Source organism: Sphingobium sp. B2, from assembly GCF_007693735.1.
Classification (GTDB): Bacteria; Pseudomonadota; Alphaproteobacteria; order Sphingomonadales; family Sphingomonadaceae; genus Sphingobium; species Sphingobium xenophagum.
The window spans coordinates 33,070-89,359 of sequence record NZ_VDBZ01000004.1 but is presented as its reverse complement, the minus strand read 5'-3'; the positions used below and the strand labels follow the sequence as shown (position 1 = coordinate 89,359).

59 protein-coding genes (1 of these 59 cut by a window edge) are annotated in these 56,290 nt (G+C 61.6%); 34 read left to right on the top strand and 25 right to left on the bottom strand.

All coding sequences use genetic code 11. The annotated features are described in order from the left end of the window. The 5 genes from FE851_RS21285 to FE851_RS21265 all read right to left on the bottom strand — a co-directional run. Window positions 1-1,639, bottom strand: the 5' portion of a protein-coding gene (locus FE851_RS21285) for an asparagine synthase-related protein (protein WP_145206697.1). The gene continues 68 nt to the left of window position 1, outside the view; 1,639 of the gene's 1,707 nt are visible here — the first part of the coding sequence; its start codon is at window positions 1,637-1,639; its stop codon lies off the left edge, out of view. Window positions 1,640-1,686: 47 nt separating this feature from the next. After that, window positions 1,687-2,337, bottom strand: coding sequence for a lasso peptide biosynthesis B2 protein (locus FE851_RS21280; RefSeq protein WP_019052708.1), 651 nt, complete (start codon window positions 2,335-2,337; stop codon window positions 1,687-1,689). Between the two features lie 51 nt (window positions 2,338-2,388). Then, complete coding sequence (locus tag FE851_RS21275; protein ID WP_019052707.1) at window positions 2,389-2,520, bottom strand: benenodin family lasso peptide; 132 nt, start codon at window positions 2,518-2,520, stop codon at window positions 2,389-2,391. Window positions 2,521-2,697: 177 nt separating this feature from the next. After that, entirely contained in the window at window positions 2,698-3,312 is a 615-nt protein-coding gene (locus FE851_RS21270) for a GntR family transcriptional regulator (RefSeq protein ID WP_019052706.1), read from the bottom strand. An 8-nt stretch (window positions 3,313-3,320) separates the two neighbouring features. After that, window positions 3,321-3,737, bottom strand: coding sequence for a helix-turn-helix domain-containing protein (locus FE851_RS21265; RefSeq protein ID WP_019052705.1), 417 nt, complete (start codon window positions 3,735-3,737; stop codon window positions 3,321-3,323). A gap of 1,017 nt (window positions 3,738-4,754) precedes the next feature. Here FE851_RS21265 and FE851_RS21260 point away from each other — a divergent pair. The 22 genes from FE851_RS21260 to FE851_RS21155 all read left to right on the top strand — a co-directional run bounded on the left by FE851_RS21260 (window position 4,755) and on the right by FE851_RS21155 (window position 26,341). Next, window positions 4,755-5,477, top strand: a complete 723-nt coding sequence (locus tag FE851_RS21260) for a DsbC family protein (RefSeq protein ID WP_145206696.1) — start codon at window positions 4,755-4,757, stop codon at window positions 5,475-5,477. Window positions 5,478-5,673: 196 nt separating this feature from the next. Further along, window positions 5,674-5,988, top strand: coding sequence for a hypothetical protein (locus FE851_RS26340; protein WP_026149605.1), 315 nt, complete (start codon window positions 5,674-5,676; stop codon window positions 5,986-5,988). Between the two features lie 129 nt (window positions 5,989-6,117). Continuing rightward, window positions 6,118-6,384 carry a type IV conjugative transfer system protein TraL gene (locus FE851_RS21250; protein ID WP_019052702.1) on the top strand — a complete coding sequence of 89 codons (267 nt, stop codon included), beginning with the start codon at window positions 6,118-6,120 and terminating at the stop codon, window positions 6,382-6,384. Between the two features lie 11 nt (window positions 6,385-6,395). Next, entirely contained in the window at window positions 6,396-7,025 is a 630-nt protein-coding gene (locus FE851_RS21245; protein WP_409994518.1) for a TraE/TraK family type IV conjugative transfer system protein, read from the top strand. 37 nt (window positions 7,026-7,062) lie between these two features. Continuing rightward, on the top strand, window positions 7,063-7,782 hold the full coding sequence (locus FE851_RS21240) for a type-F conjugative transfer system secretin TraK (RefSeq protein ID WP_145206752.1): 720 nt from the start codon (window positions 7,063-7,065) through the stop codon (window positions 7,780-7,782). Next, the gene (locus FE851_RS21235; RefSeq protein WP_145206695.1) at window positions 7,779-9,107 is read left to right on the top strand and encodes a TraB/VirB10 family protein; all 1,329 of its coding nucleotides are present in this window, start codon (window positions 7,779-7,781) and stop codon (window positions 9,105-9,107) included. Before FE851_RS21240 ends, FE851_RS21235 begins: the two co-directional genes overlap by 4 nt. A gap of 26 nt (window positions 9,108-9,133) precedes the next feature. Further along, the gene (locus tag FE851_RS21230; RefSeq protein WP_261371147.1) at window positions 9,134-9,739 is read left to right on the top strand and encodes a TraV family lipoprotein; all 606 of its coding nucleotides are present in this window, start codon (window positions 9,134-9,136) and stop codon (window positions 9,737-9,739) included. Then, a complete protein-coding gene (locus FE851_RS21225) occupies window positions 9,736-12,258 on the top strand; it encodes a TraC family protein (protein ID WP_145206693.1) in 2,523 nt (840 codons plus the stop codon). The genes FE851_RS21230 and FE851_RS21225 overlap by 4 nt, the downstream gene beginning before the upstream one ends. Beyond that, the gene (locus FE851_RS21220) at window positions 12,255-12,584 is read left to right on the top strand and encodes a hypothetical protein (protein WP_145206692.1); all 330 of its coding nucleotides are present in this window, start codon (window positions 12,255-12,257) and stop codon (window positions 12,582-12,584) included. The genes FE851_RS21225 and FE851_RS21220 overlap by 4 nt, the downstream gene beginning before the upstream one ends. Then, a complete protein-coding gene (locus tag FE851_RS21215) occupies window positions 12,581-12,958 on the top strand; it encodes a hypothetical protein (protein ID WP_145206691.1) in 378 nt (125 codons plus the stop codon). Before FE851_RS21220 ends, FE851_RS21215 begins: the two co-directional genes overlap by 4 nt. After that, window positions 12,955-13,191, top strand: a complete 237-nt coding sequence (locus FE851_RS21210) for a hypothetical protein (RefSeq protein WP_186378956.1) — start codon at window positions 12,955-12,957, stop codon at window positions 13,189-13,191. The genes FE851_RS21215 and FE851_RS21210 overlap by 4 nt, the downstream gene beginning before the upstream one ends. Window positions 13,192-13,249: 58 nt before the next feature. Beyond that, on the top strand, window positions 13,250-13,852 hold the full coding sequence (locus FE851_RS21205; protein WP_145206689.1) for a conjugal transfer protein TraW: 603 nt from the start codon (window positions 13,250-13,252) through the stop codon (window positions 13,850-13,852). After that, window positions 13,849-14,862, top strand: a complete 1,014-nt coding sequence (locus tag FE851_RS21200) for a TraU family protein (RefSeq protein WP_145206688.1) — start codon at window positions 13,849-13,851, stop codon at window positions 14,860-14,862. The genes FE851_RS21205 and FE851_RS21200 overlap by 4 nt, the downstream gene beginning before the upstream one ends. Window positions 14,863-14,999: 137 nt before the next feature. Beyond that, window positions 15,000-15,185, top strand: coding sequence for a hypothetical protein (locus FE851_RS26965; protein ID WP_261371146.1), 186 nt, complete (start codon window positions 15,000-15,002; stop codon window positions 15,183-15,185). Then, window positions 15,182-17,113 carry a hypothetical protein gene (locus FE851_RS21190; RefSeq protein ID WP_145206686.1) on the top strand — a complete coding sequence of 644 codons (1,932 nt, stop codon included), beginning with the start codon at window positions 15,182-15,184 and terminating at the stop codon, window positions 17,111-17,113. The genes FE851_RS26965 and FE851_RS21190 overlap by 4 nt, the downstream gene beginning before the upstream one ends. Further along, window positions 17,110-18,204: a conjugal transfer protein TraN gene (gene traN / locus FE851_RS21185; RefSeq protein ID WP_145206685.1), complete on the top strand. Its 1,095-nt coding sequence runs from the start codon at window positions 17,110-17,112 to the stop codon at window positions 18,202-18,204. Before FE851_RS21190 ends, traN begins: the two co-directional genes overlap by 4 nt. Beyond that, window positions 18,176-19,066, top strand: coding sequence for a type-F conjugative transfer system pilin assembly protein TrbC (locus tag FE851_RS21180; RefSeq protein WP_261371145.1), 891 nt, complete (start codon window positions 18,176-18,178; stop codon window positions 19,064-19,066). The genes traN and FE851_RS21180 overlap by 29 nt, the downstream gene beginning before the upstream one ends. After that, entirely contained in the window at window positions 19,038-19,634 is a 597-nt protein-coding gene (locus FE851_RS21175; protein ID WP_145206684.1) for a S26 family signal peptidase, read from the top strand. Before FE851_RS21180 ends, FE851_RS21175 begins: the two co-directional genes overlap by 29 nt. After that, window positions 19,631-20,518: a conjugal transfer protein TraF gene (locus tag FE851_RS21170; protein ID WP_145206683.1), complete on the top strand. Its 888-nt coding sequence runs from the start codon at window positions 19,631-19,633 to the stop codon at window positions 20,516-20,518. Before FE851_RS21175 ends, FE851_RS21170 begins: the two co-directional genes overlap by 4 nt. Further along, entirely contained in the window at window positions 20,515-21,117 is a 603-nt protein-coding gene (locus tag FE851_RS21165; RefSeq protein WP_145206682.1) for a hypothetical protein, read from the top strand. Before FE851_RS21170 ends, FE851_RS21165 begins: the two co-directional genes overlap by 4 nt. 47 nt (window positions 21,118-21,164) lie before the next feature. Continuing rightward, window positions 21,165-22,589, top strand: a complete 1,425-nt coding sequence (locus FE851_RS21160; protein ID WP_145206681.1) for a conjugal transfer protein TraH — start codon at window positions 21,165-21,167, stop codon at window positions 22,587-22,589. 8 nt (window positions 22,590-22,597) lie between these two features. Next, window positions 22,598-26,341: a conjugal transfer protein TraG N-terminal domain-containing protein gene (locus tag FE851_RS21155; protein WP_145206680.1), complete on the top strand. Its 3,744-nt coding sequence runs from the start codon at window positions 22,598-22,600 to the stop codon at window positions 26,339-26,341. Between the two features lie 2 nt (window positions 26,342-26,343). On the opposite strand, the gene FE851_RS21150 is transcribed toward FE851_RS21155, so the two are convergent. Together FE851_RS21150 and FE851_RS26335 are read right to left on the bottom strand one after the other, a co-directional pair. Further along, window positions 26,344-26,736 carry a hypothetical protein gene (locus tag FE851_RS21150; protein WP_145206679.1) on the bottom strand — a complete coding sequence of 131 codons (393 nt, stop codon included), beginning with the start codon at window positions 26,734-26,736 and terminating at the stop codon, window positions 26,344-26,346. 164 nt (window positions 26,737-26,900) lie between these two features. Next, window positions 26,901-27,125 (bottom strand): hypothetical protein, encoded by a 225-nt coding sequence (locus FE851_RS26335; protein ID WP_186378955.1) that lies wholly within the window; start codon window positions 27,123-27,125, stop codon window positions 26,901-26,903. A 129-nt stretch (window positions 27,126-27,254) separates the two neighbouring features. Here FE851_RS26335 and FE851_RS21140 point away from each other — a divergent pair, with 129 nt between their 5' ends. Then, complete coding sequence (locus FE851_RS21140) at window positions 27,255-27,851, top strand: helix-turn-helix domain-containing protein (RefSeq protein WP_145206677.1); 597 nt, start codon at window positions 27,255-27,257, stop codon at window positions 27,849-27,851. A 232-nt stretch (window positions 27,852-28,083) separates the two neighbouring features. Here the strand turns inward: FE851_RS21140 and FE851_RS21135 are convergent, their stop codons facing one another. From FE851_RS21135 to FE851_RS21120, 4 genes are read right to left on the bottom strand one after another with little or no spacing between them, the layout of a single operon-like run. Continuing rightward, window positions 28,084-28,521 carry a hypothetical protein gene (locus FE851_RS21135; RefSeq protein WP_145206676.1) on the bottom strand — a complete coding sequence of 146 codons (438 nt, stop codon included), beginning with the start codon at window positions 28,519-28,521 and terminating at the stop codon, window positions 28,084-28,086. Window positions 28,522-28,561: 40 nt separating this feature from the next. After that, the gene (locus FE851_RS21130; RefSeq protein ID WP_145206675.1) at window positions 28,562-29,635 is read right to left on the bottom strand and encodes a hypothetical protein; all 1,074 of its coding nucleotides are present in this window, start codon (window positions 29,633-29,635) and stop codon (window positions 28,562-28,564) included. Further along, window positions 29,632-30,423 carry a hypothetical protein gene (locus tag FE851_RS21125; protein WP_145206674.1) on the bottom strand — a complete coding sequence of 264 codons (792 nt, stop codon included), beginning with the start codon at window positions 30,421-30,423 and terminating at the stop codon, window positions 29,632-29,634. Before FE851_RS21125 ends, FE851_RS21130 begins: the two co-directional genes overlap by 4 nt. Window positions 30,424-30,426: 3 nt before the next feature. Further along, the gene (locus FE851_RS21120; RefSeq protein WP_145206673.1) at window positions 30,427-31,062 is read right to left on the bottom strand and encodes a hypothetical protein; all 636 of its coding nucleotides are present in this window, start codon (window positions 31,060-31,062) and stop codon (window positions 30,427-30,429) included. Between the two features lie 139 nt (window positions 31,063-31,201). Between FE851_RS21120 and FE851_RS21115 the strand changes: the two genes are divergently transcribed. Together FE851_RS21115 and FE851_RS21110 are read left to right on the top strand one after the other, a co-directional pair. Continuing rightward, entirely contained in the window at window positions 31,202-31,756 is a 555-nt protein-coding gene (locus FE851_RS21115) for a hypothetical protein (RefSeq protein WP_261371144.1), read from the top strand. 256 nt (window positions 31,757-32,012) lie between these two features. Next, complete coding sequence (locus FE851_RS21110) at window positions 32,013-33,164, top strand: hypothetical protein (RefSeq protein WP_145206672.1); 1,152 nt, start codon at window positions 32,013-32,015, stop codon at window positions 33,162-33,164. 481 nt (window positions 33,165-33,645) lie between these two features. On the opposite strand, the gene FE851_RS21105 is transcribed toward FE851_RS21110, so the two are convergent. The 9 genes from FE851_RS21105 to FE851_RS21065 form a co-directional block, all read right to left on the bottom strand. Next, on the bottom strand, window positions 33,646-35,586 hold the full coding sequence (locus FE851_RS21105) for a hypothetical protein (protein WP_145206671.1): 1,941 nt from the start codon (window positions 35,584-35,586) through the stop codon (window positions 33,646-33,648). Then, complete coding sequence (locus tag FE851_RS21100) at window positions 35,586-36,134, bottom strand: hypothetical protein (RefSeq protein WP_145206670.1); 549 nt, start codon at window positions 36,132-36,134, stop codon at window positions 35,586-35,588. Before FE851_RS21100 ends, FE851_RS21105 begins: the two co-directional genes overlap by 1 nt. Further along, complete coding sequence (locus FE851_RS21095; RefSeq protein WP_186378954.1) at window positions 36,131-37,366, bottom strand: dsDNA nuclease domain-containing protein; 1,236 nt, start codon at window positions 37,364-37,366, stop codon at window positions 36,131-36,133. Before FE851_RS21095 ends, FE851_RS21100 begins: the two co-directional genes overlap by 4 nt. 862 nt (window positions 37,367-38,228) lie before the next feature. After that, window positions 38,229-39,002, bottom strand: coding sequence for a DUF2971 domain-containing protein (locus tag FE851_RS21090; protein ID WP_145206668.1), 774 nt, complete (start codon window positions 39,000-39,002; stop codon window positions 38,229-38,231). Window positions 39,003-39,011: 9 nt separating this feature from the next. After that, the gene (locus FE851_RS21085; RefSeq protein ID WP_145206667.1) at window positions 39,012-39,437 is read right to left on the bottom strand and encodes a hypothetical protein; all 426 of its coding nucleotides are present in this window, start codon (window positions 39,435-39,437) and stop codon (window positions 39,012-39,014) included. A 31-nt stretch (window positions 39,438-39,468) separates the two neighbouring features. Then, window positions 39,469-39,852 (bottom strand): hypothetical protein, encoded by a 384-nt coding sequence (locus FE851_RS21080; RefSeq protein WP_145206666.1) that lies wholly within the window; start codon window positions 39,850-39,852, stop codon window positions 39,469-39,471. A gap of 19 nt (window positions 39,853-39,871) precedes the next feature. Next, window positions 39,872-40,954: a PIN domain-containing protein gene (locus FE851_RS21075; RefSeq protein ID WP_145206665.1), complete on the bottom strand. Its 1,083-nt coding sequence runs from the start codon at window positions 40,952-40,954 to the stop codon at window positions 39,872-39,874. After that, window positions 40,951-42,507, bottom strand: coding sequence for a hypothetical protein (locus tag FE851_RS21070; protein WP_145206664.1), 1,557 nt, complete (start codon window positions 42,505-42,507; stop codon window positions 40,951-40,953). The genes FE851_RS21075 and FE851_RS21070 overlap by 4 nt, the downstream gene beginning before the upstream one ends. Window positions 42,508-42,731: 224 nt before the next feature. Further along, a complete protein-coding gene (locus FE851_RS21065; RefSeq protein WP_261371143.1) occupies window positions 42,732-44,765 on the bottom strand; it encodes a DUF3857 domain-containing transglutaminase family protein in 2,034 nt (677 codons plus the stop codon). A gap of 109 nt (window positions 44,766-44,874) precedes the next feature. Here FE851_RS21065 and FE851_RS26960 point away from each other — a divergent pair, with 109 nt between their 5' ends. Both FE851_RS26960 and FE851_RS21060 read left to right on the top strand, forming a co-directional pair. Beyond that, window positions 44,875-45,000 (top strand): hypothetical protein, encoded by a 126-nt coding sequence (locus FE851_RS26960; RefSeq protein ID WP_261371142.1) that lies wholly within the window; start codon window positions 44,875-44,877, stop codon window positions 44,998-45,000. An 81-nt stretch (window positions 45,001-45,081) separates the two neighbouring features. After that, window positions 45,082-45,519, top strand: coding sequence for a tyrosine-type recombinase/integrase (locus FE851_RS21060; RefSeq protein WP_145206748.1), 438 nt, complete (start codon window positions 45,082-45,084; stop codon window positions 45,517-45,519). A gap of 297 nt (window positions 45,520-45,816) precedes the next feature. Here FE851_RS21060 and FE851_RS21055 read toward each other — a convergent pair whose 3' ends face one another. From FE851_RS21055 to FE851_RS21040, 4 genes are read right to left on the bottom strand one after another with little or no spacing between them, the layout of a single operon-like run. Then, the gene (locus FE851_RS21055) at window positions 45,817-47,673 is read right to left on the bottom strand and encodes a hypothetical protein (RefSeq protein ID WP_145206663.1); all 1,857 of its coding nucleotides are present in this window, start codon (window positions 47,671-47,673) and stop codon (window positions 45,817-45,819) included. 53 nt (window positions 47,674-47,726) lie between these two features. Beyond that, window positions 47,727-48,047, bottom strand: a complete 321-nt coding sequence (locus FE851_RS21050) for a hypothetical protein (RefSeq protein ID WP_145206662.1) — start codon at window positions 48,045-48,047, stop codon at window positions 47,727-47,729. Window positions 48,048-48,107: 60 nt separating this feature from the next. Then, window positions 48,108-49,256, bottom strand: coding sequence for a trypsin-like peptidase domain-containing protein (locus FE851_RS21045; RefSeq protein WP_145206661.1), 1,149 nt, complete (start codon window positions 49,254-49,256; stop codon window positions 48,108-48,110). Continuing rightward, a complete protein-coding gene (locus tag FE851_RS21040) occupies window positions 49,253-49,696 on the bottom strand; it encodes a hypothetical protein (protein ID WP_145206660.1) in 444 nt (147 codons plus the stop codon). The genes FE851_RS21045 and FE851_RS21040 overlap by 4 nt, the downstream gene beginning before the upstream one ends. 121 nt (window positions 49,697-49,817) lie before the next feature. Between FE851_RS21040 and FE851_RS21035 the strand changes: the two genes are divergently transcribed. The 4 genes from FE851_RS21035 (at window position 49,818) to FE851_RS21025 (ending at window position 54,707) form a co-directional block, all read left to right on the top strand. Next, window positions 49,818-51,740 carry a DUF4209 domain-containing protein gene (locus FE851_RS21035; protein ID WP_145206659.1) on the top strand — a complete coding sequence of 641 codons (1,923 nt, stop codon included), beginning with the start codon at window positions 49,818-49,820 and terminating at the stop codon, window positions 51,738-51,740. A gap of 194 nt (window positions 51,741-51,934) precedes the next feature. Then, on the top strand, window positions 51,935-52,090 hold the full coding sequence (locus FE851_RS26330; RefSeq protein WP_186378953.1) for a hypothetical protein: 156 nt from the start codon (window positions 51,935-51,937) through the stop codon (window positions 52,088-52,090). Window positions 52,091-52,137: 47 nt separating this feature from the next. Beyond that, window positions 52,138-52,788 (top strand): hypothetical protein, encoded by a 651-nt coding sequence (locus FE851_RS21030; RefSeq protein WP_145206658.1) that lies wholly within the window; start codon window positions 52,138-52,140, stop codon window positions 52,786-52,788. Next, complete coding sequence (locus FE851_RS21025) at window positions 52,785-54,707, top strand: caspase domain-containing protein (protein WP_186378952.1); 1,923 nt, start codon at window positions 52,785-52,787, stop codon at window positions 54,705-54,707. Before FE851_RS21030 ends, FE851_RS21025 begins: the two co-directional genes overlap by 4 nt. A 2-nt stretch (window positions 54,708-54,709) precedes the next feature. Here FE851_RS21025 and FE851_RS21020 read toward each other — a convergent pair whose 3' ends face one another. Further along, a complete protein-coding gene (locus FE851_RS21020; RefSeq protein WP_145206656.1) occupies window positions 54,710-54,919 on the bottom strand; it encodes a hypothetical protein in 210 nt (69 codons plus the stop codon). Window positions 54,920-55,076: 157 nt separating this feature from the next. Between FE851_RS21020 and tnpA the strand changes: the two genes are divergently transcribed. The 3 genes from tnpA to FE851_RS21005 all read left to right on the top strand — a co-directional run. Further along, window positions 55,077-55,406, top strand: coding sequence for an IS66-like element accessory protein TnpA (gene tnpA, locus FE851_RS21015; RefSeq protein ID WP_145206655.1), 330 nt, complete (start codon window positions 55,077-55,079; stop codon window positions 55,404-55,406). Further along, complete coding sequence (tnpB, locus tag FE851_RS21010) at window positions 55,403-55,750, top strand: IS66 family insertion sequence element accessory protein TnpB (RefSeq protein WP_093088606.1); 348 nt, start codon at window positions 55,403-55,405, stop codon at window positions 55,748-55,750. The genes tnpA and tnpB overlap by 4 nt, the downstream gene beginning before the upstream one ends. A gap of 60 nt (window positions 55,751-55,810) precedes the next feature. Beyond that, window positions 55,811-56,290, top strand: a 480-nt coding sequence (locus tag FE851_RS21005; protein WP_186378951.1) for an IS66 family transposase zinc-finger binding domain-containing protein, incomplete at its 3' end; no start/stop codon positions are given.

The following is a 56,290-nucleotide window of genomic DNA, read 5'->3' as shown; positions in this document are numbered from 1 at the left end:
GGTTGTGCCTGTCTCCTTCCAGCTTAATTGCGGCGTCCACTGCTGAGCGATCGATGATATTGGCCGCTGCAAGATGTCCGCCCAGAAGCATATCTTTAATTTTGCTCCGATTACGTTCGACCAGTCGTTGCAGGAAGCCATCGGGGCCGCCCTTCGTTCTGCGGTGAAGGATCGAGTCAGGGAGACGGGACTCGAACGCCGCTCTTGCGATCGATCTGTTTTCTCCTCCCATGCAAAAGAACCAGGAGGGAATGCGCAGGCACGTCTCTACGATCGGTTGAGACATGAGGGGGTTTATCATCGGCAGGACCGTTTCTCTTCTGAATCCCTCGAGATGGTTTTGTATCTGGATGAGATAAGCAATGTGCGCTGCCTTGCCCGGCAGCTCACAGATTGGCACCTCAAGCCATGGATGCGAAAATTCCGCGCCTAAGCGGCTCACAAAATCCCGACTCAGCAAATCCGCCTTCGGTTTCCAGCGATAGTGCGGCTTGCGCAGCCACGCGCGGCGGGCAGCTAAGGTCGCGCAGCGTATGATGCTGGTCTCTGCCATCTCAGCGACTTCTGCAGCAGTCACCAATGCCCCTCGGCCAACGCCTTCAGAGAGGAGCCGATCTGCGATTGGAAGGACTGATTGCTGGAAGCAAAACACGTTGTCGCCACCCGACCCGGTGAAAAATGCATCGGCACTTACCGCGCTGGCGACAGCGAGGTAGGCTTGGTCTCCTGACTGAGCAAAGGATCGGGCCAACGGCCGTGGCAAATGCGCTGCATGGCTCATTTCAAGATCGGTATCGTCGGCGCTGAAAAACGCCTCCTCCATAGGGATGTCGAGGAATTTTGCTATTGCGCGAGCATAATAGCGCTCATCGCCAGCAGTTTCATCGGTCACAAGGGTCAGGCCTGTGACCTTCGCCCCCGCCTGAACGGCTGCCGCCGCTACGATCGATGAATCAAGTCCACCTGATAATCCCACGACAAGCGTCGGAAATCGCGAGACCCATGCCCCTATTGTGGAGGTCAGTGTCGCTCGCAGATCCGATATTGCTGCAGCCGGTTCGCTATAATATTCCTGTCTCTTGGCATAACCCCAAGGGTTCCACCGTTGCGCCAGCTCGCTCTTCCCATGCTGAATGGCCAACTGAAAGCCCGCCGGAATTTCATTCAATTCAGCCAAGCATGTCCGACTTGTTCTCAAATTCGAGAAATACAGATGACGACCCAGTTGCTCATCATCGATGGCGGAGCCCAAAAGGCCGACTTGACGAAACAACGCCATATCTGAACCAATTGCCGTCACGCCCTGCGATTTCATATAGTAACATGGCATCCCCCCCGAAGGGTCACGCACCACCGTGGTGGTGTCGTGATCCTCATCGTGAAGGATCGCAACATATGAACCCCAATATTTTTTGGCATGGATGGCTCCTTCCGGGGTGAATATGTCCCGCGCGTCTGCAGGATCGAAGAGATCGACTGGCTTCTTCGCGCCATCGCGGCGATAGAGCCACCCTAGCAGGACCGCCGTCCTTAGCGGCTGGTTAAAATCTGCCACCGGTTGATCGGCAAGCAGCAGGAAATTTGGCCGATTGATAGCCATTTTCAGTCCGGCCAACGCTGCGACTTTCGTAGCGCGCATGCGGACGAGATTGCCGGGTCCGGACAATATGAGATAGCGAGCGCGGTTCACAGGACGAGCACCGGCACATACTCACGCGCCTTGTCGCGGTGGTCGGTGACGCTTATTTGGTCTTTCTGAATCCAGCAATGTGCACCGAACGGCCCCGTGCGGACGCCGATCACGAGATTGAATCCTACGCGGTATCTCGTGAGGGATCGGGCAAGCGCGAATGATCGCACCAAGCAACGCTTTTCGGCAGAAAGAATCAGGTCAATGAGCCGGTAGGCTCCGACCAGACGGCCAATATCATCGGGACATTCAAGACCACGCGTTTGCTGTATCCGGTGTTCCAGCTTTGCTACCGCGCCCGCCAGCCCGCCCCAGCGTATCACGGCGAAAGCCCATAGCTGGTCGATGATGGCAACCATGACATGCCTCAAGGTCGGCGGCCTCGCCTGGTCAAAATAAGAACCAGTGATTTCAGGCATATTCCCCGTTGGTCCAACAGGCGAAGCGCATTCTGCAGCGGAAATGAGGCCGGATCCGAGCAATATCTCGGCGTCGCCAGGCATTGCCATCTGACCTTGTTCCAGCCGCATAAGTGCGGATGCACCACTGGATGACATCTTGAAATATCGGTTATGATCGAGATCCAGAAATACCGGAGCAGATCCAACCCATACATAGGAGACACCCGATCGCAGCTTATAGGCCATGAGCAATTCTCTAGCTGTATGGCGCGCAAGCATGGCCTGCGCGCCACCGTTTCAGTCGTCGGAAAGCCCGGACTGCAGCCGCTGCTGAGCCTGGTCGATGTCGACGCCGTTGTTGCCCTTCGTCTGCTCGGTCACCGATCCCAGGTCGACCAGGTCGGCTTCCAGATGGTTGTCGCGTTCCATACTTACCTCCTTCTTTGGACTGCTGCACTCCTTGCAGCCCAATCATGGTAAGTCAGGCCCCAATTGATCAGCCATCTTATAAGGTCTCGTATGTGCAACCAGTCGGTACTATAATGCTATCCAACCAAAATGTGGCTGACATGAATTGAGACAACGTCTTCATATTGCACCACATGGTTATGAAGTGATGCTTTCACAAATTCTTTCGACACGACGAATTCGGCGCCTGTGATAGGCCCAAAGGACCTCAAAACGGTCTGAACCTTGACCGGAAGTGGTCGCGATCTCGACCGACCGCAATTCCGAGGTCAAGTTGCGCAACACGCGAAACTCCCCCAGGCGAGCCATATGGAGTCGTTCGGTAGCAGACTTCAGGGCCCTTGCCTGTTCACTATCGTGACATGCCCATGCGACTGACAGAAACAAATCAGTCGCCGCCTTCGCCAATGCCTGGCCATTCATCTCGGCTTGAGGATGCGACCTTGCAGTCCCAAATTCAGACAAGCGGTTTCCCTTGAGTACAAGGCGTAGGAGATGGCTATGCCAGCGGTAAAGATCTCGGAGGCTGTCCGGCGTCAGATCAGGCAAGCGATAACCACCGCCGAAGGCAATTTCGAGCATATGCTCGCCGACCAAGCGCTGGGCTCCGTCTCTGAACGGCGACACGGATACGCCATACTCGGCAGCTAGCGCCCTTTCGATGAGCATGCTGCCCGGCGGGAAGCGGCCCGCCATAATATCAGCCTTGAGCAGGATATAGGCTCTTTCAGCTACCACCGGTTCCGGAGACATGCCGGTCTCTATCGGTACTGGTCGGGTTGCGTGACAGATCCAGCACGCGAGGCAAGGCGCCCGACCGCTACGGCCTGATATCGGTTCACGACCTCAAGGATATCTCTCTCAAGCTCCCACAGATCATCTTGAAGCAAAAGTTCACGCGGCAATTTCATATTGTGCTCCATCGCAAGCAAAGGAATGAACAACTGAGTCGTGGTCATCCGCAGCGAATGCGCGCAGCGAATATGATCCTCAAGCGCAGGTGCCCCAGCGCCACCCTCAAGTTCGCGAATCCAGCGTTCGCTGCAGCCGACGGTCTTTGCCAGGCTGTGTTGAGAAATCCGGTCTCTGCGGCGACGCCGCTCGATAAGCTTCCCGGAAAGCTCCTTGATCAACGATAATATTCCGCCATCGATTGTTTGTGGACTTTGAGGCGTCATCTGCAGGTCCCCCTGGCAGCGGCTCAAAAGTACAAATCACATCGCCTGTGCTTGGCAACTTGTTGTAAATAAAACTGCGCGTCAACTACAAGAAAGTCGCTTTTGCGAGACCAAAATTCCGCTGCGAGCAAAAATAGTATCGCGCAGGCTACTATCGTTCAGAACGATGGGAAGGCCGTCCTGTCTTGCGGGACATATCCCGGAATGACCGTACGACCTGCGCATCCTCCGTGCCCTGCATGTGCACAAGAGCTGAAAGGAAGAGTTTCCAGACCTGGGGCGAAGGATGAATGGCTGCGGAGTGAACTGCTGTGCTGATGATATCTTCAATAAGCCGCGAAAGCGTCGAGGACGTTCCGACATGTCGAACTTTGCGCCCCACAAGTCGATCCAGCTGAGGATCGAGCAGTTCGGCTATTAGATCGGTCGCCTCGCATCGATGAAGAAGATCGACCGCCACGAACAGGGTTGTTCCATAGGGTAGAAAATCGCCAATCAGGTGACACAAGCGACAGTGGCACTGGAGAAATAGGTGAATGCCCTCAGCGGAGAGCTGAAGCTTGTACGCCCTGGATTGCTGACTCCCCATATTCGCTCTCCCGCCACAAACAGCGATTCTCTCGCGATCAATCCAAATGCCGGTCCAACGTGGCTCCGCAACGTCGATGCTTTCGCCGAAGGAACATAAGGTGAAACCGGAAATATACTTCCGGTTATCGGAAATGGATTTCCGATAACCGGAACTGAACTACCTTAAACCGGAACTGAAATTCCCTGTCTCTTGCGAGAAGCAAGCTTTTCCCGCCACTCAAGCCCCTGTCGAGACGGCAGCCAGGGTGAGAATTTCCGAGCGATCGGCAGCCCGCATCCGTTCCGATCCCCCTCTTGGGAGATTTTGCGGTTATGACCAGAACATGTTCCAGTCGCGCGGCAATGCTCGTCGCTCTCCTTGCAGCTGTTATGCCTCTTCATGGCGCAGGAGCGCAAGCCGCTCCATCGGAGAGAAACGAACCTGTCTTGATCCCGCGCGAAGCAGCTTCGCTTCGCAACGCGGCCAATGAAGCCCAGGTCAAGTTGCAACAGACCTTCACCAATCTGCGCTTCGAAGAATTTGGTCCCGCGCCCGTCGAGGGCCCCATCTATCAGGCGACCGCTGGCGGCCGGATCATCTATTATGCGCCGCAAAGTGAGCATCTTTTGTTCGCCACGGTCTACGACCGCAACGGCGTCAACCTGACCGCGCTGGCGCAGGAACAGGGTGCCACGCGCCGCCTCAAGGCGATCGACCCTGCCAAGGCCTTGGCGATCGGCCCTGCAGATGCGCCCACGGTCATAGAATTCACCGACCCCGACTGTCCCTACTGCCAGGCGCTCGACCGCTTCTGGAGCGCCAAGGCTGCCGAAGGCAAGCCGGTGAGGCGTCTCATCTTCTTCGTGAGCGGCATCCACCCGACCGCGGCCGCCAAGGCCGAGCATATCCTATGCTCGCCCGATCGCGAGGCTGCCTTCCGGGCGGCCTATTCCGGCCAGACACCGCCCGTCCTGCGCCAGTGCGCGGAGGGCCGTGCCAAGGTTGCGGAGGACGCTGAACTGGTCGCCAAGGTGGGCGTTTCGGGAACGCCAACGCTGATCGCCGATGGCAAGCTCATCTCGGGCTTTCAGCAGGCTGAACTTGAAGCGTTCCTCGATCGGCACGCAAAGCCTGCGCTTGCAAAGGCAGTGTCAGATGTGCGGCGCTGAACGGGCGCGCGCCATCGCGGCTGCGCACACTCTCTTTGCAGACGGCATCCGGCCCGGCCCCAACTGGCCAGCGCGGATGAACCAGGATGCCGGCGGCGGCGGGCTCATGGAGCCGTCCACCGACGCCCCGGCCGACACCGATCTTCCTTCGATGCCGGCAGGCTTTGGTTGGACGGCTCCTTTTTGGAGCAATGCTATGATGCACAAATTTGGCAACAAGGTCCTGGCGGTGGCCAATGTCGGCCTCCCTTTAGGCGCGATGGCCCTGGTCGGTGGCCCGGTCCATGCCTTCTCGGCGCCCGCCCAGGGCGATCTTGGTTACGACATATACGATATCGTCGTGAACCAGGGCGTGAAAGGTCCGATGGGATTTGTGGGCGGCGTCGCTGCCTTCCTGTTCGGCGTGTCGCGCCTTTTCTCGAATATCATGATCGGCATCCCGACCATCGTCGCGGCCGTCTGCCTCATCAAGGCGGACTCCATTCTCCAGACTTTCGGGATGGTCATCTGAGACGCGAAGGTGGGGCAGGCACCTGGCTGACCAGGCGCTTCCCCCACCGGCAACAGGCTGGGAACCGATGGTCGGTTCCTGGAGGATGATACCTTTGAAGGTATCATGAAGCCAAGAGGAGAAGGGCAGATGGACGAACGCCTTCCGCAATATCTGCATCGGCCCGTCCAGATCCTGTGGTTTGGATCTGACGAGTTTCTGCTCGCGACCTCGAGCATTTTCGTGGCCGCGATCGTGGGCGGACTTGTCGGCTGGGCGCTCATCGCTGCCCTTCTCCTTTTCGTCCCGTGGAAGCGGACCAAGCCCAGGGGCTATCTTCCCCATCTCGCCTGGCGCTGGGGTCTTGTTTCCTTTCCTTATTATCCGGGTCCTACCCAGACCCGCTTCTTCGAGTGAGCGCCATGGGCATGTTCGGGCAAAATAAGACAAAGGAGGATCCGCTGCTGGGCAAACCTGCCAGCTACGGCATCCATCGCTATCTGCAGGGCTCGGCCAACCTGTTCGAGGAAAACCGCCTGCTCAAGGTTGCCATTGCGGGCATGTTCGGCGTCACCGCCGTGCTGGGCGTGGTCATCTACACGACCAACCAGAATGCCCGGACGGTGATCGTCCCCTTTGGCGCCACGGGTGATCTTCATGTCTCGGGCAATACACCGTCCGAAGCCTACATCGTCGCCATGACGCGCAACATCGTCGCGCTGTCGGGTACCTGGTCGGCTTACTCAGCCGACCGGCAGTTCCAGGAGCTGCTGGGGCTCGTCCACCCCTCCGCCTATGGCGCGATGCGCGACAGCCTCAATACCATGCTCGATGAACTGGCGAACAACCCGACGCTGTCGATCGCCACCTATATCCGGGGCGATCAGCCGGTCCGCTGGACCGCCCATGAGATCGTGGTCCCGGTCGAGAAGGTCCGTGTCATCGGCGGCGTAATCCGCAAATTCCGGGGCATTTTACGCATCGGCTACGGCATTGAAAATGGCCGTTTCTGGCTGACGCGCCTTTCCGAGGAGCAATTCGATGTCGAAACACGCTAATCAGCGCATAGGAGCGTGCGCCGCCCTGTCCGGGCTCATGCTGCTGGCGATCCCGGCCTCAGGCCAGACGCTCCATGCGCTGCCCGATCAGACCAGTCGGATCCGTCTCTCCAACCGCGACATCAACCATGTCGTGTGCGAGGGCGGCGAGATCGAGGATATCAAATTCTCGGCCGAGAAAGGTCTTGCCGTCGAGAAAGGCGGATCGGACGCCTGGATCAAGTTCCTCGCCCGCGAGATCGACGATGCGGGACAGATCACGCGCAGCTATGTGACGCAGCCTTCCGAGTTCTTTGTGCACTGCAACGGCGCGACCTACCCGCTCTATGCTGAACCGGCGGAGATTCCCGCGCAGACGGTCGTGCTTGTTCCCGGCGCGCGGCAGCGTGCCCAGGCCAATAGCGCGTTGATGGCTGCGCTGGCCGATGAAGATCGCGCCGTCTCCATCACTATGGCCCTGCTCGACGATCGCATCCCTGCCTCGTTCAGCGAGGTCGCGCCGTCGGGCGACGCGGTCGGCATTCCAGCGCTGCCAGGCGTGGCGATAACCGAACAACGCCGTATCGCAGTCGAGGGCGCCGGTCTCTCGGCCTCGCAATATCATGTGCGAACCACGGCGGCGGTGATGCTGGACGAACGCCAGCTCGTCGATCCGGCCCTTGGGGCAGGCATTTTTTCAGTCACGCTGGACCGGGTCCGCCTTGATGCGGGCGAAACGGCCCGACTTGTCGTAGTGCGCCGGGGAGCCGGACAATGAGCGGCGACAAGAACAAAGACGCAGCGGAGACGCCGGAAGGCCTGTCGCCCTATCAGGCCCATCTCGCCGCCCAGAGCGGCGGGCCAAAGGATGACGCCGCGCGCCGTCCGTCTCCGGCCTTGCTCGACCTTAGGGCGCAGTGGGCCAAAATGTCAGCGCGGCAGAAACTGCGCGCGCGCCAGCTCGCCGTTGGCGTTGCCGTCGGCGCGCTCGGGATCGGACTCTACGCGGCATCGGGCAGCAAAGAAGACGTCAAGCCCAACGATCCCGCCGCATCGCTCAACATGGGCGCGGGGCTGCGCGGCGACAGTCTCGAGGTCAAACTGCGCGGGGATTTGAAGAAGGTTCTCGACGGCCAGCAGTTGCTGGGCGACCGTGTCAGCGCGATCGAGGAAGGCAAAGTGCTGCCGGGCAGCACGACGGCTACCGGCGGTCAGACCATCGATGGCGACCTGCCCCCAGCTTTGCCGGACAGCGTTCCAGCCCTGCCCTACCCGCCCGAAACCGGCAACATCAGCGCGGATGCCGACAGGCTGCCTGCGCCGCCCACCGGGCCGGTTGCGCCGCCTGCCCCGCCTGCGCCTCCGGTCGAAAAGACGGTCGGCGCAATCGGCTCGGCGACCGGTCAGGTCGTGGCCCAGGGCGCGACCGACAATGCCGCATCGTCGAAAAAAAAGAATCGGACGATCTATTTGCCGCCTGGTTTCATGAAGGCGCGGCTCCTGACCGGGATCGACGCCCTGGCGAGCCGGGACGCGACCAGTAATCCTGAACCGATCATCGCCCGGGTGCAGGCGCCTGCCGTCCTGCCCAATGAGGTGAAGGCCAATCTAGCGGGCTGCTTCGTGGTCGGCAACGCCACCGGGAGTCTTGCCAAGGAGCGGGTCGAGGTCCAGCTCGTATCGCTCTCCTGTGTGGATTTCGACGAACATTCGATCGTCGATCAGCCGATCAAGGGCTTCTTCGTCGATACCGACGGCAAGAAGGGTCTGTCTGGCAAGGTGGTGACGCGGGCCGGGGCGACGCTGGCGCGCGCCTTCATTGCCGGGACCATCAGCGGTATCTCGCAATCGGTCGAAAGCACGTTCGGCAACACCTCGACCTCGGCGCTGGGAACGGTGCGCACGCTCGATGCGGGCGACGCCGCCAGGACCGGCATTGCCGGCGGGCTCTCCAAATCCTCGGACAAGCTCACCGACTTCTATCTCGATCTCGCCCGCCAGGCTGGTCCCATCGTCGAGGTGGGTGCCGCCAAGGATGTGGTCGTCGTGATCCAGGAGGGCGCCACCCTCGAAATCAAACCCGGCGCGGGAGTCAAATTCTGATGTCCGCGCCCATGGGAGACAAAGCCATGAAGATGCTCCGACCCTGCCTCCTCCTGCTGCCCCTTCTCGCGCTGCCCGGCTGCGCGACTATCGGATCGGTGATGTCGCCCTATAGCGAGAAATTCTCGTGCAAGAATAGCGACCATGGCCAGTGCATCCATCCGGGCCAGGCCTATGCCGATGCGGTCGCAGGCCGTGCCTCAAGATCCGATCCTGCAGTGACCTATGATCGCAAGCTGCTCGCTCCGGACAAGAAGCGAGCCCGCGGCAGAGATTTGGGCCCCGCCAGGGCTATGGCGACACCCCCGGCTATGGCGCAACCTGGCCAGGGCAATGTCGGCGCGCTGATCGAGGCTCCCGGATCGCCGATGCTGCGCCCTTCGCGCACGATCCGGACATTGATCCTGCCCTATGCCGACAAGCAGCGCCCCGACCGGCTCTATATGGCGCGCTATGTCTATTCGATCATCGACCGGCCCGCCTGGGTCGTAGGCGACTATCTGGTGGAACCGGGCGGGCGAACGCCTGCGCCACCGGTGCTGCGCACGATGCGCGAGCCCGAACCGGGCAGCACAGACGTGCCGACGCAAGAGGCCATGCCGCTTACCATCCATCCGGAGAAACGGCCATGAGCGCGCGGCCCGGCCACAAGGGTCTGAGCTATCAGCGCCTGCGCGCCGCCGTGACCCGCGACGCCTATTCGGATTTCCTGCCGATGGTCGCCTGGGTCGAAGAGGAGGAAGCTTTCCTCTGCATCGACGATGGCTGGGGCCAGGCCTGGGAGCTTGTGCCGTCCGCCTATATGTTCGCCCATGTGCAACAGGCGTTGCTCGGGCTGCTCAACATTCATTTCCCCGAAGGCACGGTCCTCCAGCTTATCACCTTCGCCGATCCGCTGATCGACCCGGCGCTTGACGCCTATCTCGATATGAAGGTCCGGCCAGACCCGCTGGTCCAGGCTTCGGCCCGGCGTACGGCCGACTATCTGCGCGGTGGTACAAGGGGCCTGGATGCACTCCATGCCATCCCGGTACGCGACTTCCGGTTGTTCCTCGCAATCAAGACGCGGGTGAAGCTCGGCGCGGACCTGCGCCGCCAGGTGGAAGAGCAACTGGCGAAGATGGGCATTCGGCGTTTGCCGCCCGACGAACTCATCAGCGTCTATCGCCGGATCTTCAACGGCGTCTTTGCGCCCGCACCTGGTGTTTTCCTCAGCGAGAGCATGGGCGGCATGCCCGCCCCGTCGATCGCGCGGCAGATTATCGAGGCCGGACCTGACCTCTGCTTCGAAGGCCCCGAGGTGTTCCTGGGCAACCAGGTGGCGCGCTGCCTCACGCCCAAAGCGCCGGCGCGCCGGATCACCGCCGAGCGCGCCAACCGCCTCATGGGCGGGATGCGCGGCTCTGCGGAGGACAGCGACCAGATTGGTGGGCCATTCCTCTATTGCCTCTCGGTCCTGTTCGATCATTCGCAGTTCGAAATCCACAAGAGGGCGCAGATCCTCTCGGCGCAGAAGGCCGCGGGCAGTTTCGCGGTCGAGGTCGGCAAGCAGATCGAGGAGATCGGCTGGATCTTGGATGAAGCGTCCAACAGCCGGTTCGTGTCGGTGATCCCTACCATGTGGGTATTCGGCCGCGACAGCGCCCAGGCCCGCGAGATGGCGGCGCGCGCCAAGCGACTGTGGGAATCAGAACCCCTGCCCTTCATGGTGCAGGAAGAAAGCTATCTGCTTCCCGTGCTGCTCGCTGCCAGCCTGCCCTTCGGGCTTTATCCCGAAAAGCAGACAATCAAACTGTTGGAACGCGATTTTCGCATGGCCGTGAAGGCCGCCAGCCTCATGGCGCCGGTCCAGACCGATTTTCGCGGCGGCGGCCGCCCGGCTCTCCTCTACGTAGGCCGCAAGGGCCAGCTCATCACGCTCGATCTCTTCGACCCGCGGATCAACAATTATAATTTCATTGTCTCGGCCGAAAGCGGCGCAGGCAAAAGCTTCCTGCTCAATAATTTGTGCCAGCAATATTATGCGCAGGGCGCTCTCATCCGCATCATTGATATCGGCGGCAGCTACCGCAAGCTCTGCACGCTCTGCTCTGGCCGTTATATCGACATCGGCGAGGAGCGCCTGGTGCTCAACCCTTTCGACATGGGGCTGGCGCTCGATGGCGAGGACAAGCAGTCGGCCATTGCCATGGCGGTCGCGATCGTCGCGGAAATGGCGAACGCCTCGACCCGCAAGCCCGTCACCACATCGGAATGGAACCTGCTCAAGTCCGCCGTCCAATGGACCGTTGATAGCGGGCGCGGCGACGACGGCATCGACGCGGTGCGCCATTGGCTCGGCCGCTATCCCGACAATGCCGCCTCCGACCTCGACCGGGTCGACCATCTGGTGCCGGTCGCGCGCGAACTGGCGTTCAATCTGCGCGATTTCGGGTCGCAGGGCGCCTATGGCCATTTCTTCAATGGTCGTTCGACACTCGACATCTCGCGCGACGAATTCGTGGTGCTGGAGCTCGAACGCCTGAAGGCGCTGCCTGACCTCTTCAACGTGATCGTGATGGTAGTGGTGAACGCGGTCACGCAGGAACTCTATCTTTCGGCCCGCGACAAACCCCGCTTCGTCCTGTGCGACGAGGCCGCGCAGTTCATGACCCGCAGCGACGGGCAGGACCTCTCCCGTCTCGCCGAGGCATTCGGCCAGGGCTATCGCCGCGCGCGCAAATATCAGGGTAGCTTTGGCATCGTGCTCCAGAGCATGAACGACCTCATGCTCTTTGGCGGCACCGGACAGGTGATCCTGGAAAATGCCGCGACCAAATTCCTGCTCCAGGGTTCCACCTATGACAAGGCGGTAGATAACAAGATCCTCGACTATTCGGGATTCGTCCTCGATCTTCTGAAATCGGTCCGGAACGCCAAGCCCAACTATTCCGAAGTGTTCATCGACAGTCCATTGAGCCTCGGCATCGCGCGACTGGTGGTCGATCCCTTCAGCTACTGGATCAATACTTCTGCGCCCAACGAGGTTGCCGCCTTCGAGGCGCTTGTGCGGGCCGGTCGCAATCCGCTGGAAGCGGTGTGCGAACTGGCCGGTGTCGATCCGGCCCAAATACTGAGCGGAAATACTCGGCAGGGCGGGAGGGCAGCATGACGCACAAGCCTGTAACCCATCCCGATCAGCTGGCGCTCGACTGGGAAAACGACCCGGCGATAGAAGCGATGATCGAAGCGCGTGTCGCCCGTCGCGCCGAGGCCGCCGCTTTCCATTGGCGACTGCGGCTGGTGGCCATCGAAACCTGCATGATGGGCAGTCTCGTCATCATAGCCGGGATCGCGCTCCATCAGCCGCCGCTCCACGCCATACGGGCGGGCATCCTCGTGGCTGCCGCCTGCTGTGCAAGCGGCATGCTGCTGATCGGCCTGTCGGGCGCATGCGGGATGGTCTTCTCGCGCTTTCGGCAATGGAGGGCGCGATGAAGGCCGATCACGCCAATGGCTTCGATCTTGGCCTGGACGTCGGAGACGATGTCCATGGGCTTCTCGCCTATGCGCGCAGCGTGAGCAACCCGGCGCTTGGTATCGACGCGGTTGCGCAGGCGATCGTCACGGTCATCCAGGCGGAACGCCGTTTTGCGCGGATGAGCTACGCCCTGTTGGTGACGGGCGGCATCGCCAATGCCGCGTTTTGCGCATATGCCGCAGCTTGGCTCTTCCAGGCGCCGCTTGCCGAAGGCATGTTCATCGGCATCTGCGCCGGAATGGGCGCGGGCTCTACGGGTCTGATCCTCATTCCCTGGGATGCAATCGCCGAGCGCTTTCATGCCGTCACCCAGCGGTGGAGGCGGTTATGAACGGCATCTTCTCCGCCACGCCCGCGCCAGGACCCATCCGTCTGCTGATCGGCAGCCAGGGCCTTGTGCTCGTGCAATCCTGTATCGCCTGGCAATTGCCGACCGTGCCAGCGGTCCTCCGCATTCTCGGCGCGGTTATTGGGGTCATTGCGATAGCGGCGCTGATCAGCGCCGCTATCGGCGAGGGGCGCGAGAACCCTTCGCCACATTGGAGACGGCGTCGTGATCGCTAGACCCATGGGCCCAGGGCGCCCTCGTCATGCCCTATGGGCAATAGCGCCATTGGCGCTGATGCCAGGACTGCTGACGCACGCCCCCGTCACGGCCGCGACCAGCATTATCGGCCGCACCTGGCCGATCGCCGAGCCCGATGCGCTGAGCGAGATCGAAAGCCGCGCCGCGCATGTTCCCGACATGAAAGCCGCCTTTGGCCCGCGCGAGCGCTGGTCGGCGATGCAACCTGCCGCGCTCGGCATCGCCCGTGCCGATCGCCGCCGAACGGTCGTGCCTTTCTATACCCTCGATCAGGATATCCGCCTGCCGGGCGGAAAGCTGCTTTACGCCAAAGGCTATAGCTTCAATCCGCTTGCCTATGTGTCACTGCCCCAACGGCTGATCGTCGTACACCCCAGCGATCTGGCCTGGGCGCTGCGCACCGCAAGGCCCGCCGATTTCATCCTCCTTGCCGCCGGTGGTCATTCCCAGGCCGCAGATACGCACGCCGATGCCATCACATTGGGCGAGCGACACGGCCGGGCGCTGTTTCTGCTCGAAGAGCGCGTGAAGACAAGGCTTGGCCTGACGGTCGCCCCGGTCATCGTCGCGCAGGCGGGGCAAAAGCTGGTGCTGGCCGAGGTCGTCATGCCCCCAAGCCTGCGGAGGGCTGCGCGATGAATATGCTCTCTGTCCGAAGCGTTTTGACACTCGGCGCGGCCCTCGCGGCACTGGCGATCGCGTCCCCCGCCCATGCCTCCAAATGCGAGGCGGGCACGATATTCAACCCGATCACCAAGGTGCGCTGGAACTGCATCTTCCCGATCACCATCGGCGGGGTAAAGGTGGGTCCGAGCGATCCGCTCGGCAAGGCGCTCGATGCGCAATCGGCCTCCAAGCCTTTATGCGCCTGTCGCAAGGGCGTGACCTTCTGGTTCGGCGTGAAGGTCAGCTTCTGGTCGCCCAATCGCATGGTCGATGTTGTGACCGAGCCCGGCTGCATGATGGCGCTGGGCGCTGACATCATGCCGACCGGTGGCAGGCTGCAAGGCAGCCAGACCAGCATCGCCGACGGCACCAACACGCGCAAGATGTTCGCGCAGATGCACTATTATATCGCGCCGGTCTGGAAGATGCTCGACATGTTCACCGACCTGCCCTGCATCGAGGATGACGGCTTCGACGTGGCGCTGATCACGGAGGTCCTGCCGACCTGGCAGTCGGCGACTTTGGGCGCGATCATCCAGCCCGAGGCGATCCTGTTCGGCAATCCGGCCGCTGGCCTCGCCTGCATGGCCGACAGCGCTGCGGCCGCAGCGGGCAAGGTCGTCGATCCGCTGTTCTGGTGCATGGGATCCTGGGGCGCGACCTATCCGGTGGCCGGCGACATCCATTTTGGCGACAGCGTCGAGGCCTGGGCGGGGCTCGCCGCGCGCGGCATCTTCATGATGGGGCGGCTTGGCGCCCTTACCGTCAGTTCAGCGGATGGCTGCTCGTTCATCCCGCAGCCGGTTTGGACCAAGAGCCGCTACAAGTTCCAGCTGATGGAACCGGTCAAGGGCGGCCAGTGCGTCAATGTCGGGCGGCCAGGCGCGCTGTGGACCAGCGCCAAACATGCGCCGGGCAAGGACAATGCGCAATTCATGCTGTTTGAAAAGACGATCTGCTGCGCCGGGGTTTCGACGCCATGAACAGGTCGCCTTTCCCGATCCGCATGTCCTCGCCTGGCATCAGCCGATGGTCTGCCCGTCATTCCACCGAGCCAGGCGTTCCCCATGCGGTCAGGCCGGTGTCGCATCCCCCCTGCGGCACTGGTCGGACGGTCGGCGTGGCCACAGATGCAGATGATCATGCGGCGGTCCCCTCTTCGCCGCATATGGTCGTGGCCACGCTGACCGTTTTTGAAGGTCAGGCTGTATTCCGGGCAGAGCTTGCCGACCCTGTTCCAGCTATATTTCTGTTCCGGCTGCGGCGCGGGTCGCGGCAGATCGCTCTGCGCGAGACGCGGCCATGAGGCCAGCTACCCTCGTCCTTGTCGCTGCGCTTAGCCTGCCTGTCCCGCTCCATGCGCAGACCGCGCAGGACCGCGCCCGCACTGCGGCGGCCGCCGCGCGGGCGAAGAGCGCGGATAGCGATGCGCTGCTGGGCAATTATGTGACGCCGGGTCTGGCGGGACAGCCCATCACCACGGTCGACACCAAAAAGACCTTCACCCCCAATCTTGCCTGCCAGAAAAGCGCGACGCTGCTCGAACTGCTCGCTCAGCCCAGCGCCACCGGCGATATCGGCACGCTCAGCATCTCGCGCGACAGCGATCTCGACGGGAGCTTCGATGAGGCATTGACCGTCCCGGTCCCCACGTCCGGTATTTGCGCCAATGGGATCATCTCCTGCGCGCCGGGCAGTTGGGACGCGTGCAGCTTCTTCCGCTGGGATGCTTCGCCGTCCGGATCGTTGAAGCTGTCCCAGGTCGAGCTGACCGATCTGGCCGGCTGTTACTGCGTCAATAATAGCTGCGGCAGCAATCTGGTCTGGGGCAATATGGCCTCGATCCTCAAGGATCTGGGCGGCGGCGTTGTCGGCGCGCTCACCACGGCCGATCCGCGTATCGGCATCGCGCAGGCGTCCATCGATGGCCCGCTCATCCGCTATACCGGCGCGCAAACCACATCCTGCACGGCGCAACCGCAGGTTGGCGCCACAGCGTATAAGGCCAATCCCGGCGCCATGGCGGGCGACGCCTATGGCGCCGCGCAAACGAGCAGCATTTTCCAGGCGCTTTCCGCCTCGTCGACCGGAACCGGCACGTCGCAGGTGCGCCGGAGTTGCGCCATCACCCGGCAGATCACGCAGGAAGAGATGACCGCCGAGATGATCGTCGATCGCGTGGCGGGCGGCTACGCAACCTTCGCAGCAGATCCAAACAGCCGCACCTTCGTCATGGGCTCGCCCACCGACAATAGCCTCACAGGCGGATCCTGCACGCTTATCGATTTTCACATGACATTGCGGGTCAAGGACGCCGCAAGGCTTCAGCAGCTACTTCTGACCCGCTTTGGCGGGGACGACTGGGCACAGATCAGGATCGACGGCGAACTGGTTGCCTCAGGCCCGGAAGTCTGGACCGGATCGGGACCGCCGCCGGGCAAATGCGAGAAGAAGAGCGCTTTCTATGTCGATCCCGGCCTCGATCTCACCTCCAGGCTGACGCAAGGCGATCATGATATCTGGTTGCGGGTCGCGGTTGCCGATGGCGGCGAAGCCTATGCGGCGATCGACGCGAAGGTGGACGCCGGCTGCAAGTCGAGCGAGCAGCTTGTCGATAGCTGTTCGGGCTATGCGGCCAATAATGCCTGCCGTCTCGACGATGAGAATGTCGATGGCGTCATCACCTATCGCAACGGCGTCAAGACCGGGCTCACCCCCCTGCCCCAAACGCGGTTGATCGGCACGGGTGCCTGCGCGATGTCGATCAGTCGCGCCTTCTTCGAGCGCCAGCGCAGCTATGCCTGCACGGTCGATAGCGGCGCGCTCCCACAGCCCGATCTCTCCCGCGGCACCTATATCATCGATCATTCGACCGAGACTTTGCTCGCTGATCAGGTGAAGAATGCCGATGGCAGCCATAGCCTGACAACCCGCAATTTCTCCTTGCCCGTGTCCGGCAGCGTCAATGCGTGCGAGCCCATCTGCAAAACCCGCAAGGCGCAGGTCAATATAGCCGCAGCTCCCGATGGCGTGACCGGTTCCAGACAGAGTGATCCCATGGGCTGGGACTATCATTATCACGCCTGCCAGGAGAATGCTGTCTGCCCTGCGGGCGAGGGCGAGGAACTGGTGCAGGGCTGTGGCTGCATCGATGATTTTCCCGAAGCGGTAGTGATGATGCAGACGGTGCGCCTGGGCGGCGCCGACATGGTCTGCACGAGTGCCGTGCGATGAGGCCGCTGCGTACCTTCCCCTTGGGGCTGATCCTCCTCGCCGGCGCTGTTTCCTTGTTCCCCAGCAGCGCGAGCGCTCAGCAGCTTTGCGCTGTCGATCTTAACGGCAATGGCGATGCGGCGGACGGCGGCGAAACGGCAAGCTGTCACCTGACCGGCGCGGGCGGATGGATGTGCCCCATTGGCGAAACGCCGTGCCTGGCGGATCAAGGTGGAGCAATGCGCTGCCCGCTCGGCGATCAATATGCCTGCGCTGTGCCGGCCAGCGGCGGCGCGCCAAGCTGCTCGGCCAATGCCTGTATCGACACCAGCGCCAATCCGATCGTCGAGGAGCCGGTGGTGGATGATCCCGGTGTCGCAGCCGACGGCGCCGTCGATGCCGATGGCAATTGCCTTGGCACGATCGAGATTTTTTCCGGCCGCGCCGCGCGCTGCCGTCCTGCCGGGCTCAGCAACACCTTCCAGAATTGCTGCAAGGACAAGGGCAAGATCGTGAAGGACGGCATGGGCGGATCGATCTCGTCGATTACGACCAAGATCGCGGTGGCCAAGGGCGTCTTCACTGGCATGAAAGCCGCCTACACCGCCTTTAAGGCAGGCGCGACCGCAAGCCAGGCAGCGAGTGCTGGCGCCAATGCCATCATCGTCGGCATCGATCCCACATCGATCGCGATCAGCCTTGCGGTCAATTTCATGATCGATCTCCTGCTCCAGGGCTGCGACCAACAGGATATGGAAGTGGGCATGCTGCGCGGTTCGGGCATGTGCCATGAGATCGGCAGCTATTGCTCGTCGAGCATATTGGGCGTCTGCGTCCAGAAGGCCCGGGGCCATTGCTGCTTCAACACGAAGCTCGGCCGTATCATCCAGGAACAGGGCCGCCCGCAGTTGAAGGCTTTCGCCGCGATTGGCTGGGGCACCGCGAAGCAACCCTATTGCCGGGGCTTTAGCCCGCAAGAATTCCAGGCGCTCGATTTCAGCAAAATGGACCTCTCCGAATATTATGCGGTAATCGAGGCGCGCGCCCAATCCGACATCCAGATCGACATGAAGGACAAGATCGATGCCCATATGCAGACGATCCGCAACTAGCCGCGCCCTGCTTCTGGCGGTTCTCGCGCTCTATCCCGCATCGGTGCGAGCAAGTGAACCGCAGGCTGTGGCCGAACAGCCGACGAGCGCAAATGCGCGTACGCGGATTGAAGACCAGGGCGATGCTGCCCTCGAACGCGTAAAACGCGCGGTCGGCAAAGCCAAGGCGCCCGCGCCACCTTCGCCAGTTCTGCCGACCAAAACTGACGTCGCGGCGCAGCGCCGCGCGTTCGAGGGAATAAGCCGGCGCAAGCAGGATCCCGCCATGGCGAACCGCGTCAAGGCAGACGTCGCGGCGGCGGGCAAAGCCCTGACGATCGAACGGGAGACCGCCAGTCGGCGGATCGCGCAGGCCCTGGGTCTTGAACAGCCCGAAGAAGCGGCATTGGCTGGCGTTGTTTCCGGCAGCAGCGCGAACCAGTGGGTCCCGCTACTGTTCGTGTCCTCCTCCATGCCGGTTGAAACATTGCGCACTTATGCAGGGCAGCTCGAACGGGCCAGGGGTGTCATGGCTTTTCGCGGCATGCCGGGCGGGATGCGGCAGGTTGGTCCGATGGCAAAATTGTCGGCCGCGATACTGCGCCGCGATCCGGGCTGCGAAGGTCCCGCCTGCGCCATGCGCGACGTGCAGCTGATTGTCGATCCCCTGATTTTCCGGCAGCATCGCGTCAGCCAGGTGCCGGCGCTGGCGATGATCCCGGGCGATCCGACCCGGCCCTATTGCGAGCGCGACGAGGCGAGCCCGCGCGCAGCGCATCTCGTGCTGGGCGATGCTGCCCTGTCCGGGCTTCTCGATGAATATGGCCGCCTTGGCGGCAAGGCGGAGGTGCAGGATGCTCTTGCTCGCATGGCGCGCCGGTAACCGGGTCTGGCGCGAACTCAAGGATCTGCCGCTGCGCGCAGCCGTGGCGCTGGGCGCTGCTGGTCCTGGGCAGCCGCCCCGTCCGGGTCAGCTTTTCAAGGCCTATGGGATCGTGCTGCCTATTGGCCTCTTCGCCTGGTGGGCGATGCCACAGCTCACGCTGGTCATGACGCCCTCCATCGATGCCTGGGTCGTCCACCGCTCCCCTGGTCCGATCCGTCGCGGCGACCTCGTCTCGTTCCTTCTGTCCGATCCGCTTGCCGGCCCCAAGCCAGTGAATGTCACCAAATATGCGCTGTGCTTGCCAGGCGACCGGATCATAATGGTTGAAAAGCCCGCCACCCTGGGTCGCGGTTGGAACGGGTGGTACTATTGCAATGGCAGGCTGATGGGCATCGCAAAGCCCTTATCGCGCAGCGGCAAGGCGCTCGACCATTGGCGACCGGAAAGTCCGCGCATTCCCGATGGCATGATCTTCGTCGGCTCACGCCATCCCGATGGATATGACAGCCGCTATTATGGTCCGGTCTCCATTGCGCGGCTCACCCGCATGGAGAAGCTGCTGTGAAGCGCCTCCTCCCGCTGGCTGCCATGCTGCTGCTGCCCGTCGATATTGCGGGTGCGCAGCCCGCGCCTCCAGGCCCGGGAGATCGCGGAACACGCGGCTATTGGTGGTATGAAACCCCAAAGGCCAGCGCTGCGGAAGAAGCGGCCGATGATGTCGTCCCAAAACCCGTCATACCGCCGATGGTTGAACTGGCCAAATGGGCGCCGCCCCGAATCGCCAAGCTGATCGAGCAGCAGCGCGACTATGCCGCCACCGTTCTCACGATCGATGCGGTCGCCGACTTCTGGCGGCTGCAGGATTTTGCCCGGCGCAAGGCCCGCGCTTTTGCCGGCGTCACCCAGCTTGCCATGCTCACCTATCCGCAGCTCAATGCCCGCGCCGCCAATCCGATGGTCGGTGAAGCCCGCGATGCGCTCGGCGCACATAAGGACCAGGTCCGCCGCCAATATCTGCGCGGGCATGCCGGGGAATTTGCGCTGGTCATGTTCGCACGGGACTCCTGCGGTTACTGCAAGGTGCAATGGCCGATCGTCCAGCGGTTCCAGGAGGATATGGGCTGGCAGGTCAGCCTGATGGATCTCGACCGCAAACCCGAACTCAGCCAGCGTTTCGGGGTCGAGGTCACGCCTACCACCATGGTGATCCGACGAAACAGCGCCCAGCGCATGGTGATCGCCGCGGGGGTCGAGACCTATCCCAATCTCGCCCAGATGGCCTATCAGGCGGTCCGGCTGCTGAGCGGCGACATCCGGCCCGAACAATGGCTGACGGGAGCCGGCGAGGAGGATGGCTTTTTCGATGCGCTCGCCAATGGGCCGGTCTCCTCGACCGATCCGCGCGTGATCGGCGGCGAACTCGTCGATGCCCAGGGGCCAAGGCCATGACGCGCCTCGGGCAAGCCCTGTTTGCCTGGGCTCTCATGCTGACAATATCGGTGCAGAGGCCCGCAATGGCCGCTGCGCAGCCGACCGATCGCGACCTTGCCAGGCGAGCCGCCATTCATCCGGTGTCGACAGGCGCAGATATGCGTCTCTGGCTCGCGCGCGTGCCCGCCACGCGCGACTTTCCTGCCGATTTCGAGAGCATGCTGCGTGGCCAAGCGTCGCTCTACACTATCGAGATGAGCACATCGCCCGGCTGCCTGCCATGCGGCGATCTGTGGACCAAGCTTTCCGCTTTCCGCACCCGCTATGGTTGGCAGGTCCGGACGCTGGGGCAAGAGGAAGCGATGCTGCGATCGGGACGTCTCGGCCTTCCCTGGGTCGGAAACCCCGTCGCATGGGTCCGCCCGCTTGCCGACCGGAACCGCATGGTGCCGATCGCAATCGGCACTGATCATGGCGCCAATATCGCGCGCAATGCCTGGCTCGCCGCCCGCATGCTGACCGGAACCCGGGCCGCGGTAGGCGTGCGCGCCATGTCGAAATTTACCGGGATCGTCGGCGTGAGGGCGCTGACATCCTCTAACCCAAAGCGACGCTGATCATGGCGGGGCGGCGTCACATGTCCATTTTCATCAGGAAGCCTGCCATGAGACATCATTCACATCGTCTGGCCCTCGCCTTCTCCATCCTCGTCGCGTCATGCGGCCAGGCGGCCCCTGCCTATGCGCAAGGCTGGGCCGAAAGCTGGTTCGATAATGTCACCTATAGCTCGCCGGGCAGCTTCGAGGACCAGACCCGCGGCTATGTGACCGCGGGCGGCATGTCGGGCCGCGTCGATGTCCATGACGACTATCTCATGAGCCTGACGCTTCCCAAGGTGAAGGCGGGCTGTGGCGGCATCGACATGTTTTTAGGGGGCATGTCGTTTCTCGACCCCGACTATCTGGTCCAGAAGCTGGAGACGATCCTGCAGGCCGCGCCGGCCGTCGCTTTCCAATATCTGCTCGAAACCCTCGACGAGAAAATGGGTAACATCATCTCGAAGATGGAAGCAGCGACCAATTACCTCAATTCCATCCAGGTGAACGACTGCCGCCTCGCCAACCGCATGGTGCAGATTGCCAGGGGCGATGATAATATGTCTGGCATCGTCGAGGAGATGACCGGCTATAAATCTATCCGTGCAGGCTATGCCAATAGCTGGCAACAGAGCCGCGAGAAGATCCAGGCCAATAAGGGCAATCCGACCGAGGATCTGAAGGACGCGCTCGCCAATTGCCCGGCCGAGGTCACCGACATCTTCAAGACCGGTTCGCTGCTTGGCCATGCCGCCGCGCGCGTCGGTGCGTCTGATTGGGCGGGCGTGATGCGCGCACGGGTGGGCGATGTCTATATGCGCTGGGATGATAAGGACAAGGTGCCGCTCTTTTCGGCCATCCCCGCCTGCCCGCGCCAGGATAGCGAGAGCGCCGATGATTTTCTGACCGGACGCGTGCCCTCCCGCGCGCTCAACATTCCCGCGACAGCTTCGGATTGCTCGGTGAACGGCGCCGGGCGCGGCGCGCTGCTGCTGGCGCGCGAAAGGATGGAATCGGTGGCCGCCAAGATCCGTACCCGCGCCGCGCTGACCACTGAAGAAAAGCAGTTCGTCGCCAATGTGCGGACCCTGCCGGTCTATCGGCTGCTCGAATGGGGCGTGCGGCAGGGCCTGACCGACAGCGTGATCGCCGACACCGACGAGCTGGTCGCCCTCACCCTCGCCTATCAGATGCTCAATGATCTGACCCGCTCTATCGACTTTGCGCTCCAGAATGCAGAGCGCGGCGTGACGACAGCGGGCGCGGCTGACGCGGACAACACGAACATCTGCCAGACGCGCATCCTGACCAAGGGCATCGAGCAGCTAAGCGAACTGCGCGACGAAGTGTTGCGCCAGCGCGCGCAGATGCGCCAGTCCTACATCGCGGCCATGAACCAGGCGAACCTCTCGGCAAATTATGCCGGGGTGGTGCGCCAGCGCGACCGTGATGCGCGTGACGCCGCTGGCGCAAACGCCAATCGCAACCGGTGAGGCGAGCCATGCGTCATCTCATCCGTCTGGCGTGCGTCCTGTTCGGCTTGCTGAGCGCCGCGCCTGCGCTAGCGATCGATGCCAGCTATCACACCTGGGACGGCTTTTCCGAAACCGTCGATGCCTTCCACCTGGTGGCGATGATCTTCGGCGATCCGCGCTATGAGACGCTGGTTTTGATTGTCGCGGTGGTCGGCATTGCGTTCGGCGCGGTTATCGCCAGCATTCGGGGTTCTGGCATGGGCTTGGTTGCCTTCGGCTTCCAGATGCTGGTCGGTATAGGCCTGTTCGCCGGGATGATCGCCACGACTGGCACCGTCCATATCTATGACCGGGTGCGCAACGCCTATCAGCCGGTCGGCGACGTTCCCAATCTCATCGTGCTGGTCGCGGGTGTCACCAACCTGATGGAACGGGCGCTGGCTGAAACCATCGACGACAATACCACCGACCCCAATGCCAAGCTGGAATTTGGCGCTGGCGGCCATGCGTTCGACCTGTTCCTCAACGCAGTCTCGCCGCGCAGCCCGATTGTCGACACCTTCCTCGACGCGAGCGTGAAGGATTATGTGCGGCAATGCTATCCGGTCGCGCGTGTCTCGCCGGCCTATGGCGTCGATGACGATCAGCTGTTCCGCACCTCGACTGACCTCCCCGCTTCCTTTGCGGCGATGGCTGGCCCCGCTACCTTCTCGACCGTGTTCACGGCGAGCGACAAGGGCGGGACGACGATGAGCTGCGATGCAGCCTGGGACCATATTGCCAACCGTCTGTCGGATGCCACAGCGTTCGACGCTTACAGCGATCAGGTCTGCGCGCGCACCGGGTTCGATGTGAACCAGGCGAGCCAGCGCGATCGCTGCCGCCAGCAGATCGATGCGCTCGGCGACATGATGCTGGGCCAATCGATGAGCCGGCAGACATTCCTCACCAACATCCTGCTCGGTCAGACGGTCGGCGATGTGCTGTTTGAAGATTCACCGGCGGCGACCGCGCGGGTAGTGGCGAACCGGGCGATCGAGTCCAACGGGCTTGCGACGCTTTCCACCGCAAATGAATGGATGCCGACGATCCGCGCCTCGGTGTTCGCGATCATGCTGATGATGATGCCGATCGCTCTGCTGTTCATCCTGACGCCGATCAACCTGCGGGTCGCAAGCTTCGCGCTCGGCCTGTTCGTGTTTGTCGCGCTCTGGGGCGTGATCGATGCCGGCATTTACCAGCTTACTCTGGGCCGGGCGATGGATGTGCTGGCCGAACTGCGCGCGACCAACGTGGCTGCAGATAGCTGGATCCTTGCGCCGTCGGCAGCGATGAAGGCGCTGGCCATCTTCGGCTCGTTTCGAACCGCAGCCGCGGGCCTGGCGGGCGCGTTCGTGTTCACCGTGTTCCGCTTTTCTGGCAATATGTTCACCGCGTTCACGTCAGGTATGCTCGGCGTCCAGGGCCAGGGCAGCATGGCGGCGGCAACCATCGGGACCAGCGAGGGCTATGCCTCCGCGCTGGAGGCACAGGCTTCGGCTGGTGGCACGATGGCGCGGCGCTCGACATCGACGGGGTTCGGCGATTTTGGCGAACGCAGCAGCTTTGGTCTCGACCGCGCCTTTGCGTCAGCCGGGTCGGTCATCGGAGAACATGGCGGCGGCGCAATCGGAACGGCGGCGTTCGGGCTTGGCCGGGCCGATGCCGCGCGGGAACTCGGCGGGCTCTCTCCTGCCGTTACCGGGCGGAATTTAAGCGATCCCGCCACGGCCAGCGCGATCCGCGCCAATGCGGCGACGTCCGCAATCCACAATTTTGCGCAGGGAGACGCGCTCCGCAAGCTTGGCACGAGCTACTTCGGCGAAGGCCAGGGCGGCGAACGCGCTTTTGCCACTTTCGCGCAGAACATGGTGCAGTGGAAGGCGTTCGGCGATCAACGCGCCTATGAGATGATGCAGTCCGGTGCACAGCGCCATTTTGAGCGCAGCGGCTATGATGCAAAGGACGCCGCGCTTAAGGCGTCGACCGTGATCGCCCAGGCCGGTGCTGATCCGACCTTTGCCAAGATCACCGCCAACGCCTTCGATCAGGAACAGATGCTGCGTAATGACCTGACCGCCGCGCAGACGCAGGTCGGCGCGATGGAAGGCCGTCGGGACTATGCCGCCGACAGGGTTGCGGCGGTCGAGCGCGGCAATGTGTCGACGGAACAGGCACATCGTACCGGACAAAATCAGGGGCAGCGCCAGGCGGCTTCCATGCTCGGTCTCTCGGTTACCAAAACGAGCCGACGTATCGGGTTCATCAATGCGCTCTCAGGCGAGGCGCGGTCGACGGCGATCACCCAGCTCTCGCGTTCAACCGGCCGCAACGAGGCGCAGGTCCTGCGCGCCCTGGAAAGCTACAACGCCGCTGTTCAGGTCGGCACTGCCGACGGCGCGAGCGCGGAAGCGGCACGTGAGGGCACAAGCGTCTACGGTCGCACGCGCGAGGCCGCCGGTTATGATTTTGCCGAGCGGTCGGGCAAGCTTGATGCCCAGCGCGAGATCGGTCCTGATGGCGTGCGCAGCTCGGCCCAAATCGGTGAGCAGCGGCGCCAGGCGGACAATGCCGGTTTCGCACAAGGCGCTGCTGCCGCTGGCGTGTCGGTCCGCGAAGCCGCGCGTCTGGATTCTTTCATTCGCACGCTGGCGGGCAGTGCCGGAAACCAGGTCGATATGGCTGAAGGCGGTGCGGAGGAGATCGCCGATCGCGCGCGCAACGAGCGACTGACCGGCATCGTCGACAAGGAGCGCCTCACCCGCACCCAGGCACTGCTGCGCGAGCATGGCGTGGAGCTGTCGAAGCGCCAGATCGCCATGGACCAAAATGGCGACATCGGCCTTAACCTGACGCCGGAACTAGCCGCGCAGATGTGGCGAGGCGGCTTAATCAACGAAAGCCAGCTTGGCGCTATCGCCAATGGGGGGCATGCCCGGTTCAGCTTTGCGCATAATGATCTGCTCGTCTCCAGCAGCACCGGGTTCAGCCAGTCTGCGCGCAACGATACCAGCACGCGGTTCGAAGCCGGCAAACAGGCGGGGCCGGACACCATCGAACATTTCCTGGGCAGCGGCGCGCAAGGCCAGACCGCCATGGCCAACTGGTTGCGCGGCGGGTTCGAGATGGATCGGCGGGGTGACTGGCGGCTGAAACCGCAGGTCGCTGATACGCTCGAGCGCGACGTCACCGCGATCATGGTGCAGACAGGGTGGCAACGGTCGCTTTCCCGATCTGCCGAGCACCAAACGCAGGATAGTCAGAGCATATCGGGCGACTTGGCCGCTTCAGCGACACGCGGGATGGGCTCGGGAGGCAAGAGTAGCGATAACAAGGGCGGCACCAAGGGTAGCGCTGTCGGTTCGCTTTCCGGCAAGATTGGTATGGACTTTGTGGATCGTGGCAGCGCTTCAGTTTCTGCCCGATCTTCGATCGACATTGTGAATTATGATGTTCGTGAGGCGATCGCATCTGCAGAAAAAGTAGCCTCTCGCTCTGGGCGTCCAGAAGAGGCATTCGCCAGAGAGTTGGGAGAACGGGTACTCGGTAGTGATGGGCTCCGTAACCGGTATTTACGACAGGCTGATTCAGGACGTGGTACAGTCGATGTCACTGGCCCCATCACGTCGATGGAGCAGTCGTCGATCCTCAGTTCGGGACGCTTGCTTTTCGATCGCGACAACGGAATGTCGGACGGGGATCCCAGCTTCAAGGAGCGCCGGGATCCGTGATGTCAGTCCTGAATCACGCCGATATGTCGGAGATGCAAATCACCCGAACGCACATCGAATGGGTCAGAAGTTGGATCAACCAGCGGTCTTTGCGGTACCGACCCCGGCACGATCACCCATTCTCCGCAAGCAACCTTGGCTTTCAAAAATCCATAGCCAAGAACCGCCACGACCGTGATCGGATTGAAGATGAAGATGAGCAGCACCATCGTGGTAGCCACGGAGGTATTAATCCGGTCATACGGGATGGCTATCATGATCTCGAGGCCAATCCAGTACAGCAGCGCCGTTACCCAGTAGAGCTTCGCGTACCATGGTCGCCAAAACCAATCGGTAGCGCGCGGCGATGGCGGGCGTGCCTCAACTGTTTGTTCAACGTGATCAACATCCTGCATTTGCAGAGCCTTTCCATCTGGAAAAATAGCACAGGTTTATCCGACTGGAAACCGATCCGCCCTGATCACCGTGGACCGATCGCCCATGGCCACCGCAAGTATCTTGCCCCCTCCTTTCCTCCCCCTCTCCACCGAGCTTTGTTTTACGGTTCTACCAAATGGGCTTACTTCAAATCCTGGACACGGCCGCGATGAAGAAGAAGCGGCCCAGTCGAGATGCGCCTCCCAGTCTTTCTGCCGAAGCGGATGCCGCCATCCTGCGACTTGCGCGTCTTCTGGGTCGCCAGATCGCGCGCGAACTTGATCAGGAGCGACAGCAGCGAGAGAAGGGCACGGACGTCCCGCCAAAATCGTGCGAATGAGGTTTGCGTGGCCAGCCCTTTCAACATCGGATGAACCATTGTCGGGCGAATGTTGCGGCAAAATATGCTGCTATTCCTTGCTTATGTCGGCGTATTTTTGCGCCGTACGGCGGTGCAATTGCAATCTTGCCGACGGAATGATTTTATCTGAAAATCATGGTCTTTCCGAAGGACGAACTTGTGCCTGCGTTTGCGTTCTATTTGGTTTCCGACGAGGGCGAGCCATCAATGAGGCTGGTCGATGTGCCAGATGTTGACGCCGCGAAAACATGGGCAATGGATGCGATCAGATCTGCGTCTTTGCACACTATCCGCTTCTGGGACGGTGTTCGCGTAATCGAGGTGAAACGCCCTGCGATGCGGCAACCCAGAAAGAAGCCAGGCGATGCAGAGGAGCGCGGAAAGCGTATGATTGCCATGAAAGCCAAAGGCATGAAACAGCGCGAAATTGCCGCAGCATTTGGGATCAGCATCGGCCGGGTGCGCGATGTCATGGCACGTGAGGAGTTGCGTGCCGAGGAAGCTATTCAAACTAACCGTGCCGCACTCTCAGGCCGGGCTAATAACGTGTTACGACATTTAGTCATCGAGCCTGAAGCGGACCCTGCCGAGCGTGACCGGCTACTTCCGGAGCGTGTTGCAACATTGACTCGCCGTGAAATAATGAATCTAGGCAATTCGGGCAAAGTCACTCTTGCAGAGATTGAAGCGTGGCTGTGGGAACGAGGTCGTTGTCTCAGCCCCGATGTCTGAGCTGGACATTATACAGCAGTCTCCGGTGTATTCGAAGCCGGGGTCAGTGGGTTGGGCGTGTTGCAGCGTCCCGCGAAATGGCACGACGATCAGGATATGCCGCCTCTTTGGCGCAGGTTAAGGGCTTTAAATGAGAGCGGGTGAATGCATAAGTGGGACATTGTGCTCAGTCCGCTTTGGAGTGCCCGGGTGAGAAAAGCGGACCCTCACCGGGAGCGCCCATCCGCCGACGTCATTTCGGATGTTCGGGCGTCGTAGGTCTGACAAGCGCCTGCTGGAAATGGGCCGCCCCCTTCACGCCGATCTCTATCAGTGCGTCGGCTACTTCGACTAGCACCTCCCGGTCTTCACCCTGACCGCCCCGCTCCTGAACCAGCTTGCGCAGGATAACGGCTAGCTGTTCCCCATTTGCATGGCGCTCCCAGAAATCCCCGGAGGATTTCCGCGCCCTGACGACGCGCTGGACCCAGGTGAGCTCACGTTGTGGAAGAAGCTCCGCGGATCGGCGGTCGATCGCAGTCAGCATCGCGGCGAATGCCGTCCGCTCGGTCGCGAGGGCCTCCGCCGCTCGCTCCATCAGAGGCAGAAACGCGGGAAGGTTTGGCCAGCCATCATCCATGACGCTGACGAGCCCTTGGCTGGGATGGCTGAGGAAGGCGGATATGGCCATTCCGCGATCGTGCTCCCGGGCATCCTCGGGAATTGACCAGTCAATCGGTCTCCGGCTTAGACTCTCCCCCGTCGTCTCCTGATACGACATGCCCCAGCCACAAGGGAAGTTTGCTGCCCTTGAAGTCCCAGTCGGCAAGCGGGGCGAACCATTCGGGCACGGCCTCCCCGTGGAGCTGGATCACCTGATCGCCGTCGATGGTTTGCTGCGCATAGTATCGACTGAAAATACGGCTGGCCCAGCCGATGCCGTCAAATCCTTGTTCCAGCGGTTCTTCGGGCTCAGCGACGAATTCGGCGCCGCTGATCTCGCCATGTTTCATGCGCACGATTGGTTCGGAGATCTGCCAGTCGCCAAACAGAAACAGGATCTGCGCTAGCCTGCGGTCCCGCGCTTCCGTCAGTTCGGTCTCTCCGCTGAACATCCGTGCCGCACCGATGATGAATTGCGCGAATCCTTCCGCGCTCAGCGATCGAGGCATCTTCACATCTGCGTCCAGCACTAGCCGCAGCGGCGGCCGCGTCATGATGATCACCTCGCCGAGCCGCCCGAACTCGTTCGCTATGACAGCCTCCTGCAGGGTGATACGCAGGCCGCCGTCCGGGCGGCGGAACCGCTCGGGCGAAATCACGGTCCAGATGTTCCAGAGCGACCAGAAGATTGCAATCCTGAGCGGTGCGCCCACCATGTGCGCATAAGCCTGAAGCGACGCATAATAGGCCGCAGTCATCGATGTGCGCTGCCGGAAAGCCTTCTGGCTGCGCACATTTTTGACCTCGATCAGCCATTGTTCGCCATCGTCGAGCACCACCCGAAAATCCGGGGCCCGCGATGCCGCCGCGCCATGCACGCGCCCGATGTCCTCGGTCTTGAACATCCGGAACTTGCCCAGTGTCAGCATCGTCGCCTCGAACAGTTGCTCGGTCCGCGATCCATGGATCAGCGCAGCGTCCGACAGCGCCGCCGCGAGCCTGGTCCGCGCATCGGCAACGAACTGGTCGATCAGTTCTGGGTCCGTGAGCGCGATCCGGTTGTGCTGCGCGAAGGCCGCCAGCGAAGCCAGAAGATCGAACGCCTTATGTTGACCGGGTTCGGGCCCGTACGCCTTGCTCATGGGCGGCCATTGCCTGGCGCCGGCGGCTCGACATCTGGCGGGCTCATATATTGCCGGAAATCCGCCAGATCCTCATCGCTCGGATTTTCCGCCTCGGGGAAGAAGCGGATCGCCTCGGCAATGTCTCGGCGCGACACATAGCCGATGATCGATCCGCCATTGCTCATCTCATAATCCATCGAGCCGGTATAGCGGTTGGGCAGCGCAAGCCCCGGTGCGAAGGCTATCGGCTTTTTGTTGCCCTTCTTGCTGACTTCATGTTTCGCCAGCGCGACCCGGATGAACTCCAGGGTCGTGAAGCCCATCTCGGTCCGGCGCAGATCGACGCGCATCGCGTCCACCAGCGATGGCCGCTCCTGCGCGTCGCGCAACTGCTCCGCGCGCAGTTCGCGATCATAATGCCGATAGCCCAGCTCCCGCTCGAGATGGGTCGCCTTCTGGTCGAATCCGCCATTTTCGGCCAGCTTGATCACTTCCTCGCAACGCTGGCGCCACGTCCGCAGCAGCTCATAAGCCGCGAAAATCCACATCGGCGACAGCGCCTGCAACATCGCCATGGTCGAACGCGGCGGCTCGTCTCCGGCCATTTGCTGCAGGACCTGTTCCTCCATACCGTTGAGCAAATTATCGACATGACACAGCTGGCTCGCCTGCATCAGCAGATACGGATTTGCCGCAAATCCGGCGAGGCTCTTGAGCGCCTCGTAGAGATCGCTGCGGCCGATGTCGGAAACTTTACAAGGGGCTGGCTCATCCCGATCGTCCTCGGGCTCGAACATTTCACTCATGGCTCAACCGGCTCCATAAGGCGGATTGGTCACGGCCATCGGGAGCGGGTCGGCAAGACCCCAGAAACGGGTCGCCGCGCGGATATAGCGGAGAAGCTCAGGCATCCCGATACGTACATGCTCGCTTGCGACGCGGGCGCCCGGCAGCAGATCGAAATAGTCCTCTGCCATATCGTCCCAGAGCGAAGGGGCGATGGCGCGAAGCCGGTCGCAAGATCGCCCCTCTCCATGCCTTACGACATTGGCGACCACGAACAATTCGGTGAGATCCGCGCCCAGCGGCTCCGCCGCCAGATCGATGCGTGCATGGCGCGCACAACGCGCGAGGAGACTCTCGAAGCCCTGAAGACCACTCATCCCGGCTTCCCCCGCATCCTGAAGCGCCCGGGCCCAGATGCTTAGCTGGCGCTCGAATAGCCCCGCCAGGGTCAGGCAGAACGCCTTCGCGGCCTCACTGCCGGTATAATTGTCGACCTGCGCCGCGGCGCGGTCGAGAAACTGGTCGAGCGTCTCGGCTTGTCCCGTCTCCAGCACACCATGAAAGGGCAGTCCATTCATCGCCGGCAGGATCACGCGGTCGAAGAAACGGTCGAGATTGGCCTGAAAGACCCGCGGCAATTGATCCTTGTTCGACACCATCCGCAAGATCTCCCCGTGCAATCCACCCTGCCACCTGAAAATGGCGGACTGGCAGCGCCTTGCAAGCCATCACAGCCTCGCGGTCAGAAGAAAAATATGATGTAGTGCGGAAGGCGAATAGTCGGCTCAGGGGGATTTTGTGAATAAAGCGGGCGGCAACGCGCATCGGGAGGCTTCGAAAAAGCCCTATAATGAGCGGTCTGATCTTGAAAAACTCCAGTCGCAATGGACCAAGCTCTCGGGCCTGCATGGGCGCGACGAACCTTCGGCTGCCATCGTGCGCTGCGCGACCGCCGCGGAGATCGCCGCCAATTATGCGGTGCGGACCGAATGGGCGATCAAGACCCAGTTCGATGCCGCGATCGTCGACCAGTTCCTCCGATGGGCGAACGGCCTGCCGCTCAAAGTCCAGCGGCTGTTCGTTCCGATCTATTTCGCAACCCCAAAAACCAGCCGTGTTGCGAGAGCGCTCATCGCCTCTGCCGAGAAGATCAACGCGGTTCGCAACGCCGTCGTCCATCAGGGCTCGTTCAGCAGCACCGAGGAGGCCGAAGCGACAATCGCGGAGGCGAAGGCCTTCATCAACATGATCGTCGGTCTCACCGTCGAGGGGTTCGATATCGATGCGAAAAAGACCACGGCTGCCAATCCTGCTGACAATCGTGCTGCCGATGCGGAGGCAAACGATGCATGAGAACCATCGTGGAAGACCGATCCTGCCCCCAGCAATCGGTCCTAGCCGCCTGCCTGCCGCGTCGAAGCGAAGAGGGGGCGACGTCACGCGGCCCATAGGCTTTTCGGCTTCGCGCTTCTGAATGACCACGCTTCGGACCGACCATTTCAGCCTTAGGGCAGGGTAGCAGCCACGCACCTGACCATCTGCCCCGCCGCCAGCATTCAGCATTGTCTCCCCTCACCACAGCCTTGCACACTAGGACCGCACCATCGCGATGGACCTCTTCCTGTTAGCCTCGACGGCCGCGAATACCGCCGCTCATGCCGTAACCCTCGCTCCTCCTCCGGTCGTCGCCCCGGCGCCGGCGGCCGCAGCCGTCCCCCTGTGGAACGCGACATCCCTTTCCGCGCTGATCGGCGCAGGCAGCGCGCTCACTGTCATGCTGATCAAGGACGGTCTGCTCGAATGGGCCAAATCCCGCCGGGCGGAAAAGCTTTCCGATGCGGAGATCTTTCAACGCTATCTGGGGCCGCTCGCAGACGCCTGCGCTAGGCTGATGTGGCGAAACAAGGAAATCTTCCTCGACGACCGCAACGCATTTCTCAAGCTTTCCACGCTTCCCGCCAATTTCAATGCCTATAAGCGCCTCAGTACCCTCTACCGGATCGCTAGCCTCATCGGATGGATAAGGGGCATGGATCTGGAACTGAGCGCGCTCGCGGCCCACAATCCGGGCTATGTTCCGCCGATCGCGACGCAGATCGCCGTCTTTCGCAGCGCCCTGGCCGATGGCCCTGACGTCGAGCGCGACCGCCTCGTCCAGCTATGCCAGATCTGGTCGATCGACATCACCCAGATCCCTGAGGAGACCCTCGCGAAAGTCGCGATCCGGGTCGAGGTCAAGCTCCATGCGCTGATCGCGCATCAGAATAGCGACCTGAAGACGATGCTGGCAAAAAAGAACTGCGGGCAGGAATGGGTCGTTATCGAACTCGCGAAGTTCGTCTCGAAAGAACTGGGCATGAAACGCGTCGCGCAGGACGCCGCCAGCCGCTCGACCGACAAGGTCATGGAGAGCCTCGCCTATCGTGAAGCGCTGATTTACCGCGAATGGCAGGACGCCATTGGTGACGCCATGATCGACAGGGATCGCGATTCGCCGCGAAAATTCCGCATCATCGGCTTTGCCGCCTTCTCCGACCTGATCGCCAAGTCCGAGCATCTCTGGTTCCAGGTCTTTGCGACCAGTCTCGACGATATCGATTTCGAGCAACCCGACCGGCGCGACTTTCGTGCTCACCAGCTCCGCAAAATCGCGAACGCGGTCGCAGCGATGGTGACCGCCATCGACCAGACCGCGGCGACGTCGCCCTATTCGCCCGAGGTCGTCGCCGTCGCTGGAAAGCTCACAGACGCGACCCTCTAACGGTGTCTTGACGCGCCTTTACCCTTCCTAGGATTTCAGTCCGGGATGGATGGAATTTCGATGTCGATCATCATGGGACCTTTCGCGGCGGCCTGAAGGGCTGAACGGACGATCACAGACGAGGATGGGCCGGTGCAAGACGCACAGGAAGGACCGGACGTCCGGGACGGATGTCCGCAGAGGCGGTGAACGGGTTTTATCATCACTTCGCTCCGGCCAGGACCGCTCGGCTGTGGGCCGCTGACGGCGCGATGCTTCACTCCGCAAAGATCGGCAGGTTACCAGCCGCGTTCACCCGGAAGCGTCATGTCTGCAGGTTGATCATCGCAAGACCGGCTTTGCCTTTGGCCATGACGACAACGCTTGACCGGGTTATGGAGCGTCTTCCAGGCCGATGGAATCGTCTGCTACCTCGGAAAGTGGGCAAACCAAAAACCTGGAGCAGCCGAGTGGACGAAACCCGATCGGCTACTCCAGACAATCACGGGCCGTGGTAGTAGGAGATCAGGGGAGGATTATCGGGATCGTCTTCTGTCATCAGGCGATCGGTGAACTCCAGCGTGCTGTCCTTCGGCGGCTCAACCAGGAGTTGGTCAACGATGATCACCTGATGATCGGACAGGTCGCTCTCCGCCGCCTCGTACAGATATCGGTAAAACGCCTGGACGAGTTCGGGATTGATGTCGGGCGTGATGTTCTTGAGCGGTGTGTCTATCATGAGCAGCGTGGGCACAGGTAGGTCACGCTCAGCCGCAGTGCGGTGAAGCGCGAGCGCGAAGCATATCGTCAGCAGTGTCTTCTTGCCGCCGCTGCCCGCAGTGTAGAAGCTGTACGCCGCTGCCTCGTCTCCCCCTGGCCATATCTCCGGGATCATCGTGCGGCGGTTGATATGGACCTGATCCTTGGCACTCACGCCCGGGACGTGGGTCGCGACCAGCGCCTTGAGGAAATTGTCTTCGAGAGCGGCGAAATTGGCATCCGCGTTGCTCAAACGGCGCTGCTCCGCGACGATCTCGCGCGCGAGGCGCTCCAGAACGGCAGACAGCGCATCAGCATCCTCGATCATCTTCGTGACCGCATCCGGCATTGCGCTCACGCGATCCAGGAAACGTGCGCGCTCGTCAAGCTCGGCCAGCTCGCGCTGTGCATCGCGCGTACGGGCGAGCCGATCCGACTCATAGGTCGCAAGGAGGTCAGCCACGCGCCGGTCGAGCAGGTTCTTGTCCGCAAGTACGGCCGAAATGCGCGTTTCCTGCCGCTTTTTCGCGATGGCATGTCGGCGAAGTGACGCCTCAATGTCCGCCAGCCGTGCATCGAGATCACTGTTGATCGATGCGGGCGTAATCGCGTTTTCGTCAGGACGCAGCGGCTGCAGGCACAAATAGCAATCATCACCATGCGATCGGTGCGTGCTCACCGGCTGGCCGCATTGGGGGCAATTCTCGAAGGCGCTCCCGGCCAGAACCACACGGGCACGGTCGGCCCTCGCGACCTTGAACTTCATCGACAACAGTTCCGACCGAAGTTCGCGCTGCTCATTGAGCCGGAAATCCAGATCCTCCAGCGTCCCGCGCTCGCGCTCCAACCTATCCGACATCTGCCGCAGCAGCACTCGCTGCTCGTCCACGAAATGGGTGTCGCTCAAATAGGCCGCATTGTCGTCGCCGAGAAGGCGGCGCAGCTCCTCGGTACGGGCGCGCACCTGTTCAAGCTCGGTTCCGATTTGTCCTTCCGAGGCGAAATCAAACTCGCGCAGGAATTCCCGGATCCGCTCGGCTGCGTCCCGCTTTGCGCGCTGCTCCGAACGCGTTTGGTCATACTGGATCTGCAAGGTGCTGAGCACCTCACTATAGTAGCCGGTGAAAAAGTTCAGGCTGTCCTTGCTCTTCTCCGCCAGTACCGGTGTGTTCAGCCGGAAGAAGGAAGAGTCCAGCTCCTCCTGTTCGAGATAGCAGAATTTGAAAAGGTCACGGAAACTCAGCCGCACCATGGGTGAGTCCTCGTCCCCCGTGCGCTTGCGCACCCGGATGATTGGATAGCCAAGGAGCCGGAAGAGCAGGTCGCTTAGGTTGACGACATCGGTCCCGAATACGACCGGGCCGTCACCTTTCGCCCGAACCTGCAGGCTGACCGGGCCGTCTTCCGGATCCATCCATGAGACCCGGACGAAACCTTCTCCCCTGCTTCGCTCGATCAGCACATCGAGATCACGCACCTTCAGCGTCAAAGCGGCAGCCAGAAACTCCCGCTGGATGGCGGTCGTCATCTCGAGACTCCCGCCGAGGCAGAAATCAATCAGGCGTACGACCGTGGACTTACCGAGGCTGAGGGTGCCATGGATGAAGGTGATGTTGCGCGAGAAGGTCAGGACCTCTTCGCTGTGGCGGCACAACAGCTTGAGCGTTTGAAGTCGTATTTTCATTAGTCGATCGTCTCGCCCATGCGCAGGGAAGCCACTTCCGGGAAATTCTCGTAGATGAAGTCCATCAATGTCGTAGCGGTCAGGTTCAGGTGTCGCTTGAGCAGAACGGCACGCTGACGAATGCCGGCATATTCCGGTTCGGCCTTCAGAGCCTGCGCGGCGACGCGCCCGCGCTCGGTCTGGCCGATGATGACCGTGCGTCCCGCTGTGTGAACATGGATAAGGCCTCGACCTGCCAACGTGTTGAGGAAACGTCGGTAGCGATGGTCCCAGGGACCATATCTGAAACGAACCATCCGCGCCTCGATCGAGTTGCGCTCGAACTCTTCGACCCTGACTTGGGACGCGTCGCTACCCCGCACCCGGATCGCGCGTTCGAGAAACGCCGGGTAACGCAGCAAAAAATCCAGCTTGGCGAGCTTCGTCAGGCCCTCGACCTTCTGATCGCCCGCCTTGCCCGCAAAGGCGTCGATTAGCACCAGCAGGCGACCCAGGTGAAGAGAGTCATCCCCTTCGAGATGATTGACGATTTCAGGGAGGGTGCTCACGCGTCCGGCGCCGCCGGCGAGAGGTCGCGATCGGCGCTCCACCACACCTTGCATTCCTCGGACAGCAGCCCCGCCGTGCCGACAAGATGTTCCGACCGGCAACCGAACAGGCTGTCGCGCTCGCCCGCAGCCGTCACCTGCGTACGTCCTCGCAGATCAGTGAGCATCGCCTGGCCATAAGCGCTCGACCCGGTAGATGTCTGGGCTTCAGCCTCTCGCGCAGCGCGGTTGGCGAGATACTGGAAATGGGCGAGCCGGCGGTTGGCCTCGGTCAATCCAAACTTTTCCTTCCAGCCCAAGAACGCTCGCTCAAGCGAGGCGACATCGTCCTTCATCTGCTCCACATCGGCATAGCCAATGCCGCCGGCCGCCATCTTCAATTCCATCCGGCCCAGACCGGGCGGGATATTCTCGCGGGCGATGAACTCACGGATGCTGAGCAGTTCCCGGTGATCTGCGGCCGCAGGCGTCGTCAGCCTAGCCATCAGTTCCCGGTCAAGACGCTTCCTCCGGGTGCGAAGAGATTCCACATGCCCGGCAAAATCTTCGACGACCGCGTGCGTTTCCAGGACATAGCCTTCCAGCGCGAGCGAGCTGACATTCCAGATATGCGCGCGGATCGCATCAGCCATGCGGTAGAGTTCGAAGACCGACTGATTACCCAGCGTCTCGATCTCGCCAAGCGCCCGCACAAGGTCTTGTTCGGGCTGATCGATGCCCGTCTTGCGCTCCTCCAAACGGACCTTGCCGAGTGCCGCGATGACATTCTCCTGTGCCATCGCCGTGCTTTCCGCGAATTCGGCAAGGCATCTGCGCACTTTGTGACGCGGGCTAAGCCCGTCCAGCCCTGGATTGTTACGGCAGCAATTCAGAACCGTTCCGACATCGTCGCCGGTTTCGTTGTCGTGAAATACAAAGTTGGTTGCGAGGACGAAGCGCTCGAATTGCCCGGGATAGCGCGCGTCGCGGACACAGAAACGCTTGAGAGCACCGGATACCGACTTGTCCGAAAGGCGAAATTGCGGCTGATCGAGCTCGCGCGTCTTGACCTGAATGCCCGTGAAGAGGCCGTTTGCGCCTTCGACAAGAACATCCTCCAGATGCTCACAATAGACACTGCGGACCGACGAGCCGGGAGCAAGCATTTGTAGCGCTTTCAGCGCCGCATAGTTGATCTGGTATCGAAAGCGCCGTTGAACTTCATCACCCGGATCGCGGGGTAGCTCACTCATATTGCTTCTCGCCCTTCCCGGTCCCAAGACGCGTCCGTTCACTTCCTTGCCCGCAAATGCTAGGCGTATCACCTTTGCAACCCAGATCAAGTTCATGATCCGTCGAACCAAATCGCGATAGCTGCCGATCAGTTGTGAAGCTGCTTGGGTTGACGGACCATGAGCGCCTGATGGTATGCGGCCTGCACAGCGGCTTCGCCGACGACAATCGAACGTTCCTGATTTGGAGCTCGTCAGGCGAGCCCGACTTGGGCAGGTTCGAGATAGCAGATTCTCGGATCGAGCGCTCGGTTAGATCGATGATGGCTATGATTTCAAATCCAAGTGCCGTTGCGGCAACGAAGGCCTCCGGCTAGAGCATGCCGGCCGAGGGTGGAGATGATGTCGAGTGAACAGGGTCAGATAGGCGCGCATCTCGTCGGGCCGAGCCTGCGCAAGGATGCTCCGCTTCGGATCCGCGTTCGTCGAGCCCGATAGCCATAATGCCGAACGGCAGCCACCATCTTCAACCTCGGTCATAACGGACATTGTCAGCCGGGCACCGCTTGTCATGGCCGGCCCTACCCAGCCCCTGGCGCCAAATGGTCCTCGCAAATTCGATCTCATCACCTTTTCCGAAGCCTTCATAACACCAGAGACGCTGGCTACCTCTACCGCGAGCGTGAAGACCGCCGAACTCAATGGCTGCGTCCATGTCGGCCTAAGGGCACCGCTCGACGCCAAAGGCCATCTCTTCTCGACAGCCGAAGTGTCGGATTTGGTGACTCTGCTTTCGCCACTGCTGGATTGCAGGCCAGAAGTCGATCTTCTCACCTACGATGTCGCACCCAAAGCGGGGTTGGGCCCCTGCACGGCGACATCATTAGGCATCGACGATCTCCACCCGGTAGTTGACGTCATTGAGCCTCGCCCGGTGGAAGGCGACCGGCACCTCTCTCTCGGCGACGATGGCCCGCAGGCTTTCCTCGTCTTCCTTCCTTATACTCGTACCCAGAATGATGGACTTGAGCGCGTGTGGGGGAAAGTCGATAGCCCCCATGTTGACCGGACGGACGATTCTCCATTCCCGTTCATGCTGCCAGAAATCGGCCTTGTGGAGCAGCGTGCGCTTGATGATGTCCACCCGGTCGGGGTCGAAAAGCCTAAACGCGGGACGCTGCGCAGCGTAGTGGACGCGATATGCGAGAGAGAGTGGCTGGATCGTTGCGTCGAGTTCCAGGCAGTAGCCGCGGTGGCTATTGGCGTAATGCGCCCACATGAGCATATCATCGGGGCGTTCCGTCAGACTGAGCACCCCAAGGGCTTCGACATTCTCATGCCATCCGGACATCTGCGCGCGCGTGTCGGGGTTGCCTAGTGCATTGTCCATCATCCCGACGATAGTCTGGATCGACATACAGGCTGGCGCTTGAAGCCCCGCAGCCCAGGCTTCCTTCTCGGCCTGCGTTCCGGCGAAGTCGATCACGGGGAAGCAGTCGAACGGATCGTTGAATGATAGCGGCGATCCCGCCCAGAGGGAGCAGCCGATGATGATCGAGCGATCCCATTGATAGGCTTCGCCGTCTGGCCGCCCCCTATCGAAGCTGCGATATTTGAAGAGTCGGGGCGGTGGCATGTCGGCGGCGATGTCGTTCAAAGCGGTCTCTTACAGCAGATGATGGAGATGATGGTTGAGCGGACCGGCCGCCGCGACGAACTCGTCCGCCAGATCGTCGATGTCGGCGATCGTCCATTCCACGCTGCGCCGGAAGAGACGCTGGTCGCCGTTGGGGGAGGTAGCAGGATTGGCGTGCATGAGGTCGTTCCGCCTGACGACGAGTCGTTTGAATTCGGCAGCGGGTCCCGCGAGGCTCGCGACGACGGCGGCATTGGGATGTGCGCTGGCCAGCGTCACGAGATCGGCTGCGATCTGGCCGGCCGTCTTCCTTCCCACGGTTTGAAGGTAGCCGCTGGTGATCTTCTCGCAGCACCATACGGCATTCCATTCCAGCCGCGCGAAGCAGATCATCGCCAATCCGACGGAATGGAGATAGGCGTCGTCGGTGGGTACTCGCAACCGGTCGTCTTTCATTCCACCCGTTCCTTCCTTGATCGTGTCGAACCTATGCCTCGCTCCCACTTCGCGGGCCATCGATTTTCCAAGGGCTGTAAATGTCTGGCGTGCGGATTTGAGCTGGAAGAGGGCCATCGTTCTGCGATGCCAGGTCAGACCGCGTTCCTAATTCTGTAACTGTCTCCTTGGTTGAGACATGGATCTTCGCGAGCTCGGCATCGTAGACGCGGTCGAAGGCATCCTCCCACGCTGACCTGTCTGGGTGTTCGAGCATGGTCGGCAGCATCCGTGCAACGATGAGCGCGTTGACCGTCCCGTGCTCGAGGACCTGCGCCTGATACATGGCGAGGCCGTAGCGCGAGTAAACCTCGCGGATCTGCACCGACTCCTCGTGCTCGGCCGGCCAGATCGCCCCCGGCGGGCATCCTTTCATCGCGCGCCTCCGCCGTCCGTCAGGTGTCGGGCATGTCCCACTCGTCACCGAGCACCCAGCGCAGGGCGCTCATCTTGCCGTTGAGCATACCCCACTCGAAGTCCGTCCACGGGCCGAGCTTGTCGAGGCCAACCTCGTCCTCGGTCCGCTTGGCGGCGCCGAGCGCCTGCGCCCAGACAGTGTCGAGCGTCTCGTCCGGCTGGTAGGGATTCCGCGAGTATTCGGCCTCCGGCACGACCCTGTGCCTGCCCTCCTCTATGGCGATCCGCAGGTTCCAGTGCCGATTATACCAGATCTGCCGCCACAGCAATTCGAGTGCCTTGAGGATCTCCGAGAGGCGGCGCGGTTCCTCCTCGAATTCGGACTCGGCCTGCAGTTCGTCCAGCCAGTCAGGCGCGACCTCATTCAGCAGTGCGTTGAGGTTGAGCGAGTAGAGCGAGCGGTCGGGGCTGAAGAGCGCGGCGATGTCGGGGTGCGGTTCGCGCTCGTCAACACCCATCGCGCTGAAGTCGTGCTTGTTGTGCGTGACGAACGCGAACAGGTCGTCCCCCTCGTCCTCGAACAGCGCCCGCGCGTATAGCTCGATCAGGATCGCGTCGCCAATGCTGTTCTTCTGGTGATGGAATGGCGCCCGCCTGTCGATCGCGCGCTGCGCCGCCGCGAGCAGTGTCGTGTCGTCGGTCGCCGTGGTCTCTCCGCCCGCGAACAGCGCCTCGATCCTTGCGATCGCGTCGTTCGCGGCCTCTCCAAGCGAGGTGATGCGGTGGTCGACGTCGCTGAGGTGGGCCAGGGCCTGATCCCGCCCATCCCCTTCGCCGAACAGCTTCACGGCATCCTTCGCCCGTCTAATCGTGCTGGCGAGACTCCGCCCGCTTTCCCGGATCACCCGCTCCTTGTTGCGGCCGAACTCGTCGATCACCTGCTGCGGGACGATCAGCTTGATGACCCCCGCCTTCGTGAGCTCCTCCAGGGCGCTGATCGTGGGTCGCTGCCGATGGTCCTTCGCCAGGTTGAGCCAGACGTCGCTGTCGATGAGCAAGCGGACGGTGTATGGCTCCGCAGCCTGTTCAGCCGTAACCAATTCCGGCACCGCATCGCTCATATGACGCCGTATTCCCACTCCCTGACGTCGAAGACCCGGGCTTCGTTCCCTGCGAGAAACCCATGGGAATCCGACGCTCGCCGGTGGAGATACACCGAGACGAGGTTGGGCGCGAAGCCGCCCGCCAGCTGCTTTGGGTCGAGCGCGTCGAGTGGAAGTCCACCGACGAGTGCGTCCTGAAAAGACCCCGCGCCGGGAAACCTCACGACAAAGCCGTGCGAGGGATAGAAATCACGGTGCGTGGCCTCGAACGCGCCGCCCGGGTTGACGGCGTTCGTTGCTGCGACCGAGATCCAGTTCGCGATCGCGATGGCGCAGCACTCCTCGACGACGTGGTCGCCGCCCACGAAGAGCGTCCCGCCGTAATAGAGTATGAGGTTGATGCCGTCCTGCCATCTCGATTGGCGAGCCATCACGAGCGTGCGACGATCGACCGCCTCTACCATCCGCCGATGGTCGTCGTCGCTCAGCGCGGCCTCGTCCAGATCGATGAGCCCGACAGCGTCGGGGTCCTCGTCGAAGGTGAGCGCGAAGGGATCGGGCAGCCTTGCCTTCATGTTCGACCGGGCCGCGCGGATGGCGCGAAAATGGTCGGATGGCGATCCCCCGAGCTTGTCGGCCAGAGTAACCGTGAAGCTCGATGTAAGCCGGCCCTGCTTGGGCAGCGACGGCGGAGCCGGCGGGCGGACTGGGGCCGTGGCATGCCCGGTGAAGCGGACTGTCGCATCCGATGGGTATTGCGCGCGCACGCGGTCGAAGATCGTCTCTACCAGCAGCAGGTAGTGGTCTGCAGTAATGACCTTGTCGACCCTTCCGCGGGCGCCCTGCCGGACCTCGAGCCAGCTCGCGAACGCGGTAGTCATCGGGCTCCAATCGGCGGCGCCGTTGGCGAACTCGCTGACCCTGCGCAGTCCGCGAACCACGTCCGAGGGGTCGCTGTCCTTGGCAGCGTCATAGGTGGCGGCCGCCAGGTGCCGGCTCAGTTCCTTGGGCACCGGGTCGTCGCCGTGCGCCTCCGTCTTGAGGCCCCCGGTGCCATTCGGCCTGATCGAGACGGCCTCGGCCCGTTTCTTCTGGACGAACGCGAGCGTCGGTCGATGCACGTCCGAGAGTGGAACGGTCGTCTGACCACCCGCGAGGGTTGGGACATACTTCTTGGCCACGAGGTCGTAGGCGAGCGCCCCCGTCATTATGTGCCTGATGTTGTCCTTGTGGGCTCCTTGCTCGATCTCAAAGCGCGTGAGGGGAATCAGGCTCACGATCTGGTCCGACCCCTTCTCCCGATGCAACACGCAGAACAGTCGGCTCTCCAGCTGCGCCTTCGCGGCGGCAAGTGCCCGTAGCTGTTCCACCCGGTCGACCTGGGGGAGGTTTTCCCAGTCCAGCACCAGCACGACGTCGAGGTCCCCGCTGGTTGGATCGAACCGGACGCCGTCCTCGTTGACGGTGCTGCCGAAGAGATAGGCGGCGAGCGGCTTCGGCGACGTCAGACCGGCAACCCAATCCGACAGAATAGTCTTGAGTTCGTCAATGATCGCAGGCCGGTGCAGCATGTTGAGACTCCCTCGTTGGCCGGACCCGCTAGCAGCTCCACCGGGTCTACGCGAGCGTCATCGCGTCTTCGGTGGATGCAGAATAGCGGACCAACCATTTTCCGTAACAAGGAGATAAGAAAGGGGAATACCGGACAGTCCGGACCTGGGGATGCGAAATTGCTGCCTGAATGGCGACAAAGGGTCGGGACCGCTGCAACATACTTGATCGGCGCTGCTTGCCGTCAGCTTCCGGGACTAGATGCCAGGCAGGGTACATTGTCGGCTGTCCAATCGATCTCGGCCGTCGTGGGTACTCGCTTGCTTGCCTGCGTGTCGATGGTTTTGCCACTCGGATTATAGGTTATCCATGCCATGCTGTTATCGAACACGGCGATGCGGCCATTGTCGCGCTGCGCCCGGGCGGCTTCGACTTCCTTCTGTTCGACCCTTGATCCGCGGATCATGCGCAGCGAGCCATCATATATGTCGAAGGCACGATAATAGGCCCGGCCGAACATGCGATTGTTGATATCATCCTTGTGCGACCATTGTTCCGGCTTCGTGGTCGACGGCAGACGAACCGTGGTCACGTAGCAGCTGAAATCCGGCTTACTGTAGAATGGCAGCGCCTGATCCTGTTCCGTTGCGCGCAGTCGCTTCTCGGGTGGGTTGAAACCGCCGCCCGGCAGTGCCAGCGACTTTATGCCGTTGCCATCATCATCCCAGTCCACTGCGCCGGTGCCGACGACGGTCAATATGCTGGCTTGGGCTTTCACATCGTAACGCCACTGCACATCTTCGATGGTCTGCCATGTGTTTCCGATCGCATTCTGCCGGAACGCGCTTAGCAGCTGCGCGGGCGTCGCCGCGGCAAACTGTACCTCCTGCTGCAAGCCTTCGATCCCGCGCTTGATGGTCGTGTTCGTGATCCGTGCAGGCTTGTCAAAACCAGCGCGCGCATCGACCTCGAACAGCGTGATTTCATTCGGGCGTGGGGCTGGCGACCAACCAAGCTGCTCAAGGCCGTTGCCCTGTCCGGTCAGCGGAAGCACCCATTGATAGGGCAAGGCTGGTTCGGTGCCGGGCGGCACAACCGCAGGCAAGGTACCATCGAGCCAATAGCTTTTTCCGTCGATGCGCGCCCGCACCAACACATGATCGAACATACGGGGGCTGGGCAGCCGCTCGTCTAGGCCATCGTCAGCGCCGCCGTTATTGACCAGCACTGCCTCCGCTTCGACGCCCAACTCGCGCAACAAGGCCAGCAGCAGGGCGGTCTTGGCCTTGCAATCGCCGTAGCGCCTTTGCCATGTCTCATCCGCGCCCGCAGGTGTCAGATTCCCGCCATTCAGCCCGACATAAATATAGCGGACGTCCTGCTGCACCATTTTCAGGGCGGCAGCGGCGCGATCCAGCGGCTTGGCGTGGGCTGCGGCGATCCGCGCGACCTCCTGCTTCAGCGAGGAATTGGCGCGGAAGGTCGATGCATTGGCGAACAGCGGTGCAAACAGGCGCGATATGCCCTGCCAGTCGCTGAAGCTGCTATATTCGACGACCCGTTGCCACTGGTAGCGAGGGGGCGCATCCTTTGGCGGAGTCAGAACGGCGGGGTTATCGAACCGATAGTCGATGGCGTTCGCGCCCTGCTCAGCCACCGTTGACATATCTTTGGTCATCTTGACCGCAGGCTTGTTGCGTTCTTCCCAGCTCAACCGAAGATGATAGCGACCGGGCGCTGGCTCGGGTGCGAGGAGAAGCAGGCCGGCATCATCCCTACCTAATGTCGGATCGCTGGCGCGTAACGTGGCGGCGAATTCGATTTCGTCCCCGACCCTCAAATCTGGCACCCGCAAAACGGCGGTCAGATTGCCGTCCAATCTTGCTGCTTCAAGCTGGTCTTCCCGGCGAAGTATCTCGAACGAAGCCGTCTTCAATATGTCGATGACCTGGCCTTCGCGATAGATCTTGATGGCATGAACTACTGGCGAACCAGCGGCTGGGTTCCAGGCCAGCGACAGGTTGCCAAGCTGTAGCGCATTGGGATGGAGGATCTTGATGCGATAGCCATTGTATAGCAGCTGCCCCTTGCCATCTAGATGGACCTGCGTGTCCTGACGGCGAATGAATACCGCCCCGGGGGCATCGGTCGGCACTGGCATCGCTTCGGACTCAACGGCCCATTTGGGCGCAGGCCCGGTCTGGATCTGGTTTCCAGCTGCATGAGCAGCGGTTCCGGCAAGCAGGCTCGCCAGATAAACAGAAATCTTGAAACGCACGACACCCCCTGAGATTCGCGCCATAATGTCGGCATTGTCTGAATAAGCAACAGTTGGATTTGGCTCCGAATATTGCGCAGTTGTTTGGCTGTCTCTTATACACATCTAGATGTGTATAAGAGACAGGTCCGAAGCGATGCCAGTGCCTGTCTCTTATACACATCTAGATGTGTATAAGAGACAGGTCCGAAGCGATGCCAGTGCCTGTCTCTTATACACATCTAGATGTGTATAAGAGACAGGTCTGAATAAGCAACAGTTGGATTTGGCGCCGAATATTGCGCAGTTGTTTGGGGGGGCTGCGCGGAGAAAGCCGATTCAGCTTCGAGCACTCAACATTGTTTGTGATCGTAAAATTCGAACCCGAGCCACTGTCGTTCAGCAAAAGACAGGAAGGCCTGTTCAGTTTGAACTGATGGACGATGCTCGCGCGAGCCTCCTTAAATGGCTCGAGCTTCGGGGTGGCTCCCTGAATGATTACGTCTTCCCGAGCCGGACCGATCATGGTGCTCACATAAGCACAAGGCAATATGCACGGCTTGTCGATGAATGGGTAACGGGAATTGGTCTGCCTGATGAGGACTATGGTACCCATTCCCTTCGGCGGACCAAGGCTTCGATCATTTACAAGGCGACCGGAAATCTGCGCGCCGTCCAGATCCTGCTGGGGCATACCAAGATCGAAAGTACGGTTCGGTACCTCGGGGTGGATGTGGAAGACGCTTTAACATTAGCAGAAGGTACAGAAATCTAAGTTTGCTGGTTCCCCGCTACTGCGGGGAACCAGAACCTCTTTATCGCTGTCGTTCCGCGCCATCCGCAAGACTTGATGATAGGAAGGAGACCGTCCGCAGCTGGGAATAAAAAAATGGTGGCTGAGCGTCTGGGAAGGGTCGACATCGGTAGGCGGCAGCTGGGGACAATGGCGCCGTTCCCGAATTCCATACTGAACGTCAGGTCTTGCCACGAGCCGACATGCAGCGTTTGCCCCATCCACATCGCACAGCGGCTGCAACTGGGCTCGTTGCAGACTGGCAGCTATCAGTTAACCCTAATAGACGCCTAAACTTTTTCCGTGCGGGGCGAGGTCGCTCGAGTTCGGCATCTTTGCGATGTAGCCGGCTACGTCCATCGTCGGATGGCCCATGTGAAGGCGGCGCCCATCGCAGAGGGGTATGACGGTCTCGCCCCAGGCTATCGAATCGCGAAACGGGTCCATGCCGGGGATGGCGTGGAAGATTACCCCGAGCGCCGCTTCCGCCGCCGCCGCGTCCGCATAAAGTTCACGCGTGAACACGACCGGTCCGCGCCCTTCCTCGCCGAACAGCGCCGCCGCCGAATTGTAGCTGCCGGCGCTCAGGAACAACTCGAGGAAGCGGGTATCCGTCACCGCGCAGCCCTCGTAGTTCCATTCCACCCCGTTGCTCTGGTTCACGACGACGAGCGGCATTACCACGAGTTTGCCGTCACCTGTGCCGACGCGATCGGCCGCCTCTTCGGGGTGGGCGGCGAGCCATTCGGCCTTCCGGACGGCCTGATCGCAGGCCTCCTCCAGCTTTCGGATGTAGTCATACCGTTCGATCGCCTCTGAGGGCGCCAGCAGGCACTTCACCTCGCCGACGACGACGGTCGAGCCGATCCGGAACAGCAGGTCGATCTCCTCGGCGGCCTGGCCTGCGGCGATCGAAGCCACCCCGCTCGAAGTCGCCACCAGGATTCCATTATCGCGGATCGCGGTGTCGATGCGCGCGCGATATTCGGCTTCGAACCGTAGGCCGTTGTTGGTCCCGGACAGATCGGCCGAGCCGCCGGTCTGCAGCCAGCGCTCGGCACGTCGGACAGGCGAGCCCCACATCAAAGCGCCGGCCACGATCATCAGTTCCTGACCATCCTGCGATGCGACGAGGGGTCGGTGCCAGAGGCCGGTGGTGAACAGCGGCCCGAGCGGGCCGAACGGATCGGCGGAAAGAAGCACCAGACAGGCGTCTGCAAGTTCGTCGCCGATGCCGAGGGTCTCCGCGACCAGCGCGCTGAGTTCGGCTCGCGGCCTTGAGCAGCGAAGGCGATCGACGTCGGTGATCTCGAACGTCGCGGGATCGACGTCCCCGGGCAGCAGCGCCTCGAGCAGGTCCTGCAGGACGCAGACCACTCCCTCCAGCAGGCGCGGCGTCATGCCGGCCACACCGCCGACATCCTGGTTGAGGAAGACCGCGACATACGACTTCTCGATGATCTCGAACGCGGACCTGTGCGCCGCCGACTGCTCGGCCGTCGGCTCGACTGCCACGGCCCCTCCGTCGCCATCCAGCCCCGCAGTCCGCGCGAGCGGGACCGCCAAGTCCGGTGCGCCTCGCTCGACGTTGCGGGAGAATATCGGCCCCTGCATAGCGAGCGACTGCTCGCGCCAGTCCCAGGCACGCCACCGGCCCATGTCGGCGGGTCGCTCCGGGTCGAGCCTCACCGCCTGTTCGTCCTCCGCGAAGCCCCACGGCTCCCACAGCACTTCCTGCCAGACGTCGCGGTACGCGTGCTCGAGGTTGAACGCCATCTGCGCCCGAACCATCAGGGTCTCAAGATCGACTTCAGCCGCGCCGTCCTCGGCAGGGGCGTCGGCGGCTACCGCGAACCAGTGGGGAACGCTGTCGACGCTGGCGTTGTTCGCGTCTGCGGGGGTCACCATCGCGCCGTCGGGGCCGACCGGGATCCCGATCTGCCCAATGACGGAGAAGTAACCGGGCCCGCCGGCTGCACCCGCCTCGGCTAGGGCCTGGTGCGCCTTCCACCGCAGTATCGACCATGCCCGGTTAGCGTCGGCGACCGCCAGCCCGACAATTCGCGAGCGCGATAGGGTCCCGAACATCGGGCCGATATACTTTTCCCGCAGGACCTTCATCTGCATGCCGATCATGGCGGCGGTCCGTAGTAGAACCTCGTCTCGCGAAGTAACCGCGTCCTCCTTCGTCACCTCGCGCCATTCACGGACTGTCTCTTATACACATCTAGATGTGTATAAGAGACAGCCGCCAGCCCGACAATTCGCGAGCGCGATAGGGTCCCGAACCTCGGGCCGATATACTTTTCCCGCAGGATCTTCATCTGCATGCCGAGCATGGCGGCGGTCCGTAGTCGAACCTCGTCTCGCGAAGTAACCGCGTCCTCCCTCGTCACCTCGCGCCATTCCCGGAGATCGAACGCCTTCGCGGCCGGATGGACGAGCTTAGGCTTCAGCCGGCCGGTCAGCCTGCGGAAGAATGCGGAATCTATCTGGACCGTGGTCAACATGCCCCACTGCTAGCATCGGGCGCGGCCGCAGACGAGGTCGCAACGTTCTTACGTTGGGGGTCAGTCCGGCTTCACGTTCGCCCCGCTGGCCGACGAACCCTCTGACGACTCAGTCCCGTCCGCGGCGCCAACCGGACGACGCACGAAGTGGTGCATAGGGGTGTCGACCGACGGCGCGCGCCGGCCGTCGCGATAGGCGGCGAAGTCCTCGAAAATCGCATCGGCGTCCACCGGCGCCATGGCGTGGATCGCCCGGGCGTCAGGATCGTTCAGGTCGGATATGCCGATCCGCTCCTCGCTGCCATCGGTGCGGATGATGCCTTGGCCGATCAGGCCGATCAGCGGGCGGATCGCGTTCATCGTCAGCGGTCCGAACGTCCGGCCGAACCGCACGTTCGTCAGGATCAGCGGGTAGAGCATCGAGGCGATCGACATCGGCCGCTCGAAGAAGGTTTCGGCCCCCGCGGAGTTGAGCCCGACGAGGAGGCCCGTCTCGCTCAGCACGGGCCCGCCGCTCATGCCGTGCGCGATGGTTTCGTCGAACACGAAGCAAGGACCGTCCACGAAGCCCGCGGCGAACCGCCCGGTAAACGCGGCCTCGACTGTCGCCTCGACGACGCGGAAGCTGTGGCTGTAGTCATTCTGCCAGTCGAACGTGCCATTCCGCACCGCATCGATCGGGATGCCACCGTCGGGATATTTGAAGTCGCAGTAGCCGAGGCTCCAGACAGTTTCGCCTCGATCGGGGATCGCGAAGCTGAGCGGTATCGAGAGCGAAGGCGTGCCCTCCGGCACTTCGGAGAAGCCGATCACGATATCCGTCGGCGGCGCGCCCTCGATGCTCTTCAGCGGCAGGAAACTCAGGTCCACGCGGCCCGCTCCCTTCGGCCGCTGGTGCAGGACCGAAAGGCCGACGCTCGACAGGCTGATCGCGCCCGACAGGTGTCCCGCCGTCCGCACCCGGTCGAAACGGGGTTCGCGGGACACCGCGTCCATGATGTTGTGTGAGGCCGACATCACGAAGCCCAGGCCACCGCCGACCGAATAGGCGGAACCGATCGGGATCATCCGCTCATCGACGCTGACGAACATCGGCATGACCATCATCGAGGCGTCGTGTCCCCATGGCGGCAGATCCCACGAGCGCGTTGATGGGTCGAGCCGATGGTCGCGGAAGTTGAGAGTGACGGTACGGGTGGGCTGGATCATCTGCTTGGGCTAGCACAACTATACACGTAGGTAGCTACCTTCATGGCTCGATGCTTCTTCTCGAACGGCGGCTTGCAGGACGTGCCTGCGTCGAGCGATATGACCGAAATTGGGGCGCTTATGATGCCGCCGTCGGTGGCGACGCTAATCCTGCAGCGGAAGGCGGTTCGCTCGGCGTCGGCCAGCACGTCGATGTCGGTCTGGAGATCCCCACCCTCGATCGGTTCGAGGATCGTGAAAGTATCTCGGCGCTTGCCTTCGATCTCGTCGGAGGACCGCTTGAACGCGGCAGGCGCGCCACTGCGGCGGATGACGACGGACCCATCATACTTCCTGTCGAACTTCCTAACGCTCCACTTGTCGAGGACGTCGTTCACCGCCTGCGCGACGCCGTCGTCCTCGGACTTCGTCGTAAACTGGAACTTGGCCACAAGACGCATCGGCAATCCCCTTGAATAGTGCTCGACTGAATATAGAAGTTCGGCTTTCGCCAGCTACCCAGTTTTCCTCCTGAACTTTTTTCTGTCTAACGGGAAATGGCCAACGTTGGGTGGATTTAAGATGAGCGACGAATCGATGGACTCAACCGATAATAATGACGACGAACCGGTGGCAGACGATGTCACCGGAGAACAGCCGCTTTACGATCCGGTCTCGCGCGAAGACTTCGTAACTGTCGATCTCGACACGCTCACGGCAGACCTGCGTCGGCTCGATCGCCATTCGTTGGTCGATCTCTTCTGGGGCAAAATCAAGGACGCCAAAGACGCCGACGACGCAGTTGCCGAGCGTGTCTATCGCCTCGTCTCGTCCCTCATTGGCCTGCACCTCCGGGTCGAGGCCGAGGGCGATCCGTTCGGCCTGCAGTGGCAGAGCAAGACACGCCGGACAGCCCTGCCGCATGATTTCAGCGGTGATCAGAGCGAGGTGCTCGCCGATCTTGCGCCCACGATCGGCCATCCAAGCCTGCGCGCTCGCTTCGCCGATATCGCCTATGAGACCGGCGTTCGCCGGGCCGGGCGGACTGCGATCGAGGCCTATTGCGAGGTAGCGCGCCGTTTCGCCGATGGCAGCGCCGAACTGCAGTTTCCCGAAATGGAGACGCGCGCGATGGACTGCGTGAAGCCGCTCGAGCGCTGCTTCATGATCAATGCGCGCATCGCCAAACGCGGCACACTCGTCGAGCCTTTGCCCGAGACCGTCCGTGTTGCCTTCGCCCATGCTCTCGACGCACGGGCCTATTTTCCGCTCACCCAGATCGGCCGACGCGTGCTCCAGGCTAAGTTGATACCAGCCGACGAGGTTGCGACCGCCGCTGCCGATCTTGCTACCAGCGCGTTGCCAGACGACTATTGCCTGGCGGTTAAAGAATGCTGGCAGCTCGCCGCCGATGCCTATGATCGCGCCGGCGACGCAGAGGCGAGCCGCGAGGCGAAGATCAAGGCGATCGAGCAAACCTTTGCCATGGTGGACTCTGTGTCGCAGAGCTCGGCCAAGGCCCATTGGGTGAAAGAGACGCTTCGCGAGTTCCGCGCCTTGGGCGGCGTTCCCGAGCGCGTCACCGACATGCGCCGGCGCCTGCGCGAATTCCAGGACATGTCGCTCGACGAGTTCGGCAGCTTCGCCGTGCCGCTCGATGGCATCAATGAGTTGCGAGTGAAGACCTTCGACCAATTCAAGGCGCTCAGCCTCTCGGACGCCATGCGCGCGATGGTGGGCTTTTCGATCCCCGACGATGTCGAAGAGCTGAAGACCGCTGTACTCAAGCAGAGCCGGGAATTTCCCTTCTCTAACATGTTCGGCGCGAGCTATGCCGACCATGAGGGACGCGAAGTAGCGCGAGGGCCGTCGCTCGACTCCCGAGAGGAACCGACCGAAGCCTGGTACAAAGAACATGGCATCCGCCATCTTGGTATCACGCGGCGATACCGCGTTCATGGCAATATAGAACCTGCCCGCCAAGCCGTTCTCGAACGCTACTCGGTGAACGAACAGCATCTGTTGCCTATTGTTCAGCTGAGCAGCTTCATTCCCGCCGGCCATAATCACATTTTTTCGATCGGCTTCGCGCGGCTCTGGCAGGGCGACTATGCGACTGCCACCCATCTGCTGATCCCGCAGGTCGAGAATTCGCTGCGACATATCCTTCAGATGGCGGGGCGCGATGCGTCAAAGATAGAGGAAGATGGCATCGAGGGCGACAGGTCACTCAATGTGATACTCACCGTCTACCGCGCCGACCTCGAGGCCATTCTCGACGCGAACATTGTGTGGCAAATCGACAGTCTGCTCAATTTCCGCCCCGGTCCGGCTCTGCGCAATGAGCTCGCCCACGGCAAGCTCACCTGGAATGAGTTCTATACCGATGAGGCGATTACCGCTTGTTGGATGGTCTACATGCTGACCCTAGCGCCGATCCTGCGCTATTGGGACGGCCATGTCGCGCCCGCGGTTGAGGCCATGACATCGAGCGGAGAAATTTAGCGTATTGGCTGGCGCTCATAGGAGAGGGCTGGCTGTCAGAAACTCGGCTCTACTATGAATTGAAAGCGGCCTTCGCCGAGATAGATGTGATCCACCATCACCGGTCAGACTGGCTCGGCCGCCAGCACCTCAACGTCGCCATTCCTGATTTGCGTATCGCGATAGAGTTTCAAGGCGCGTAGCACGACAAGCCCGTGGCCTTTTTCGGTGGAGAAAAAGCATTTGCCCGGACACAGGAACAAGAGCACCGTAAACTTGGGAAATGCGCGAAGCAGGGCTGGCGGATGAGCTATGTCCGCGAGGGGTATGATTTTGCCGGGCTGATCGCCAATATAATCGCAACGCCCTGAGCCGTCCCATCTGACTGTTTTAGCACCCCACAACCTTGAGCCTTGATATGACCGAAACATCTGATCCCAGCCCCCAATCAGATCCGCGCTTCAGGTGCTTCGAGCAACTTGGGCATGAAGAAGCCTTTGATCTTTCCGTCACCAAACTTCTCGCACGTCTGCAGGACCGGTCGCGGCAGATGTTCATCGATGAGAACAACATTTTCCGTATGAATCATGGCGGAAACTGGACCCATTCGGCCCGGGCACCCGAGCCGGACACGGCGATGCATACGATATCAGCCGAATGGTTGATCTCGTTCAAGGATATAGCGGAAAACGATCTCAGCCTGATTGGGCGAACGATGCTGCCCCTGAGTGAAGAGATGGAGCGGCAGTTCGCCCTGAATATGTATGGAGTCGTGAGCGCGGCAGCAGAGAAGGTCGGCAACGTAGTGGATGCCAAAGCATCGACCTCATTCGCGGATTCCATGCTCGAAATGTTCCGAAAGATCGAAATCGGGGGCGATCGGGACGGAAACATCAGCATGCCCCATCTCCATGTGGGGCCTGGAATGGCCGAGCGTATTGCCAAGGAACTGGAGGGTGTCCCTCCCGAGCTTGAGGCGGAAATCGAACGGGTGAAGGCGCAGAAGGTGGAGGAAGCCTACGCGCGGGAGAATGAGCGCAAGGCGAAATTCAAGCGCGGTGCGGCGTGAGTGGGCGCGCGCTGCTCGCCATCGGATGCGATGCCTATGCCGAACTTGATCCGCTGAGCGGAGCTGAAGCGGATGCTTCTGCCATATTTGCAAGCTTAATTCGCCCCGAAGTCGGTGACTATGACGCTGGCCGGTCGAAGCTCCTGCGTTCGCCGACGCTTCAGCAGGTGCGCGATACGCTCACCAAAATGCTGTTCGACAGTGAGTCTCTCGATACCCTGACCATCGCGTTCGCTGGCCATGGGGCCGTAAATGCCGGCAGTTTCTACATGGCGATGAGCGATACCCGAGGGCGGGCCTTGTCCGCGACAGCATTATCGTTGGCAGACCTGTTCAGGATGATCGCGGAGGCGGCGCCGAAGCAGACTTATATCGTCATCGATGCATGCGAGTCAGGCGGGCTGATTTCTGATCTCAATGTCATCTTGAAATCCGAAGTCATGGGAGAACTAGGGACACCTGGCGTGACCCTGCTGGCCACGGCCGCTTCCAATCAGGCGGCAATTGAAGAAAATGGCCATGGTGTGGGGACCGCAGCCTTGCTGGCCTGTATCAGCGGTGAGATTCTCTTGCAGGACAGTACGCCTGCGCTGGACCTTGTGGAAATTGGCAGAGCAGTTTCGGCCCGTGTCGGCGCGGCAGGCGAGCAGATGCCGGTAGTCTGGGGGCTCAATCTCTATGGCCCAGCGGGCTTCTGCAAGAACCCGCACGCCGGGACAGGCAATGCGCCGCTCCGTAGTGTGCTTGCGGGCTGGCCTGATGGAAACACGGCTGCGGCAATTCGCCGTAATCTCCGCCATCTTTGGGAGCCTTATATTGCGATTTCGAAGCGATGGGATGCGCGCAGCTTTGTCGATGCACTGACGCCTCTTTTGCGAGGTGCGGGAGATAGTCCCGGCATGCGGACCGATCTTGCGAGACGCGTGACCGAGGCCTGCGCCGCGCAGGCAAGGGAGTCCCGCGACCATTTCAGAGAGGTTGAGGTCCGCGCGGCCTGTGCCGTGGCACTCCTTCCATTCGCAGACGATAGCGACGTCCAGATATATCTGGCCAAGGCATGTGAAGAGATCACCCAGGGCGTCATAAGGGCGGTGGAAGATGCGATTGAGGCTATCGATGGCTATAGCTTTGCTCTTGTAACCGGGGGAATGGGCGACCTGTTCAATCTGCCAATCCGAATTGCAAAGCTGATCGGTTGGGCCGGTTTCGCCACGCATGTTCAATTGGATGGTGGTGAACCCACGCAGGGCGCTGAAAAGATGCTGGCCGGTCTGATTACACGCATTTTCGAGACATATTCTCTTTCGCTTGTCGCCATGTCCGACGCGCAGGCACCCTACACCCTTACGGCGTTGACTGCCGCAGCAAGGGCAGGCCTGCTGGAGGAAGGTGAGCGGATTTTAGGCCACCTGTTCTCTTCCAGCGTACAGTGCGGAGGACGGGTCGCCCGCGCCGATATCGAGCCGTCCAAGATATTGGGTTTTCTGCTGGCCAGAACCCCGCCAGCGACACGGCTTTCAATCGATATGGTGGCCCAGCCTACGGAACTGGTTTTAGCACTAATCCGCGCGTCGAGGCTATTTGGCCTGATGGACGAGGTGGACACTTCCCTTTCGCAACTCGATCACCTTGCCTTGAACGCCTATCTGGCCGACGATTTCCGGTGCTTTGGGGACGAAATGATTTCGGGAGGCATCAATGCCGTCTTCCACATCGGGCATGATGTGTGGAGTGTAGGCGACATCGAGACAGCCTGGCCGCTGCATCCCTCACCGAACCATCAAGGCATACGATGGACGGCTGTGTTGGCGAGCCTCCTGTTTCCAGACCGCACACCGTGGTTTTTATTACCGGTGCCGGCAATCATAGAGGGAAGCCAGCCAGAACAGGCGACTAGGAATTTGCAGGCCTCCCAGTAAGATTACGTGACCCGTGGCAGTGATCGCGCAAAGCCTATTGTCCCAAAGGCTTCCTCGAAGGTCGCGATCACGTCCGCGACCGCTCCTGACAGCATTTGCAGCGATGCATGGCACGGCTTCCTAGCCAATGGCCCTCCAGGGGCAAATAGGATTTCCGTGCTGAATTCCATGTCAACGGCGAGCGCTTCCTCATAGCCGGGATTGACCGGCATGAAGCTTCCACGGCCATTGCGCCGCACAGATCTGATCGTGTCCATCGGCAGATTATTCGTATCGCTCCGGTGAGGGCCGCCTTGCGGTGATCGGCTGATATTTTGACATGGCACCGGTGCAAGCGCCGGTGTTTGCACCGATACTAAGGACGGTGCGATGAGTCAGATCACGGTAATTTCGGGGCCGGAGCGGCGGCGGGTATGGACCGACCAGCAGAAGCGCGAACTGGTCGCAGCGGTTTCGGCGCCCGGTGCAAACGTGGCGGAGATTGCCCGCCGTGCCGATCTGCGGCCGAACCAGATCTACAGATGGCGGCGGCAGATGGGGCAGGCAGCCCAAGGCTTTGCAGAAGTGCAGGTGCAGCCCGATCCGATGCCAGTGACCGGATCGGCGATCACCGTTGAGTTCGAGCGGGTGGTTGTGCGCATTCCCGCTGGCGCATCACCTGGGCTGGTGTCGGCAGTGCTGCGGTCGGTCAAGCCGTGATCCCAGTCCCCTCCGGCGTTCGGATATGGATTGCAACGGGGCACACGGACATGCGGCGCGGCATGCGCAGCCTGGCCCTGCAGGTGCAGCAAAGTTTCGGACGTGATCCCTACGCGGGCGACCTCTACATTTTCAGGGGACGCCGCGGCGACCTCTGCAAGATCATCTGGCACGATGGTGTTGGCATGTCGCTTTATGCCAAGCGTCTCGAGCGCGGGAAGTATATCTGGCCTTCGGCCGTGGACGGCGTGATTGCCATCTCCCCCTCGCAGATGGCCTGCATGTTGGAGGCGATCGACTGGCGTAATCCGCAGGCCACATGGCGCCCGACATTGGCCGGATAAAAGCCCTAGCATGACCTAAAAAGCTAGAGATTCCGGTGCTTTTTGGCTATGCTATTGGCCATGGGGAACGAGGTACAAGCAGAGATCGACAGCCTTCGCGAGCGGCTCGCCGCTGCCGAGGCTGTCGCCGCTGAAGTCGCCCGCATCAGGGCCATCAACGCCGACCTGGAAGCCCGTAACGCCCTTCTCGAACTGCAGAACGAGAAGATGCGCCGCACCCTTTTTGGCCAGCGCTCCGAGCGCACGCGGCATCTGCTCGACCAGATGGAACTGACCTTCGAGGAGTGCGAGACCGCTGCCAGCGAAGATGAGTTCCTGGCTGCCCTGGCAGCGGCGAAGACCAACGTCGCGCCGTTCGAGCGCAAGCGGCCCGCCCGCAAGGCCTTGCCCGAGCATCTGCCGCGCGAGCGCGTCGTCATCGCCGCGCCCGATGCCTGCCCCTGCTGCGGCTCGGAACGGCTGTGCAAGCTGGGCGAGGATATCACCGAGACGCTTGAGGTCGTGCCGCGACAGTGGAAGGTGGTCCAGACCGTGCGGGAG

Excerpts from the sequence above, each read along its gene's own strand:
- FE851_RS26335 (WP_186378955.1), bottom strand. The coding sequence starts at position 27,125 with ATGTTGAAAGGGCTGGCCACGCAAACCTCATTCGCACGATTTTGGCGG.
- FE851_RS21095 (WP_186378954.1), bottom strand. The coding sequence starts at position 37,366 with ATGAGTGAGCTACCCCGCGATCCGGGTGATGAAGTTCAACGGCGCTTT.
- FE851_RS21085 (WP_145206667.1), bottom strand. The coding sequence starts at position 39,437 with ATGAAAGACGACCGGTTGCGAGTACCCACCGACGACGCCTATCTCCAT.
- FE851_RS21265 (WP_019052705.1), bottom strand. The coding sequence starts at position 3,737 with ATGACGCCTCAAAGTCCACAAACAATCGATGGCGGAATATTATCGTTG.
- FE851_RS21075 (WP_145206665.1), bottom strand. The coding sequence starts at position 40,954 with ATGAGCGATGCGGTGCCGGAATTGGTTACGGCTGAACAGGCTGCGGAG.
- FE851_RS26960 (WP_261371142.1), top strand. The coding sequence starts at position 44,875 with ATGTGTATAAGAGACAGGTCCGAAGCGATGCCAGTGCCTGTCTCTTAT.
- FE851_RS21160 (WP_145206681.1), top strand. The coding sequence starts at position 21,165 with ATGAGACATCATTCACATCGTCTGGCCCTCGCCTTCTCCATCCTCGTC.
- FE851_RS21055 (WP_145206663.1), bottom strand. The coding sequence starts at position 47,673 with ATGATCGGCATGCAGATGAAGGTCCTGCGGGAAAAGTATATCGGCCCG.
- FE851_RS21030 (WP_145206658.1), top strand. The coding sequence starts at position 52,138 with ATGACCGAAACATCTGATCCCAGCCCCCAATCAGATCCGCGCTTCAGG.
- FE851_RS21125 (WP_145206674.1), bottom strand. The coding sequence starts at position 30,423 with ATGAGTGAAATGTTCGAGCCCGAGGACGATCGGGATGAGCCAGCCCCT.
- FE851_RS21205 (WP_145206689.1), top strand. The coding sequence starts at position 13,250 with ATGCCAGGACTGCTGACGCACGCCCCCGTCACGGCCGCGACCAGCATT.
- FE851_RS21245 (WP_409994518.1), top strand. The coding sequence starts at position 6,396 with ATGTTCGGGCAAAATAAGACAAAGGAGGATCCGCTGCTGGGCAAACCT.
- FE851_RS21250 (WP_019052702.1), top strand. The coding sequence starts at position 6,118 with ATGGACGAACGCCTTCCGCAATATCTGCATCGGCCCGTCCAGATCCTG.
- FE851_RS21050 (WP_145206662.1), bottom strand. The coding sequence starts at position 48,047 with ATGTTGACCACGGTCCAGATAGATTCCGCATTCTTCCGCAGGCTGACC.
- FE851_RS21240 (WP_145206752.1), top strand. The coding sequence starts at position 7,063 with ATGCTGCTGGCGATCCCGGCCTCAGGCCAGACGCTCCATGCGCTGCCC.
- FE851_RS21045 (WP_145206661.1), bottom strand. The coding sequence starts at position 49,256 with ATGATCCAGCCCACCCGTACCGTCACTCTCAACTTCCGCGACCATCGG.
- FE851_RS21215 (WP_145206691.1), top strand. The coding sequence starts at position 12,581 with ATGAAGGCCGATCACGCCAATGGCTTCGATCTTGGCCTGGACGTCGGA.
- FE851_RS21110 (WP_145206672.1), top strand. The coding sequence starts at position 32,013 with ATGGACCTCTTCCTGTTAGCCTCGACGGCCGCGAATACCGCCGCTCAT.
- FE851_RS21210 (WP_186378956.1), top strand. The coding sequence starts at position 12,955 with ATGAACGGCATCTTCTCCGCCACGCCCGCGCCAGGACCCATCCGTCTG.
- FE851_RS21175 (WP_145206684.1), top strand. The coding sequence starts at position 19,038 with ATGCTCTTGCTCGCATGGCGCGCCGGTAACCGGGTCTGGCGCGAACTC.
- FE851_RS21040 (WP_145206660.1), bottom strand. The coding sequence starts at position 49,696 with ATGCGTCTTGTGGCCAAGTTCCAGTTTACGACGAAGTCCGAGGACGAC.
- FE851_RS21135 (WP_145206676.1), bottom strand. The coding sequence starts at position 28,521 with ATGGCCATATCCGCCTTCCTCAGCCATCCCAGCCAAGGGCTCGTCAGC.
- FE851_RS21150 (WP_145206679.1), bottom strand. The coding sequence starts at position 26,736 with ATGCAGGATGTTGATCACGTTGAACAAACAGTTGAGGCACGCCCGCCA.
- FE851_RS21190 (WP_145206686.1), top strand. The coding sequence starts at position 15,182 with ATGAGGCCAGCTACCCTCGTCCTTGTCGCTGCGCTTAGCCTGCCTGTC.
- FE851_RS26340 (WP_026149605.1), top strand. The coding sequence starts at position 5,674 with ATGATGCACAAATTTGGCAACAAGGTCCTGGCGGTGGCCAATGTCGGC.
- FE851_RS21020 (WP_145206656.1), bottom strand. The coding sequence starts at position 54,919 with ATGCCGGTCAATCCCGGCTATGAGGAAGCGCTCGCCGTTGACATGGAA.
- FE851_RS21280 (WP_019052708.1), bottom strand. The coding sequence starts at position 2,337 with ATGGCCTATAAGCTGCGATCGGGTGTCTCCTATGTATGGGTTGGATCT.
- FE851_RS21130 (WP_145206675.1), bottom strand. The coding sequence starts at position 29,635 with ATGAGCAAGGCGTACGGGCCCGAACCCGGTCAACATAAGGCGTTCGAT.
- FE851_RS21105 (WP_145206671.1), bottom strand. The coding sequence starts at position 35,586 with ATGAAAATACGACTTCAAACGCTCAAGCTGTTGTGCCGCCACAGCGAA.
- FE851_RS21120 (WP_145206673.1), bottom strand. The coding sequence starts at position 31,062 with ATGGTGTCGAACAAGGATCAATTGCCGCGGGTCTTTCAGGCCAATCTC.
- FE851_RS21225 (WP_145206693.1), top strand. The coding sequence starts at position 9,736 with ATGAGCGCGCGGCCCGGCCACAAGGGTCTGAGCTATCAGCGCCTGCGC.
- FE851_RS21200 (WP_145206688.1), top strand. The coding sequence starts at position 13,849 with ATGAATATGCTCTCTGTCCGAAGCGTTTTGACACTCGGCGCGGCCCTC.
- FE851_RS21165 (WP_145206682.1), top strand. The coding sequence starts at position 20,515 with ATGACGCGCCTCGGGCAAGCCCTGTTTGCCTGGGCTCTCATGCTGACA.
- FE851_RS21070 (WP_145206664.1), bottom strand. The coding sequence starts at position 42,507 with ATGCTGCACCGGCCTGCGATCATTGACGAACTCAAGACTATTCTGTCG.
- FE851_RS21180 (WP_261371145.1), top strand. The coding sequence starts at position 18,176 with ATGCCCATATGCAGACGATCCGCAACTAGCCGCGCCCTGCTTCTGGCG.
- FE851_RS21080 (WP_145206666.1), bottom strand. The coding sequence starts at position 39,852 with ATGAAAGGATGCCCGCCGGGGGCGATCTGGCCGGCCGAGCACGAGGAG.
- FE851_RS21155 (WP_145206680.1), top strand. The coding sequence starts at position 22,598 with ATGCGTCATCTCATCCGTCTGGCGTGCGTCCTGTTCGGCTTGCTGAGC.
- FE851_RS21235 (WP_145206695.1), top strand. The coding sequence starts at position 7,779 with ATGAGCGGCGACAAGAACAAAGACGCAGCGGAGACGCCGGAAGGCCTG.
- FE851_RS21270 (WP_019052706.1), bottom strand. The coding sequence starts at position 3,312 with ATGTCTCCGGAACCGGTGGTAGCTGAAAGAGCCTATATCCTGCTCAAG.
- FE851_RS21035 (WP_145206659.1), top strand. The coding sequence starts at position 49,818 with ATGAGCGACGAATCGATGGACTCAACCGATAATAATGACGACGAACCG.
- traN (WP_145206685.1), top strand. The coding sequence starts at position 17,110 with ATGAGGCCGCTGCGTACCTTCCCCTTGGGGCTGATCCTCCTCGCCGGC.
- FE851_RS21275 (WP_019052707.1), bottom strand. The coding sequence starts at position 2,520 with ATGGAACGCGACAACCATCTGGAAGCCGACCTGGTCGACCTGGGATCG.
- FE851_RS21230 (WP_261371147.1), top strand. The coding sequence starts at position 9,134 with ATGAAGATGCTCCGACCCTGCCTCCTCCTGCTGCCCCTTCTCGCGCTG.
- FE851_RS21140 (WP_145206677.1), top strand. The coding sequence starts at position 27,255 with ATGGTCTTTCCGAAGGACGAACTTGTGCCTGCGTTTGCGTTCTATTTG.
- tnpA (WP_145206655.1), top strand. The coding sequence starts at position 55,077 with ATGAGTCAGATCACGGTAATTTCGGGGCCGGAGCGGCGGCGGGTATGG.
- FE851_RS21220 (WP_145206692.1), top strand. The coding sequence starts at position 12,255 with ATGACGCACAAGCCTGTAACCCATCCCGATCAGCTGGCGCTCGACTGG.